The sequence below is a fragment of the Phyllobacterium endophyticum genome, from assembly GCF_003010935.1.
Classification (GTDB): domain Bacteria; phylum Pseudomonadota; class Alphaproteobacteria; order Rhizobiales; family Rhizobiaceae; genus Phyllobacterium; species Phyllobacterium endophyticum.
Genome location: NZ_PGGN01000005.1, coordinates 56233 through 113355, shown reverse-complemented (window position 1 = coordinate 113355; position 57123 = coordinate 56233). Strand labels below are relative to the sequence as shown.

The following is a 57123-nucleotide window of genomic DNA, read 5'->3' as shown; positions in this document are numbered from 1 at the left end:
CGCGCGGTTCCGGCTGTCCTGCCAAGGCGCGCCAAAATGGAGTGTAGACACGGTAATATCCCCCGGACGCAGTCCGAAGCGCGTAGGGCTCATGCAGGAGATGGCCTTCAAAGCTTTCAGCCATGACATTGCGGCGAGCGAGCTCAGCCTTCAGGCCGGTGTCAACCTCGACACCTTGCGGGTCGTAACGCCGGTTCCACAAGACGAGGTCGGCGCCTGTTTCGTCGATAAGACCGTCCACGATCGCCTCTGTCTTCCCGCGCTTCAGGACCAGGGTAGCGCCGCGGGCTTTCATGGTCGCCGAAAGCGCGTTCAACGAGTGGTGCAACCACCATTTCCTCGCACCGCCGAGCGGCCGCGCATGCGGGCTCGTCTGCTCATCCCAGACAAAAACCGGAATGACGGGCTTGCCGCTCTCGGATGCCGCATGCAACGCGCGGTTGTCAGCCAGCCTGAGATCGTAACGGAACAGAACGATGGCAGGCTTGCCGCTCTCCGTGGTGGGCATGGAGTTGATCCTCTTGTCATGTTGGTGACTGCTTGCCTGACGCACTTGAACCAGCGCGGCTTTCCACTGGTGTTTCTGATATAGTGTTCCCGCATGATGAGGTATCATGCGGCGGAATGCTACAATCGGGGGCACGATGATCGGGCAAAAATTCAGATCCGCCATGGGCAGCGCACGATATTTCTCCGGGAAGGACCGGTGAGAATTCTGCGCCGATACAACGACCGCTGGAGCATCGCGGCCATTCCCGCGTTGCTGCGCCGTCTCGGCCTCATGCTTCCATTGGGAAGAGCGCTGTCAACCGGGCCGCAAATGCGGAATCCGTCACTCCCTCTTGTGCCTTACGGCCTGTTGCTGCTGATGAGCGTCGGCGTCATCATTGTCGTTTTCATTATCGGCGTCTCGGAGAGCCGGGACCGGATGGTCGCGCAATCGAAGATTCAGCTGCGTCAAAAGACTGCTCTGCTCGAAGCCTATGTAAGCAAGATACTCGAAGCCAACGATATGGTGCTTCAGGGCATCGCTTCTGAAGTTGAGCCCATCCGGGACACGGGAATCGAACCCACCGAGCAAGTGACAGGGCTTCTGAGGACCCAGAAGAAATATCTGAAGCATTCAGCGTACATCGCCATAGTAGGCAGAGATGGGAAACTCGTTTCTACAAGCGAAAATTTCCGGGACCGCTCGCTTGATGTGAGCGACCGGGATTACTTCCGGCACCACCGGGATCACCCCTCGAACGTTACCTTCGTCGGCGAACAGCTAATCGGCCGGGTATACGACAAACCGTCTCTCACGATGAGCAAGGCCCTGCTCGGAACCGGCGGAGAGTTCGGCGGGCTGATTTTGATCACGATGCCGGTCGAATACTTTACCCGCTTGTTCGACGGGGCCGCCAACCCTTCAGACGCTGCCCAGTTTCTGAGGCAGGACGGCCAGGTTGTGGTAAACGTGCCACTATCGGAGGGCGGTGCGACCGTCCCTGACTGGTTCCAGCAGGCTATTGCGGAAAATCCGATTGCGGGAGAGCTACGTCATGCTCCCTTCTCCGATGGCGTGGTCCGGCTGATAGCCTACCGCAAAGTAGAAGCATTTCCGTTTTACGTGACCTATGGAATCGATGAAAAAGCACTGCTTGCAGGCTGGAGGCAGTCCGTCCGGGTATACGGCACGGTGCTCGCCATCGCGCTGGGGGCATTTCTGATTACTGCATGGCTGGCAAGGCGCCGTTCAATCGCTCTGATGGCATCCAACGAATCTTTGCGTGAGGTCAGCGAGCGCCTTCTGGTTTCGCAGGACGAGGAGCGCCGTTCCATAGCAAGGGACCTCCACGATTCGACCGGCCAGCATCTGATCGGCGCGGCGATGGAACTCGCAAACGTCAAGTCCCTCCTGCCGGACAGCGACGGCGACACGTCGAGGGCCTTGGCCCGCACGGCGCAGCTCATTTCGCAGAGCAATGAGGAACTGCGAACCCTATCCTATCTGTTGCACCCGCCGATGCTCGATGAGTCGGGCCTGCCCAATGCGCTGGAGCTTCTCGTGGCGGGCTTCGAGGAGCGAAGCGGACTTGAGATCGAATTGAGAGTTGATCCGGCTTTGGCGACCAAGCGCCCGCCCGCGGATGTGGAGCTGACCGTATTCCGTATAGTGCAGGAAGCTTTGACGAATATCTACCGGCACGCACACGCCGCCAAGGCGACGATCAGGCTGGTACGCCAGGGCAGCGAACCCGATACGATCCTGTCGTTGACCGTGAAGGATGATGGTGTCGGTATCGAGAGGCGCAGGCGCCAACACGTCGGCGTTGGTCTTTCTGGAATGGATGCGCGCTTGCGGCCGCTCGATGGCAGTATCCACATTTCGACCGGTAGAATGGGCACAACCATTTCCGTCAGGGTGCGTGGATAGTAATATGGGTCACGACGTCCGGACTTGAAACGCCTTGGCCGATGACATTCCGGCGTCAGATCGTAACGGTAACAGCAACCGTCGTGGAACGTGTGAAAACGCTACCCGTCGTCGAACGTGAGTGAAATATTTTCCGGCACTTGAGACACAACCTGCAGGCCTTTACCGTTACGTACTCCCTTGGAAACCTCCAATCATGCATTATCGCCGGGTTGCAACTGCGCCGGATTGTTGCCGTCTCGACTGATTGGTAGTCCAGCGTATAGCTCCAATAGATTAGTTCTGGTGAAAGCGGGGGTCAGCATAGTCAATGTCGACCGTTTCATCCCAACGGGGGCTCTGGAAGCTGATGCTGAAGCTGCCCGCCATGCGTGGCCAGTTGCAGATGCTAAGCGCCCGAAGTTCTACCTTGGTGAGCCTGTGCGACGCCTTCGATGAAGCAAGTTCTACACTCGATCGCCTGCGGCGCAACGGTTCCACCGACGACAAGTTGCTGCTGGAATACGAGTCTCTCTGTTCCGAGATCGAGAATGAAGTGATCGACATCTGCATCGTGGGGCGCACCCAGAAACCGTGACACACGACCAGGTCAGCAAGCGACACCTAATGAATATTAGCTTAAATCAAGCGTGTCAGTACTATTCCGATACAACCTAGGGTATTCACCCTATGGCTTCTTGGCCGGTTCCGTTCAATTCTGTTGCTGGCTGTCATGTACGGGGGTCTGCCATGGAAGTTGACGTCAACGTCGACGCACGTGCTCTAGAAGGGGTCACCGAATTTGAGGCGAAGCGGGAATTGGACAGGCTCCTGTCCGATCCGCAATTTCATTCGACGGATCGCAACAGAAATTTTCTACGCTTCGTCGCAACGGAAATGTTCGAAGGCCGCGCCGCTGCGGTAAAGGCCTATACGATCGCCGTGGATGTTTTCGGCCGCCCATGCAGCTTCGACCCCACGACCGACCCGATCGTCCGCATCGAAGCCACACGGCTCCGCGCCTCCCTGGCCCAATATTATGAGACTCACGACGATGAAGGCAGCGTTCGTATCGAATTGCCTCGGGGACGCTATATCCCGGTTTTCACGAAGGCTCCTCCACAAGCCGAGAATCTCTACGAAGCCGAGTTTGTCGAAATTGCAGAGGATAAAGACACTTATTCTGGGTGGAGAAAAGCTGTGATCCGCCGGAGGCTTGGCCTCGCAGCACTTGGTGCGGTCGTCTGCGCTTTCTTGTGGCTCATCTCGGGGAGGGCGCCTGTCTTCTCAGAAAAGCCGAATGTTGCCATCGAGATGAAATCTGCCGGGAATGGCTCCGATAACGAAGCCGGTTTCATCCGCGATTATCTGATGACGGCACTTTCCCAGTACCAAACGCTAAAGCTGGCGGCAGAAGAATTCCCCGACAATACAGGTGGTAGCGTCATCCGCGCTGCGAGCTCTTTCTTTTGGTCAAACCGCCGAACAAGCGCTTCCTACAAGGTGATCCTCAAATATCATACTGCCGAGGACGCTCGTTCCGTGTGGTGGCAAGTCGTCGATCCCGTGACGGGCGAAGCTCTCCGCTCAGGAGTGGAACAGGTTGCCGTCGACGACAAGCGGGCCACGGATGTACGGCGCGAACTTGTCGTACGGCTGGCAAACCGCTTTGCCGATATGAACGGCGTGCTCAATGGCCTGGAACTGACGCGCGAGTTGGCGTCGCCCGCCCTTGGCAATGGCTGTGTTCTTCGGTCGGCGATGGCCTTGAGGCAACGAGACGCGACCCAGTTGCAGCAAGCGCGAACCTGCCTTGAAAAAACGCTGGCGGCTACGCCCGACGATGCCGATATCAACGCCGAGCTTGCCATAGTCAATCTTGAGCTGGCTACGCCGGGGGTCCCGAACGAAGCTACGGCACGCGCACTGAACCTCGCAAAAAGGGCTGTGTCGCTCTCCCCCACATCGGATCGCGCGGCATACGCGCAAATGCTGGCGCAGTGCCGTAACGGCCTGAACGAGGCGGCCTTCGTATCCGGCTATCGCGCGCTCGGTCTCAATCCCAACAACAGCCTTATAGCAGCCCGCCTCGGCGCGATGCTGTTTTCCCATGGCAGGTGGGCGGAAGGCGCAGGGATGGCAATCAAGTCCGGCATGATCGAGGGCGTCTTGCCCGGTGATGCGGTGCTTACCCTGGCACTGGACGCCTACCGACGCGAGGACTTCGCGCAAGCCTTGCTTCGCGTGCAGCAGATGGGCCGGTCTGACGACTATGTCGCCAACATACTTGAACTGGCGGCGGCGGGACAAATTCAGAATGCAGCCGGGGCGAGGGAAGCGGCTAAGCGGCTGAACGCTCAGCGCGACGAGTTTGCACGATCATTCCGTTCCGAGATGGCCCATCGGCACTACGCGCATGAAATTGTCGAAAAGCTCGCCGCCGGATTGGAAAAGGCCGGTTTTCCACTGCCCTCTTCGCCCCCGACAGGTCGTATTGAGGGAATGCGGCCTCGACCGGCGCCGTAGCGGATTCATCTCCATGGTTCGATTTTCGCGATCTTGCTGTTGGCCGCGTCCATCGTAAGCCTGTACTGGGCGAATGTGGTTTTGTCGTCGCACGTCACCCGAACAATGGTCGGGCCGCCGGCGGACCTCGCCTTATCGATCCTCGCATCCGTTATCCTGTCGCACCAGAAGCCTGCATTTCGTATCGCGCGGGCCGTCTGCCGCTGGAGCATGCGTGACTCCAGCGTTTGACCGGCCGCGAACTCCGAGGCGGAGAAGAATACCAAGAGTGCCATGAGAATGCGATTCATCGGACAAGCCTGTCTGTGTTCAAGGGAACGCGCAAAATACACTGCCCGGGCCGCAACGATGCGTCGAGGCTGGATGGCATGCAACAATGTTACTGTAACATCGTTGCTGCGAGTGTCGTTTTCGACCAGCTTTATCGAGGGCGACAGGGTGCTGCCCTTCCCGGTCGCCTGCCCGGGCGGGACCGGCTGCTGACGTTTTCGCTCTCCCTTGCACCGAACCGCGAAGCCGGACAGCCCGGTTGCGCCCGGGCTCCGCTTCGAAATGCTCCGTCAGGCTCTAGTAGCTCAGTTCGGACGTCGGAGGTTTGCTGTTCAGCGTCTCGTGCACCCTGTCCGATTTTGGACGTTTGTACTCGATCTTCTTGCCTTCGAGTATCGTGATCGGCGCACTCACCGTCGTCGCTGCCACCTTGCCCACTGTACCGACACTTCCGGCAACGACAGCTGTCACGCCATCGGCGAACGAAACGTCGGAATCGGTAAGGGTCTGGCCGGTTACGAGGCGTTGACCGATGAGCTTCACGATATCCGGACTCTCTGCGAATTTTCCGTGGCGGAGCCCGTCGCCAGTTTTGACCTGCGTAAGATCCACGACAGTTATGCCGGCCGCTTCGAGCTTGGTCTTGTAGGGTTCCGCTGCCGGATTGATCGCGCCAAGGCGGTCGACATCGCCCGAGATCAATCGCGACACTTTCAGCGCTCTGTCATCCTGCGATACGAAGATGGTGATTTTCGGCTTGTCCTTGCCTAGCTCGTTCCATTGGCGTGCGAAGACATCGACGTCGATGTCGGGCGAAGCGAGAATCACGTTCTTGATCTTGGGCTGGACTCTGCCGTCACGTATTGCCATCTGCCGAAGCGATTCCATGGCCAGCCACGTTCCCATGGAATGGGCCATTACTGTGATTTCCTTGACATCCCTGTCCTTGGAAAGCGTCTGCAGACCCTGTTCCAGCGCCGTACGGGAGAAGTTTGTGCTCTCCTTGTCATAATTATAGTCGAACACGCGCGCCCTTGACGGCCAGGTAAACAGGATCGGCGTTACCGGCGCCTTGGAATCGTGGACGATCTGGGCAAAGCGGAAAACGGAATCTTCGTAGCGATTGTTGAAACCATGAACAAAGACCATGGCGTGTCCATTGACGACGTGCTGGCGGAACCAGGCGCGACCCTCTTCCGGCGAATTCAATTGCTTCACGCGCGTCACCGCAAAATCCGTGGCCGGATTGGGCGGCACCTTTTTCGGCCACTGGACTGTTCCGGGCTTCCGCTTGCTGTCCGGAGGGATCGATATGGTGATATCGGTCAGGTAGGGCGTCGGGCTTCGCTCGCCCGTAAACAACGTCGCCGGGTCGTCGGATGGCACGCGACTGGTGACCACGAGCATGTCCACTGTCGATGCCCCCGTGGGGCCCGTCACCATCACAGGCGCCATCACGCCCTTGGCGTGTCCAGCGCAACCCGCCACCATGAGAGCCAGCACGAGGCCAGCCATTGGACCAGCCCCTGTCGAGCGCCGGCGGACCGGTTGCGACTGCTGACTTGCGCAAGTTCTGTGATCCATGTCGGCGCTTTCGCTCAAGAGGACAGCTTCAGGTGAACAGAGGAAGGATTGACTATTGCGCATGAAAACATTGTCAAGCCTCGATCAGCCGGTTTCTTATAGCATACCGGACGAGGGCCGCCGTGGATTTGGCGTCAAGTTTCCGCATGGCAGCCGCGCGATGGGTTTCGACGGTCTTCTCGCTCAGTCCGAGCACCGCCGCCGTCTCCTTGTTGCTGTGCCCCTCGGCAATCAATTTGACCACAGATGTTTCGCGGGAGGTGAGAATGCTGGGTGAGCTGTCCGTTTTGGCAAGATAGGATGACACCAGCATGTCGGACACCGTTTTCGTAAAAAAAGGTTGGCGGTGTTCCAGCGCCTCGACTGCCTGAACGAGGTACTGGGTGGCATCGGTCTTCAGCAGATAACCCCTGACGCCGGCTTCCAGGATATTGCGCAGCAGCGCTTCATTGTCGTGCTGGGTAAAGATCAGTACCTCGGTCTTCGGACTGTGAAGGCGAATTTGCCGGGCGGCCTCGACACCGTTGATGAAGGGGAGCGCATAGTCGAGTATCGCAATTTCCGGCTGCGTCGCCCGCGCCTGTTCAACGGCATCGCGCCCATTGGCAGCCTCTCCGACAACCTCCCAGCGCTCCCGCTTTGACAGGATCGCCTTGACGCCTTGCCGGACAATCTCGTGGTCATCCGCAATCAGAATACGTGTCATGGACTTCCCCCGGCGTCCTGCCGGCAAACCCCGGCGAGACGCTGCAATCCTACATCGTATTGGCGGTTCCGGCAAAAATTAACAGTTACGTACTTACGATAATGCAGCCGATCATTGCTAATGGCGCCAAATAATGTGGGAGCCTGGCATATGCGGCAACGATCAATAAACATCGGTCAATTTGCAGGATTGGCCCTGTCAATCTGCATGACGATGCCGGGGGCCGCGATGGCCGCCGATCTTGTCGTCGCGATGCCTAACTGGCCGTCGGGACAAGTGACGGCGAACATCATCAAGACCAGTCTCGAGAAGAACCTGCAGCTCAGCGTGGATGTCGAGGAGATGGGCACGATGACGGCGTTCGCTGGCCTCGCTTCCGGGGAAGTCGATATACACCCGGAGGTCTGGCTGCCCAACCTCGATTCGCTGGTCAAGAAATACTCGGAGAAGGTCCAACTCGCAGATTTTGGCGTTTCCGCATGGCAAGGGCTTTGTACGACCAGGCAAACCGCCGACAAAACCGGCATTCATGCGGTTGGCGACCTGCTCGATCCAAAGAAGACTGCTGCTTTCGACACGGATGGCGATGGACAGGGGGAGATGTGGATCGGTGCGGAGACGTGGTCATCGACAGTGATCGAACGCATTCGCGCCAAGAGTTACGGATATGCCAAGACGATGCGGCTCCTCGAAATGCCGGAGGAAATGGGCATGGCCGCCGTCGATGCTGCCGAGGCGACGGACAAACCGATTATCTTTGCCTGCTACAGCCCTCACGTCGTGTTCAAGTTGCATGACATCGTCAAGCTGGATGAGCCTGCCCATGACGCATCCAAGTGGAATGTCATCCTGCCCGCCGATGATCCCGAATGGCTGACCAAATCGAATGCACCCGTTGCCTGGGACGCCGCGCGCTTCCACGTCGCCTATTCGAAGGCACTGGCCACGAGCAAGCCGGAAATAACGAAGTTCCTGGACAATATCGACTTCACGCCGGATGAAATCACCGAAATGAGCTATGCGGTCGAGGTGGACCGTCAGCCGCCCGCCGACTACGCCAGCGCGTGGGTCGCAAAACATGGCGACCGGGTAGCGAAATGGATGAAGGATACGGCGAAATGACCACGCGTTCCGTCTCCTGCCTGAGCTTGGGATCAGCATATTTCATGGCCGCGGCTGTGCTGCTTGGCAGTATCGCCGGCGGATACGCACAGGTTCCGAAGACGCAGATATATGACACAAAAACCCGGACCTGGATCGCCTATGACAGCAAGAAGGCCCGCAAATATTATGCGGCCAATGGCCAGGTTCCGGAAGCTTTCCGCAGGCAGGTCGTACCCTTTCGGACAGCTGAAAAACCGGGGACCATCATTATCGATGGCAATCAGCACTTCCTTTATCTCGTAAAGGGCGGTGGTCAGGCTGTCAGGTATGGTATCGGAGTCGGACGTGACGGTTTCGGCTGGGCCGGCATCGTCCGCGTTGGTCGGGTGGCCGAATGGCCAACCTGGACACCGCCGGCGGAAATGGTGGCTCGTGACCCCAAGGCGCTGAAATTCGCAGGCGGTATGCCCGGAGGTCCCGACAATCCGCTCGGAGCCCGTGCGCTCTACCTCTACGAGGGGGATCAGGACACGATTTACCGCATCCACGGCACGCCCGAACCCTGGTCCATAGGGCTCAACGTATCGTCCGGTTGTATCAGGATGAACAACGAGGACATCGTCGATCTCCACTCGCAGATCGCGGTTGGCGCGAAGGTGATTGTGCTCATGCAGGGTGCATCGCTCTACAAGGGCGTTTGACGTCAAAACGGGGGAAAACATGATTGGGAACCTGCCAAAGAAGGCCGCAGCGCTCGCTGCCTGTTCGATATTCGCAGGATGCGTCTCCAGCCCGGCGCCGGAGAACATGGCGCGTAACACGGCCCAGACGGCGCCTGCGGATCTGCAACTCGCCTGCGCCAGCGCTGCGGCTACCAAGTTTGGCGGCGACAATGCGTCTATCCTGCCAGTCAGCTCGGCCGCGGTAGATGGCGGCAGATATCAAATCATTCTTGATTCCAGGGGGCAGCGCTCGACCTGTCTGATCGACTCCACGGGAGCCGTGCTGTCGCTGGAAAAGGCTTGAGCCGAAACATTTCAGGAGAAGCAACCATGTCATTGCACCAGCGGACGATCGTCATCGTTGCCTCAGTGGCATTGTTACTGATTTCCGGGTCAGGGGTGCCCGCCCGGGCGCAAACCCCCGCCGCGGCACCAGCGCCTGCCGCCGCGGCATCAGCCGCGCCGGCGCTTCTTTCGGCCGATGATCTCGCCATACTTGTCGCTCGCATCGCTCTCTATCCGGATGATCTAGTGGCGCTGGTTCTGTCGGCCGCTCTCAATCCGCTGGAAATCGTTCAGGCGCAACGTTTCCTCGATCAATCGAAGGCGAAACCCGACGCCAAGCCCGACGCCTCATGGGATGGCAGCATCATCTCGCTTTTGAACTATCCGACAGTTCTGAAAATGATGAACGATGATCTCGACTGGACGCAGCAGCTTGGAGATGCGGTCGTCAATCAGCAGAAGGACGTGCTGATGGCGATACAGCAGTTGCGCGACAAGGCTGTAGCCAATGGCGTCATCAAGTCCAACGACAAGGTCATCGTCGAAAAACAGAATAATAATATCGTCATACGTCCGGCACAAAAGGAAGTAACCTACGTTCCTGACTATGATCCCGTTATCCTGACCAGCCCGACATACGTCGCAGCAGCCCCGATCATCTACGGCGACCCCTATCCATCCTATTACTACCCATATGCACCCTATTGGGCCGGGTTCGTGACGGGCGTCGCATGGGGTGCAGCTGTCGATTGGAACCGCTGGAACAGCTGGGGTGGAAACGACATCGACATCAACGTGAATAATTTCAACAGAAACGACTACCACTTCGACAGGACCAACATAAACAATCTCAACTTCGACAAGAATAACTTCAATTTCGACAGCACTTCGATCCAGAATAATCTGCGCCAGAACAACGCCAACCGGCTCGATCTCAAGGGCAGCACTCAGCTTGGCAGTCTTGGCGGATTGGCTGGCAGTAACGGCTCGAGAGTCCAGAGCAGCGATGTTCGCCGCGACGTGCAGAACCAGCTGAAACAGGGTGGTCAGGCAAATGCCGCCCGCAGCCTGCCCAATCAGGCCAGTCGAAACGCGGGCCAAGCCGCGGCCAACCGCAATCAGGGTCAAGCCGCGGCCAACCGTCCGAACGCGAACAAAGCCAATGTATCGCGGCCGCAAACACCCCGTCAAAAGCCCGCCGCCCGTGCCGATAACCGTCCGCGTCAGCCGAGCGCACTTGGCAACTATAGCCCGGGCCGGGATACCCGCGTCGCGTCACAGCGTGGCAATGGCAGCCTTGGCGGTGGAGGCGGCGGACGCAGGATCGAAGGCGGCGGTGGTGGCAGAGGGGGCGGTGGCGGGCGCTTTCATCGCTGACCGCCGATCGAAAAAACAAGCTCCTTTCGAAGGAACATGAAATGTATCACGCATCTCTCAAGGTTATTCTCGCTCTCGTTGGCCTGGCAATGATCAGCGCAATCACGCCGTCATTCGCTGCCGACCCCGCCCTGCAGAAATTCGTTGGCGCAAAGCCGGAAACGTTCGCCGAGCCAGACCAGGCTCTGGAGGCGCTCAAGCAGGGCCTGGACAAGGCGGACGTCGAGGGTTTGGCCAAGCTCCTCGGCCTCAACGTGGATGCGGCGAGAAAATCCGAGGACTTCGACCAGCGGTTGATGGAATTGCAGCAGGCAGCCAAGCAGAAGGCGGCACTCGAAGACGAGGAAGATGGCTCGAAGGATGTCATTCTGGGTGATCTCGCATGGCCATTTCCGTTTCCCCTGGTTCAGGAGGGAAATCGCTGGCAATTCGACACTCTGCGTGGGCTGGAGGAGGTTCTGGCACGACGCGTCGGCGAGAATGAACTCGAAGCTATACGGACCCTCGAGAACTACCTGATCGCGCAAATGGCCTACGCGCTCCAGGACCGGGACGGCGATAGTGTCAAAGAATTTGCCCAGCAGGTCATCAGCGACGAGGGCACGCGAAACGGGCTCTATTGGCCTGCCACCGATGGTGAGGAGAGCCCGGCGGGCAGCTTCGGCGACCCGGGCAAGGTTCAAGGCAGTGCCGCAACTGATCATGGCTATTACGGCTATCGGTTCCGTATCCTCAAATCACAGGGCAGCAATATCGCCGGCGGCAAATATGACTATGTGATCAATGGCAACATGATCGCCGGACATGCGCTGATTGCCTGGCCGGCAATCTACGGGGAAACCGGAATCATGACGTTCGTCCTCAGCCATCAGGGCGTCATCTATGAAAAAGACTTTGGCCGGGCTACCGACAGGGCAGTCAAGGAGATAAGGTCGTTCAATCCCGACAAGAGCTGGGAGCCTGTCGAAGAATGAATATGTGCTCAAAACTGGGGGAACGTTCATGAGACATTCCATCGCGTTTGCAACCATGCTTGCGGCCGGACTTTTAACCGCCATGCCTGTGCGGGCGGCTGATATCGCCTCGCCGATGGCACCTGAGCTCAACCAGGTCGAAAAGGAAGGCTGGACCTTCGCATTCAGCCCATATTTCTGGGCGGCGGGCATGTCCGGCGACACGGGCCTGTTCGGACTGCCGACAGTGCACATGGACATGGACTTTGGCGATATTCTCGATGAGCTCGATTTTGCTGCCATGGCAATCGGCGAAGCGCGCTACGATCGCTACAGCATCTTCACAGACATCATGTATACGAAGATTTCCAGTGGCAGGGCGACGCCAAGAGGCATTATCGCGGACGATGTCGACGTAACCTCGGAAACCTTTGCCGGGCTTGTCGGTGCCGGCTATTCGGTCCTGCAGAGCGACAGGGGAAACCTTGATGTCGTTGCCGGTTTGAGGGTGTGGCACGCGAGCACTGAAATTTCGTTCGGCGGCGGCATTCTCGATGGCGTCAGCCGGGAAGACAGCGCGACCTGGGTCGATGGCCTGGCAGGCATCCGGGCGAGATATTCCATCACCGACAAGGTCTACCTCACCGGGTGGGGCCTTGTCGGCGGCGGCGGGGCCGATATCGACTGGGATGTCGCGGCCGGGATCGGCTACAGCTTCAACGAAAAACTATCCGCAGTCGCTGGCTACAGGGCGCTGGGCGTCGACTATAGCAGCGACGGGTTTGTCATGGATGTCGTCCAGCAAGGCCCGATCTTCGGCGTCGTCATGCGTTTCTGATCGACCCGAAGGCGAGGCCGGCGATTACATGTCGCACTTCTTGTAGGTGACATACATGTCGTCGCCGAAAGGATCGAAGCGCTGGAACGTGTTTGCATCGACGATCTTGAATGTCTGACTGACGTCGCTCACGATCATGGAATCGGTGCATGACAACTTCGCAGAAAGCCGGTCTTTTTGCTTCGTAACGCTTTCGGTGGTGCACACGGCATTGGGTCCCGTCACCTTGCTGCCGCTGATCAGCAATCCTGTCGACGTCGATGCGGTCCGGTCCTTGAACTCTATCGTTTTGCCTGTTTTCTTGAACGTGTCTTCGCACCTGGTGCCGTTCATGGTCCAGGCACCTTGCAGATCCTTGATCGTTTCGGCCATGGCGCCTGTCGTCAGGCACAGGCCAATGCCGCCCGTCACTATCATTTTGCTGACCGTGCTGTTCATTGAAATCACTCCGGGATCCGTTTCACTTCAGGCGACGATAGACACCCTGCCACCCGCAGCAAACCGGCGCGCCGGAAATATACAGCTACGATACGGTAAATGCTCGTCTAGGGAACTGCCAGCAAAAGCAGGAATGCGATGAAGACGACCAGATGCACCATCCCGGTCAACACCGTGGTGCGGCCGGTTCCGAAGCTGTGGATACTGATGGAAAGAACCAGTGCCAGAAGGACAGTATCGCCGGAGGACAGGCCGAGCATGAGCTCTCGTCCTGTAATCAGGCTTGCCGCCCCGACCGCGGGAATTGTCAGTCCGATGGTTGCCAGCGCCGACCCGAGCGCGATGTTCAAGCTTCGTTGCAGTTCGTTGTTGAGAGCGGCGCGAATGGCGGCGAGGGCTTCCGGCAGAAGAACAAGCGTCGCGATGAAAGCGCCGACGATCGAGTCGCTCTGTTTGACATCGAGAGCGGCAAGGCCTTCCTCGATCCCGACAGCGACCTGTTCCGCCAGCAGCACGATTCCAACCAGACCGATCACCAGCAGGATTGCGTTCGCATAAAGCGATGTCCTGGATGCCTTTCCGGCGTGAATGCCGGAATAGGAGGTGCTCTCGTCGAGAAAATCATCGCGGTGCCGTACGGTTTGCGCAAACACGAAGCTTGCGTAGAGCAGCACTGAACAAAGACTGACGAAGACGAGCTGAATCGGCGAGAAGCTGCCTGGATCGGTGGAAAGCGTGTAGTTGGGCAAGACGAGTGTCAGAACCGTCAATGCGGTTAATACCGAAAGGATGGCGCTGGTGCCCTGGCGCTTCAAATCCTGCTGGCGATGCTGCCATGCTCCAAGGGTGAGGCATAGGCCGACGACGCCTGCACAGACGATCATCACGGTCGAGAAAACAGACTCCCGCGCCAGGGTGGGATTGTTTTCGCCGTGCAGCATCATCGAGACGATGATCGAAACCTCTACCGTCGTGACGGCGAAGGTGAGCAGCAGGGTTCCGTAGGGCTGGCCAAGACGGAATGCAAGTGCTTCCGCATGTTCAAGGACGACAAAGACGGTGACGAGCAGAACGCACAGGGTGACGGTCGAAATGAGGATTGTGACCCAGGCATGGCCTTGGCCGTCAGGAACGCCAAACAAATGTACGCCCGCCGCAAGGGCCAGAGCTGCTGGCGGCACCAGATATGAGGAAGCCGGCATTTGATGGGAGATCATGGTCGCAAATCCCGAATGAGAGATTACCAGCGTAGCTTGCCTGACCCGGCGCAGCCATAATTCTATAGGGCTAAAAGAGGTGTTCAGTAAGGCAGGGCCCACTTTTAGAAGCTCTAGCCCTTCACGGCGCCTGCCGTCATCGAGCCGCTTATCTGCCGGTACATGATGATGCCGATCAGCATCGGTGGCAGGGCGCCGACGATCATGACGGCCGATGCCGCTCCCCACTGGATACCGCCGCCGCTGGCGGCAAAGAAGAAGGAAGCTCCGACCGTCATCGGCACCGCCCTGTTGGAGGTCAGCATCAATCCAAAGAGGAATTCGTTCCACGCGGTGATAAAACCGAAGATGAATACGGTGGCTAAAGCCGGGCGGCAGACCGGCAATATCACCTGTTTCATGATTCCCCAGTTGCTCAGGCCATCCAGTTTGGCGGCCTCGTCGATCTCGAAAGGCACGTCCGCTATGGCGTTGACGAACACAATCAGCGAAAGCGGCAGGTTGACGATCGTCAGGATCAGCCCGAGGCCAAGCTGCGTGTCCAGCAAGCCGGCGAACTGGAACATCATGTAAAGCGGGATCGCGAAGATGATCAACGGCACGGCGCGCAAATTGACGATCAACGGCATGAGCACCTTGCGGCCATATTCTCCGCGCGCGATGGCATAGGCTGCGGGGAATGTGACGAGCATGGCGAGCACGGTGCCAATCAGCGATGCCGCCAGGCTGTTGAAGAGATAGGCGAATATATTCAGCCGGTCGGTGACCTGAAGAATCTGTGCGTAGTTGGCAAGGGTCGGGTCCGAAATCCAGAAGCCCGGATTTACGGAGATTTCCTTGCCACTCTTGAATGATGTGATGAGCGTGACGATGACGGGAAAGTTGAGGGCGAGAACCGCAAACGCATAGATGATCCAGCGCAGAACATCAGAGCGAGATCCACTATGACTGAATTTTTCTCTGTTCATGATATTGCGCCTTTCCTGCGGCGCGAAAGCCATGTCAGGACGTATAGTCCTATGAAGGACGCCGCAAACAGCAGGACCGATGCGGCAATCGCCTTGCCAATGGCCCCCTGCTTGAAGAAGGCCTCGTAAATGTAGATCGGCAGCGATGTGGTCGAGCCGCCGGGACCACTTCCTGTGAGCGTGTACACGTTATCGAAGACGCGAAATCCGTCGATGAACCGGATGAAGAAAGTAAAGACGAGGGTTGGCAGCATCAGCGGCAATTCAATGGCCATCAATATCTGGCGGGAGGAGGCTCCGTCGATCGCAGAGGCTTCGCGCACATCGTTCGGGATAGCGCGATAGGCGGTGTAGAAAAGCAGCAGGGCAAATGGCGTCCACTGCAATGTTTCGACGACCACAAGCGTCCAGAATGCGTTTTCCGCGTTGAGAAATGAAGGACTGTCACCGAACCACAGGTAAAGATAATACGGGACGGGACCGACAAACTCGTGCAGTACAAGCCGGTACATGAGCCCGATCATTGCCGGTGCAACCATCAGGGGCAGCATGAGTGGCGCCATGAGCCAGGAGCGCTTCTCCATCAGCGGCGACAGGAACACCGCGAGGCCGAGACCGAGCCCACATTCGAGAACCGCCGTGATCACGCCGAAGCGCAGCGAAAACCAGCTGGCGCGCCAGAACTGTGAATCGCCGAGAACGTCGCTATAATTTCCAAAACCAACGATTTCCGGGCTGCGCAAATTTGTGAAACTGACGCGCGAGAGGCTATAGACGAGATCGATCAGGATTGGAAATCCGAGGAAAAGCAGGAGAAAGCCGACGAGCGGGCTCGCAAAAACTCTCCATCCTTTGTGGTCCAAATCGACCATGTTTTTCCTTTGCAAGAATTAGCTTCACTTATTTCCCCCTTTGTGGGGAAAATCCAAGAGAGGGGGTAGTTCAGTAAGGCAAATCCCCTCTCTAGCGCTTGGCAAGGGCTAAGATGCTGAAATCGCTTTCTCTCCCGCAAGGGGAGAGATAACGAGGGTGGCTCAAGGTTTAAGCAGCTTTTCCATACCGGTTTTCGTATTGGCAAGTGCCTCGTCAAGCGTCGACTGGCCGGACCAGTAGCCGGTGAATTCCTTTGCCTGCAGTTCGTAGACCGGGAAGGCGTTGGCCGATGTTGCGCCTGTCATCACATAGCCATAGGCAGCCGCATATTGGCCAAGCGTCACGAGATCCGGACGCTCTGTCGCGATCTTCGCCGCGACATCAGGCATCAGCGCCGGAGAGCCACCGCTGCGGGCGTAGAGCAGCGCGGCGTCCTCGGTCGCGAGCCATCGCAGGAACTTCTCGGCACCGGGCTTGTTGCTGGCATTCTTGTTTATCCCCAGCCCGAGGCCATGGATATGGTCTGCCCGACCCGCTGAACCGGCTGGCGGCGCAACGATTCCCACATTTTCCGCGATTGCTGGAGTTTTGGCAGGGTCGGTCAATTCGCTCGCTGCGGCGTTCCATTGCAAGGCTGTCGCCACCTGGCCGGAGCCAAACGCAGCGTTCGTTTCAGCATATTCGTAAGACAGGGAATCCTTGGGCGATGCACCGGCGTCGTAGAGCTTCTTGTATAGCTCCAGCGCGGTCCGGTAGGCAGGCGAGTCGATGGAGACATTACCCGAGGCATCCATCCAGTCGCCACCATTGGCACGCGCGACGGATTGCCAGACCATGATGTTGAAGAGCAGGTTCTTCATCTGCAGGACAGTGCCGTAACGCACAGGACTGTCGGGGTTTACCGCCTTGGTGAAATAGAGCGCAGTGGCCGCCCAGTCGTCCCACGTCCAGCTGTCCGGTGCCTTTGGCTCCAGTGATTTGCCGAGGTATTTCTGGCTGATCTCGCCATAGGTTGCCTTCGCCGCCGGATCAGCGAGCAGGGCGTCAACGAGGTCCTTGCGATAGTACATGAAATGCAACGAAAGGTCGGTGGGAACACCATATTGTTTCCCATCGAACTGCATCGTCTTCAGCACGGAATCCCCGAAGACTTTTGCCGCATCCGGCCCAAGGTCGACCGGCTCCATATAGGGTGCGTAACGGCCGATCGAATAGGTCGCGAGCAGGTTGATGTCGAAAGCGCTCGAACCTGCAGCCATGTCGGCTTGCAACTTGTCGTAGAAGCCGTCGCGGCTATAGAACAACAGTTCGACCTTGTCCTCGTCTGCCATTCCGCTTTGTGCGTTGTAAGCTTCCGCGGCGGCGCGCAATGCCGTCTCTTCGGAGCCGCCCGGCCAGCCGAGAACTGTGACGGTAGCGTTGGCTGCACCGAAGGATCCGGCAAGCAGCGCAAGAGCCGATAGCGTGATTTTGGCTAGTCTAAGCATTATAGCCTCCAGGGATTGAGCGGGACTGTGCAACTAGATCCGCTGCGCCGATCACACCTGCGTGGCGGCCGAGACCGGCAGGCACAAGGGTGGGGCGAAGCGACAAGGCGGGAAAGGTGAATGCACTGCGTACTTGGTCGATATAACCTTCGGCAAGGCCAATGCCGCCTCCGATAATGATGCGTCTGGGATCGAGCGCCAGCTGGATGTTCTGGCAAAGCATCGCCGCGCGCTTGGCCGAGATCGAAATGATGTGCGATGCCCATGGAGCGCCCGATCGTGCTGCCGCGAAAATCTCCCGGGCCTCCAAATCGAATCCGGCCTTGCGGGCTTCTCCGTTCATCCAGTGGCCAGAAACGCTGTCTTCCAACGGCCGGTTTGAGCATTCGAAATAGCCCTGGAACAGGCCGAAATGACCGGCAGTACCCTGCAGGAGCCGGCCGTTGAGGACGATGCCGCCGCCGATGCCCGTCGAGATGGTGAGGAACACCATGTCCTCGCGAGCACCGGCGCCAAAGCGGTGCTCGCCCCAGGCTGCGCTTTGCGCGTCGTTGAATGCCGTAGCCGACACGCCGAACGTGTCGCGCAACTTGTCGGCGAGTGCATAACTTGCAGGAAGTTTGAGCGTCGCCGGGTTCAACGCTGCCCAATGGCCATCCACGACGATGCCGGTCACCGCAGCCGCCACCCGGTCATACAAGCCTTTCCAGCCCAAGGTCGTCGCGGCGACAGCTTCAACCCAGCCGTCGGGCCCAAGCGTGTGATCAGTTGGGAAATGCAGCTCCCTCGCGATCTTGCCGTCCTTGACCAGACAGGCCAGCGTCTTGGTACCGCCGATGTCGATCGCGAGCACGCCCTTGCTGGCTTTATTCGCAGTTTCTGCAGCGATTGCCTGTTTAAACCATGAGGTGACATGTTCGGTACGGGTGATTGCCGAGCCGACCACGACACTGGATGCACCCCGGCGCAACGCTACGATTGCCTGCTCCGGTGTTCTGATACGGCCCTCCGCGATTACATGGGGGGTAAGATCGTGCAGCTGCGTAATCAGGTCGAAGTCGGGTTCGTCAGGCACGGGGCCGCCCGTGTAACCGGAGAGAGTCGATCCAACGCAGTCGGCGCCGGCCTTGAGAGCCGCAAGGCCATCCTCGACCGACGAGCAATCCGCCATCGCCAATGCGCCATTCGCGTGAATGGCCGCTATGATATTCGCAATTGTATCCGGGCGCGAACGCAGCGTCGCATCGAACGCCACGATTTGCGCGCCGGCCCTCGCCAGGGCGACCGCGTCCGCTACATGCGGCGTGATCCGAACCGGCGATGTCTCAAGGTCCTTCTTGACGATCCCGATGATCGGCACATCGGTCGCGGCGCGGACCGCACGCACATAATCAAGGGATTCTATTCTAAGCGCGCTGGCACCACCGGCAACCGCTGCCAGGGCAAATGCCGTCACCATCCTGGCATCGTCCATTGGACCGCCCGGCACGGGCTGGCAGGATACGATAAGTTTGCCTTTGAGATCCCCGATTTTCACACTTGTTCCTCGCTTGTGACGAGAACGATATCCAGATCATACCAGATTGCAACCAGTTAAAAACTGGTATTATCGACTTAGCTCGGTGACGAAGTCATAGAGATCGCCGCGATACCTTGTCTCGGTGAACTCGACCGGCTGGTCGTCAGGGAGGAAACAGCGCCGCTCGATGATGATCAGGGGCGAGCCCACTGTGCATTTCAACAATTCGCTATCCTGCGCCGAGGCCGGGCGCGAGCGCAGCCGCTGGATTGCCCGCTGTGGCAGGACGTTCCGCTTCGCCAATGCCTCGTAGAGCGAGTTGCTGACGAGATCGGGCGAGGGTAGAAACCTTGCCGGGACGACCGCCGTCTCGTAGGCGGCGGGGTTTCCATCGGCGGTCCGAATGCGTTTCAGGCGAATGATCTGCGCATTCGGCGGAAGTGCAAGCGCCATTGCTTCCGCCGGCGATGGCCTTCCTATTTCCTTGGAAATCCATATACATCCGGGTTCGAGCCCTCGCGCTATCATGTCTTCGGAGAAGCTTGCCAGCGTTGACAACGATTTCTCGACGGGAACGCTCACCTCGGTTTTCGCGCCGTGGCGTCGCCGCAGATGGCCGTCCTCTATGAGAAGCTCGATCGCCTTCCTGACCGTTACGCGCGAAAGCGACAGGGCTTCCGCCATCGTCCTCTCGCCAGGAAGGGTGGCCCCCCTTCTTATTCTGTTGCTGACGATAAGTTCCTGCAGCGCCATCTTCAATTTCTTGTGCAGCGGTATCCCCGGTTCATATGCGCCGATCCGGGAAAGGACTTCCACAAACAGCTGCTCACGCTCCATATCTTCTCCTTGGCTGCAGTCTTCCAGCATCGCGCGATCACCCTCGCATTATTCTTTTGATAAACCAACTGGTATTAGGCTTTAGCTTCGCTTGCCACGTTCGGCACCGAGATGAAGATGAGCTTTTCCAGTCTTGGATGATATTTAGGTGTGAACAGTTGCAAGTGTGTGGTTTGAACGGATAATCGAACGATCTATTGCAATTTCCAGCAGATCGACCTTTTGTAAAACCGCTTGGCTTTGCGAAAATTCATGGAAAGAGAAACGTGCATCAAGAGGTCTCACTCTTAGCGACGGTTGCCCTCGGCTTCGTGTTTGCCGCCGTCTTCGGCTACGCGGCCGATCGTCTGCGCTTGCCGCCGCTGGTCGGATATCTTGTCGCCGGTATCGTGATGGGACCCTATACACCTGGTGTTGTAGCGGACAGCGATCTCGCATCCCAGCTTGCCGAGATGGGCGTCATCCTGTTGATGTTTGGCGTAGGCCTGCATTTTTCCGCGTCTGATTTGCTCGCGGTCCGAGGGGTGGCGGTCCCGGGCGCACTGGGGCGCATCCTGCTTGCAACCCTGCTTGGCATCGGCCTCACCTCACTATGGGGCTGGGGGCTTGGGGCCGGGATCGTATTTGGTCTCAGCCTGTCGGTCGCCAGTACTGTCGTGCTTCTCAAGGCGCTCGAGGAGCATAATCAGGTCGACTCCGTAAATGGTCGTGTCACGGTGGGATGGCTCATCGTCGAGGATCTGGCGATGGTGCTGGCTCTTGTGCTGTTGCCCGCATTTTCCGGCGTTCTGGGCGGTCATGTCGATGCCACGGCTGCGGGAGCCGAAGCTGCGGGAGGCCTCGCGATCGCTTTGACCATAGCAGTGACCCTGCTCAAAGTTGGCGCCTTCACGGTCATGGCGATATTCTTTGGTCCGAAAGTCGTTCCGTGGATACTGACATTGGTGGCGCGGACCGGGTCACCGGAATTGTTCACGCTTTCTGTTCTTGCCGTTGCGCTCGGTATCGCCTTCGGCTCCGCGGAAATCTTCGGCGTATCCTTTGCACTCGGTGCGTTTTTTGCGGGTGTGGTCATGAGCGAATCGCACCTCAGTCATCGTGCCGCGGCCGACTCCCTGCCTTTGCAAAATGCCTTCGCCGTGCTGTTTTTCGTTTCGGTCGGCATGCTTTTCGATCCCTATGTCATCATTCGCGAACCGCTTGCCGTTGCCGGCGTGCTCGCGCTGATCATCTTCGGCAAATCGATAATCGCGTTCCTGATAGTGGTGCTGCTGCGCTATCCCATCGCCATGGGCCTTTCTGTCGCTGCCGGACTGGCGCAGATCGGCGAGTTCTCGTTTATCCTGGCAGGTCTCGGCGTTTCGCTCGGCCTGTTGCCGCGCGAGGGGCAGGATCTCATTCTTGCCGGCGCCATCCTGTCGATCACTGTGAACCCGCTCGTTCTGCTCGCGGGAGATTGGCTGCAAAAGGCAATCCACAGCAAATATCCATCCCTTTCCGCCAATTATGGCCAGCAGAAGCACGATGCACTTTGCCGCGAGCTGGCAAGGATCCGGAAGATCAGCGATGACAGGAACAGGCAGCATCAGCTGGAAATGCAGCAACTGATAGAAACCTTCCCGATGTTTGCGCAGGTGAACGAGAATTCCCAGGAAGAACTCCTGCTCCTGTTCCGGCCCAAGGTGGCGTCGCCGGGCGAGCGCGTCATCCGTATCGGAGATCGTGTCGACGGCATGTACTTCATCTCATCCGGCGCCGTCGAGGTCCGACTGGAGAACGAATCGATCCGGCTCGAGGCGGGCGCATTTTTCGGCGAAATGGCTCTGCTGAGCGGTGGCAGACGCACGGCCGACGTCATTGCTGTTGATTTTTGCCATTTCCTGGTTTTAGAGCGCCGCGATTTCAATGTGTTCATGGCCAAACATCCTGCGCTCCTGGCTGCCGTCAGCGACATGGCCAAGGAACGCAAGGCGAGAAACGTTTCGCGCAGGAAGCGCAATCAGGCCCTGGACGCGACCTAGTCCGTCATCAGCGAAACCGTTGAAAATCCGCGCATCGCATCGGCGATAAGGCACTTGTCAGCAAGGATTGTTCTATTTCCTGTCATGAGGTCCTGTAGTTCCAGCCCTCTGATCTCCTGGGGGACCTGGATAGCGGTGTCACCCCAGCCGGGGATCGGCATGAATGGCGTGTTGAATCGCCTCACAGCGTCGAACGGATGCCTGGGCACTGCGACCATGCAAACGTCGCTGCCGTCCTTCCTCAGGAAGGCAATGACATTTCTCCGTTTCTTGCCGGTCACTTTCAGGGGCACATACTCGCCGCCGGTAAACAGGCCGGGTTTGCGTTTTCGAGCCCGCAAGTGTGTCGAAACAAGCCGCTGTTTTATCGCGCCCGTGTGCCAATCCTCTAGCAATATGTTCAACGGCGACTGGTCCGCATAGGAGAGGCGGGTGGCCAGCGCTTCGAAGTTCACGTCGGTCGATGCGGGGATGTTGGACACTCCGAAATCCCAGCATTCGGCGCCATTATAAACTACGGCCACTCCGGGTGCTGTGGCTTTGAGCACCGTTTGTGAAAAACTGTTGATTGCCCCGGCCACCCAGAAGGGACGCATGGTCTCGACGAAATCCTGAAGGAAGGAACGGTCGGCGAAAAGCTGGTTTATATAGTCCATCACTGCCAGTTCGTATGGCCTGTTTATCTCTGTCCAGAATGCATCCCTCTGGATTTCGCTGATCGCCTTCTGGATAAACACCGAAAGATCTTCACGTACCGCGTTCAGTCCGGTCTCATCGTCAAGCGGCAGCGTCAAGGGCCAGATCGCGGCGAGGGTCTGAAAGATGAGCCATTCCGTCTGGGGATCGGGCGCCGGTGTCTCCTCGATGGTCGCCACATGCTGGGCATGCTTTTGACGCCACCGGAGGACGGCTTCGCACCATGGCTCCGGGGCTTCGGACAGAGCGAGGAGCCGCATCCTGGCGTCCTCGCCGAATTTGGTCGTATAGGAGAATGTCGTCGCCAGCATGCCCCTTGGCGCCGCGGCAGCCTTGTTGAGCATCTTGTCATGGAAAGCCTGGACGGGGTCGCCTGAATCGGCTCCGTGCAGGATGACCTCGTCGAGAGCGATGGGACCGCGCCCATAGCGGTGGGATTGCTCGATCGCCTGGGCCATGACAGCAGCGGTCAATTGCTGAAACTTTGTTATGGACCGAGCCCTCTTGCCGCCCAGGCCATCGGACGTCTCCAATATCTTCTGCAAAAATTCGAGTGCGCGGGCGTCAGTGGCGTCGGCACGGCTTTTGATTTCTGAAATCGTGGAGCGCAGGATAGACCGGTAAGGTTCAAGAACGCCGCGGCCATCGGAATAGGTCCGGAACACCGGGAGTTCTATGACGAGGTCAGTCACGGCGCGGGTCAGGTCGAGCCCCGTAGCCGCATCCGGATCTATGGAAATGATGAGGTCCACCAGCGCCTGCAACTCCGCAGCGAACCTTCTGTGCAGGACGGCGGATTTCGCCCCGCGATAATGCAGGAGGCCCGGGCCGCCAATATCGCTGTACAGCTTTTCCAGCGCCGCAAGCTTATCATGATCGATAAGAACATTTGCCGTCGCCGAGATGAATTCATAGCCGGCCGTTCCGTCGGCATGCCACAAGGCAGGGTGTTTTTCACCATCCAGAAGGATCTTGTCCGTCACGAGATAAGCGTTCTCGCCGGCGTTTGCACGCAGTTGCCGGAGATAAGCTTCGGGGTCGGCCAGTCCGTCGATTTGATTCACCCGGAAACCGATGATCTGGCTGATCTCGAGCAGGTCAAGCGGCACCTCATGAAAATCCTTGAACGGCTGGGGTTTCTCAACCTGGACGCCGACCGAATGAACTGAATCGAACGCGTGGCGGTAATTCATCCGGCGGCGCGCTTTTTGGCGGGTCATCAGGCGCCATTTCTGCATCGACAACACTTTGTCGATTGCATCCATATCCTGCGAAAGCTCCTTCAGCCAGGCCGCAAGTTCAAGACGATGAGCGAGTTCACTGCTCTCGTATATTTCGCGCAAGCGGAAATGAAATTCCTCCGACCGCTGCGCGTCCGCCTTGTTCGCGGCGTCAAGGAAATCAATCGATAGTGCGTTGCCCACGCCGCGAAGAACAACTTCGTAGGACCGTGGATGTAGTGGGTAGAACACGTCGCCGTAAGTGATGCCGAAGGCAAGCTTGCCCTGATGGAAGTGGAGTTGCAGCGTTTCGGCCTGGACTTCTTCGACAAGCGGCCGTTGAAGAACAGGCAGGGTCAGGCGCTTTTTCCAGTCCACGTCGAAATGACCGGCATACCGGCTTTCGGATCCCCATTCCAGGACATCGAACCACCACGGATTGTGATGGGTCGCCGGCATCTGGTTGGGATTGATATCGACGACAAGTCCCATGCCCAGCTTCCGCAGCGCTGTATCGAGGACGGCGAAGCCGTATTCACCCCCAGCCTCGCCGTCGAGCTTGGTGGGATTGTAGGATTTCTTGCCGCTGCTGACCTCGATCGTGCTGAAGATCGGAGATACCGTGAGCGTGTCGATACCGAGATCGTTCAGATAGGGCACGATGGCGGCGATATCGCTGAAGGACAAACCGTTTCTAAGCTGGATGCGATAGGCGGAAATGGGCGTGGTCATCCTCGTCATGCAACCCGTTCGTTGGCGGTAGGGTGCTGATCGCCGCGCTGCAGCGCCTGAAGATATTGGCGCTGCCACCATTGCGCGTCATGATCCGTAATGCGTTTCAGGAGCTTGCGATGGCGCAACTGACGCTCTTCAAGCGGCATGGCGACGGCAGTTTTCAACGCCCCTGCCACCTCGCTGATGTCATAGGGATTGACGATCAGCGCCTCGCTGAGTTCCTCGGCGGCACCCGCGAACTTGGAAAGAATGAGGATGCCCGGGTCCTTGTCGTCTTGAGCTGCAATATATTCCTTGGCCACGAGGTTCATCCCGTCCCGCAGGGGCGTGATCAGGCCAACGAGACTCGAGCGGAAAAGCGGCGCGAGTTTCTCGCGTGGAATATTGCGATTGATGTATTGTATGGGTGCCCAGTTGAAATCGGCGAACCTGCCATTGACTGCCCCTGCAAGCTGTTCGAGTTCAGCCTTGATATCCGAATAGGCGGTGACATCCTCTCTGGAGGGCGAGGCTATTTGCAGATAGTCCGCGTGCCCTTGATACTCCGGGCAGATTTCGAGGAATTTCCTGAACGCCTTCATGCGGTGCGGCAGTCCTTTCGAATAGTCGAGCCGATCCGCGGATATGACCTGGAACCGTTGCAGGACCTTGCGGCGCATACGCTCGAGTTCGATCGTATCGTCGGTTCTCGCGGACGCCTTGGCGAATTGCTGGACATCGATTCCGATGGGGAAATGCCCGATATTGATGGTGCGATCGTTCACGCGCACGACCTCTGGGGAAATAATGGCCGCGTCGGAATGCTCTTTGAGATAGCGATGGAAATTATGGACATCGTTGACCGTCTGAAATCCGATCAGGTCGAATTGCAAAAGGCAATATCGCAGCCACTCGTGACGAGGCACCGCGGAAAAGATATCAGCCGAGGGAAAGGGTATGTGCAGGAAAAAGCCGATCTTGTTCTTGCAATTGCGCTTGCGGAGTTCGGCGGCCATCGGAATGAGATGGTAGTCGTGCACCCAGATCACATCATCGTCGCGCAGGTGCCCGCGGATGAGTTCCGCGAACTTCTCGTTCGTCGCCGAATAACTGTCGGCAAATTCCATCCGGTAGTCCATAAGGTCGAGCCGGTAGTGGAAGGCTGGCCAAAGCACGCGGTTGGAAAAGCCGAGATAGTATTTCTCGTGCTCTTCGCTTGTCAGTGCGGTTGTCAGGGTGGTCACATTGCCGTGGGTCTGGATCTTCGTTGTAGCCGCCGCCGCATCGTCCACGACGCTGCCGTCCCACCCGGCCCAGAGTCCTCCCTGTTTTCTAAGCGCGTCCACGATACCGACAGCAAGTCCACCGATTTGCGTATTCTTCCCCAAATTCGCGGTGCGATTTGAGATTACGACTAGCCGTCCCATAAAATAGATGTCCCTTCATGCAGTCAGGACTCTAACCAACTCCCCGGGAACGTGATGGTTCCAGAAAAACCCGCGATGTTGGATTTTCGTTGAACGATTTCCCGCCCGCTGAGTTTTCCGATGAGTGCCCTCGATCGAAGGAAAGAGATATGCAGCCTGATACGGCATGTGACAACGCGGATGGACCTCTGCCTTCCAGCCTGGACGGCTGGGCGCTTTTCATCGACATCGATGGTACCCTCATCGATCTTGCAACGACCCCCGAGAGCATCGTCGTTCCCCCTGATCTGCCCGATCAACTCATGAAACTCTCTCGGAAAGTCGGTGGCGCGCTCGCTCTTGTCACTGGGCGTTCGATCGCCGCCGTGGATACGATGTTCGCGCCACACCATTTCACCGTGGCGGGCCTTCATGGCGCCGAAATCCGCAGGGAAAACGCGGATATACTCAGACATGGTCTCAATGCAGAAGCGCTCGACCGCCCGCGTCTTGTGTTGCAGGACTTCGCCCGCCACTGGCCCGGCATGGTGATCGAAGACAAGGGTCTTGGGCTGTCGGTACATTACCGGCAGGCACCCGAAGCAGCAACCGCTGCCGCGCATGCGGTTGACCGCCTCGTCAAGGATCTCGGCTACGGGTGGAAGCGGCAGGATGGCAAGATGGTTGTCGAGATCGGGCCGGCGGGAACCAGCAAGGGCGTCGCGGTCGCGCATTTCATGGAAACGGCGCCCTATGCGGGAAGGAAGTTCCTGGTTATTGGCGACGACCTGACCGATGAAACCATGTTCCACTACGCCAGGGAGGCGGGCGGACGCTCGATCAGGGTCGGCGATCCGCCCTTCGAGAGCATTGCCGAATTCAAGCTGGAATCTGCCTCTGATGTGCGTTCCTGGATCGCTCGGGCGACCAGCGAGAATTAGTTGCGGCGCTATTGGCCGCTTGCCGTTGTCTCTGGCTTAATTTCCCCAATTCGCGTATGTTTTATCTTGTGCAGGTTTAGGTCCATTGGTACCGCCTCTAGCATGGTGCCACTGGTGCCTTTCCCGCTCGAAACGAGATTGGGAGAATTGCTCATGGCACAATTTCATGTGATCGCTGGTGCAAACGAAACCAGCGTCTATCCTGAGGTGCGTAAGATCGGCGTGGCAGATGTTTTTGCTGCTTTGCGTCAAGGGCTCGACGATTTTTGGGAGAAGCCCTCTCACTATGTTTTTCTTTGCCTGATTTATCCCGTCGCCGGGCTTGTCCTTGCGCGCTGGTCGGCGGGGGCAAATGCTCTGCCGATACTTTTTCCGCTGATGTCGGGTTTTGCCCTGATCGGGCCGTTTGCCGCCATCGGTCTCTACGAGATCAGCCGCAGGCGGGAACTTGGACTGGATACATCATGGCAACACGCACTTGAGGTCAGGCGTTCTCCAGCCATGCCCTCCATCTTTGCGGTCGGCGTTTTGCTCTTTGCGATCTTCATCGTGTGGCTGCTCACCGCCCAGGCACTTTACGTCAGCCTGTTCGGTCCGGCAGCGCCGGCCTCGATCGGCGCCTTTGTCAACCAGGTGTTCAACACTTCGGAAGGCTGGCGCATGATCGTCCTGGGCAATGCCATAGGCTTCGTGTTCTCCGTCATCGTCCTTTCGATAAGCGTCATCACGTTTCCGCTGCTGCTTGACAGGGACGTCGGCGCGCTGGCCGCGGTCACCACTTCGGTGAAGTCTGTCTTTGCTAATCCGATACCGATGCTTTTGTGGGGCCTGATCGTAGCGGCATTGCTGGTCGTCGGCTTCCTTACCTTGTTCGTCGGTCTCGCGATCTTCATTCCGGTGCTGGGGCACGCAACATGGCACCTGTACCGCAAGGTCGTGGCGCCCCTGCCGGTCGCGGAAGTTCAAAACCTGAAGAAACCCCGCTCCCGCCGCTAGAGTGCAGGTCAAAGAAAACGCGGTGCGGAAAAGCACCGCGTTTTTTTTATTGCGGGCCGCCGAAGAAGGTCAATCGGCTCAAAAGGACGTAGTGTGATTCCGACACCATCATCGCGACGAAGACGAGTACCATGAGTGGTGGAAGCACTATCGCATAGATAAGCGCAAGCCTTTCCCAGGCCATATGCATGAAGATGGCGACGATCAGACCTGCTTTGAGCATCATGAAAAGCAGGATCAGCGACCACCTGAGATAACCATGCAGGCCGATATAATCGATCATGTACGAGAACAGGCTAAGGACGAAGAGCAGTCCCCAGACAACGAGATAGAGCCTGATCGGATGTTCCTGGTGTTCGGTATGTGCTGCTGGTTGTGCCATGTGACCTCACCACAGATAGAAAAACGCGAAGATGAAAACCCAGACCAGGTCGACGAAGTGCCAGTAGAGGCCCGTGATCTCGACAATCTCGTAATGGCCCTTCCGGCTCGTGAAGAAGCCGCGCTTCTGCGTATCGAAATCGCCGCGCCAGACCTTGCGGGCCACGATAAGCAGGAAGATGACACCGATCGTCACGTGTGTGCCGTGAAAGCCGGTGATCATGAAGAAAGTCGAACCGAATTGTGCGGCACCCCAGGGGTTTCCCCATGGCCGGACACCTTCCGAGATCAACTTGGTCCATTCGAAAGCCTGCATGCCAACAAAAGCTGCGCCAAAGATCGCCGTCAGGAGCATCAGGAGCGCCGTCTTGCGGCGGTCGCGGCGGTAGCCGTAGTTCACTGCCATGGCCATCGTTCCGCTGCTGCTGATGAGCACGAACGTCATGATGGCAATCAGAATGAGCGGGACGTTTTGGCCGCCAATGTGCAGGGCGAAGACCTCGCTTGGATTGGGCCAGGGAACGGATGTCGACATGCGCGCGCTCATATAGGCAAGTAGAAAACATCCGAAAACGAATGTGTCGCTGAGCAGGAATATCCACATCATGGCCTTGCCCCAGGAGACATTCTTGAATGTTCTCTGGTCGGAGGCCCAGTCGGAGGCGAAGCCGCGCAGCCCGCCGGGCCGGGGAGGGGGTAATCTTGTTTCGGTTTCCACAACGTCGGTCATTTTCACCACCCTCAGGACAAGAGTTGCCGGCATATTTCGACGAAATCATTGGCCCAGCCCGCGAACAACGCGAAAATGATCAGCCAGACGATGAGCATGAAGTGCCAGTACATCGCACACAGATCGATGCTGAGTTGCGCATGACCGGGTGTCTCGTTTTGCCAAACTCTCAACGTCGTTCGGCCGAGTACCAGCAGACCGCCAAGAATGTGCAACCCGTGCATTCCAGTGATCATGTAGAAGAAGCTGTTTGCCGGGTTGTCGGCGAGGACATAGCCAGCCGACACCAATTCGCGCCACGCAAATGCTTGTCCGAGCAGAAAGCCGATCGCCGTTGCGAAACTGATCAGAAGGGCCAGTTTCATGGTGCTGGCATCGTTCTGCAATGCCGAGGACTTCGCCTTCTCCAGGGCGACGCTGCTGATGACGAGCGCTGCCGTATTTGCCCATAGGACGCTGGGAAGCGGTATTGCCCACCAGTCCTGCAAGCCCATCCGCATGAAGTAGGCGCTGATGAACAGCGTGAACAACGCACCGACGACGGCAAGAAATACGCCGAGGCCGATCTTTGCGGTTGGCAGCGGCGATCGCGTGATTGCGGAAATCTCGCTGGCGCGCCCGGCTTCGAGCCATGGTTTGGACGTCAGGCGTTGCTGCGCCATCCACCAGATGATGATGGAGGCCAGTCCCGCCAGGAAGATGAGGATCACGCTCATGTCGCATGCTCCCTCGACCGGTGTTCGGGATCCGGTTCATTCTGCGGAATGAAATCCTCGGGTGCGCCGGGGACACTGTAGTCATAGGCCCAGCGATAGACCACCGGCAATTCCTTGCCGAAATTGCCGTGGGGCGGCGGGGTCGTTGGTGTCTGCCATTCCAGCGTGGTTGCACGCCAGGGATTTCCCCCCGCGTCCTTGCCCCTGCGAAGGCTCCAGGCTGCATTGAAAAGGAACAGGATTTGCGCAGCCCCCACGATCAGAGCCATCACGGTTATGAAGACGTTCAGGTCATGCGCGGAGGGCGGATTGACGACGGATTCACCGATTTCGTGGTAGCGGCGCGGCGCTCCCAAGAGGCCGAGATAGTGCATCGGGAAAAAGATCAGGTAGGCACCGAGGAACGTCACCCAGAAGTGGACCCGCCCCATGGTCTCGTCCAGCATTCGACCGGTGATCTTGGGATACCAGTGGTAGATCGCCCCGAAGATGACCATGATCGGTGCGACGCCCATCACCATGTGGAAATGCGCGACCACGAACATCGTGTCCGACAGCGGAACGTCCACGACGACGTTGCCGAGGAACAACCCGGTCAATCCGCCATTGACGAAGGTGACGATGAAGCCGAGGGCGAACAACATCGGTATTGTCAGGTGGATGTCGCCGCGCCACAGGGTAAGCACCCAATTGTAGACCTTGATGGCCGTCGGAACCGCGATGATCAGGGTTGTGGTTGCGAAGAAGAACCCGAAATTGGGATTCATGCCGCTGACATACATATGGTGGGCCCAGACGACGAAGCTGAGGGCTCCGATGACGACGATGGCCCAGACCATCATGCGATAGCCGAAAATATTCTTGCGCGCGTGAACGCTGATGAGATCGGATACGATGCCGAACGCAGGCAGCGCCACGATATAGACCTCGGGATGGCCGAAGAACCAGAACAGGTGCTGGAAGAGGATTGGACTGCCGCCGCCATATTGCAGCTGGGCGCCCATCTCGGCAATGGCCGGCATGAAGAAGCTTGTACCAAGAACGCGGTCGAACAGCATCATCACCGAAGCAACGAAGAGCGCGGGAAAGGCGAGGAGCGCCATTACGGTCGCGGTGAAAATTCCCCAGATCGTCAAGGGCATCCGCATCAACGTCATGCCGCGTGCACGTCCCTGCAGGACCGTGACGACATAGTTCAACCCGCCCATGGTGAAACCGATGATAAACAGGATAAGCGAACTCAGCATCAGGATGATGCCCCAATCCTGCCCGCCCGGCGTACCGGAAAGCACGGCTTGCGGCGGGTATAGCGTCCAGCCGGCGCCGGTAGGTCCACCCGGAGCAAAGAAGCCGGCGACGAGCACAAGCACGGCAAGCAGATAGATCCAGTAGCTCAGCATGTTGGCGTATGGGAACACCATGTCGCGGGCACCGAGCATCAGCGGGATGAGGTAATTGCCGAAACCGCCGAGAAAGAGCGCAGTGAGGAGATAGATCACCATGATCATCCCGTGCATGGTGATGAACTGATAGTAGCGGTCGGCATCGATGAACGTGAAGACGCCGGGGAAACCAAGTTGCAGCCGCATCAGCCAGGAAAGGACGAGCGCCACGAGGCCGATCGCGATTGCCGTCAAGGAATATTGGATGGCAATGACTTTTGCGTCCTGGCTGAAGACATAGGTCGTCCACCAGCTATGCGGGTGGTAAAGTTCCACATCTTCGACTTCGGCCGGCGGTATGGGGTCGTTGATGCTGGACGGTATGTTGACCATTCTGTGCCCTCCCTGGCTCCGTCGCTCCTCTCCTCAAAAGAGCGGTATCACTCAATTCGCCGTCGGTGTCTCTCCCGATGCCATCATCTGTGTGAATGTCTGCTGTTGCTCGAGCCAGGTCTGGTAGTCGGCCTCGTTGTCGACGATGACTGTCCCGCGCATCTGCGGGTGCCCGACGCCGCAAAGTTCGGCGCATAGGACCTCGAAAGTTCCCGTTCTCGTGGGAGTAATCCAGAAATAGGTTACCATGCCCGGCACCATGTCCATCTTGGCCCTGAACTCGGGCACGTAGAAATCGTGCAGCACATCGATCGAACGCAGGAGCATCTTCACGGGCTTGCCGATGGGAAGGTGCAGTTCGCCGCCCTGGATGATGATGTCATCGAGGCCTGCGGGATCGTTCTTGTTGACACCCAGCGGATTTTCCGCGGTGACATCGCGGGTTTCCGACGTCCCGAGCTTGCCGTTGGCTCCCGGCAGGCGATAGCTCCACAGCCATTGCTGCCCGACAACTTCGACCTCCGTCGCGTCGTCCGGAACCGTGACGAAGCGATCCCAGACGAAAAGACCTGGCGCCAGCATGGCGACCACGCCGATAGTGGTCACCGTGGCGAGCCAGAATTCCAGCTTTCTGTTCTCCGGCTCATAGTCCGCGCGGGTCCCGGGCCTGTGCCGGAAACGGAGGACGCAATAGGCGACAAACAGCACCACCGCCACGAAAACGAAGCCGGTAATCCAGAAAGTAATGATGATTGTATTGTCGATGTACTGCCAATTAGACGCTATTGGCGTCCACCACCAGGGACTCAGAAGATGAAAAAGAACCGACGCAACTGCAACAAGAGCAAGAATAACGACTACAGCCATTCTATTGTCCCCTCCCTGCCGGAATCGGCTGTGGACATGAACTCGCAATCCGTAGAACCCTACCCTAGCATTTCATAAACGAGAAATACAGGTAGTCGTCCCATCGAAAGTATCGGTGCACTGAATATCTGAATCGTCGCTGGAAATTACTATCGTTTCATCGCCGCGCCGTCATCGCCGGCGCGGCGCCTGAGCGGGAATATCCGCCCGGTTATAGCTCCACGATAGGTGAAAATCCGCCAAAGATCATGCGCTTGCCGTCGAAGGGCATGCTGGCCATGTCGCCTTTCAGGCGAGGGTCCGCCATCACCTTCGCATTGATGGCATCACGCTTTTCGCGCGATTCATAAACGATCCACGAAAACACGACGGTCTCGTCGTCTTTTGCCTGCACAGCGCGCGGGAAGGAAGTAAGTTCACCATAGGGTACGTCATCGGCGACGCACTCGACAAAGGCGAGCGCGCCGTGCTCTTTCCAGACCTCTCCCGCCATGCTGGCGAGTTCCTTGTAGGCTTCAAGTTTCTCTTTGGGGACGGCAAGTAAGAAACCATCGACATAAGACATGCGGGGGACCTCCTGTTTCATTGAACGGCCAGAGGACGTTTGGCCAAGCGGAAATCCTACAACATCCCTCAAGTTTTGTCCTCGCTGCGCCATAGCCAGATCGTTATCGAACCGGAGCGGCCGCGGATTTCCGTTTCCAGCGGGCCCTCCAGCGTGCCGGTTCGATGGAGGTCATTGCCTTGTCCCGCCACGTGCAGAATCTCGGCGCTGAGCGCGAGTTCCGCCCCGTGCTTCTTGGCCACTTCCATCAACCGGCTCGCGACATTGACTGTATCGCCCGTAGCTGTGATCTGTTGGCGATCGCCGCCACCGAGCCGTGACGCAACGACGGTGCCGAAATGTGCACCCAGTTTGAAACCAACGCGCGAAGCGGTCGATGCCGGAAGCGAGGCGAGCCATAGCTTGGTTCGCTTGCACAGTCTTACGCAGCAGAGCATGGCGTTGGCAGCATCTTGCGACGTCGGCTCCGGCAGGCCGAAAAGGATCATCGCGCCGTCGCCCATGAAACTCGTGATCGTTCCGTTGCAGGCGGCGACTTCCGCGTCGACGAAGTCGTAAAAACCATTCAGGAGTTCTCTTGTAGCAATAGGTCCAAGAACCTCGCTGAGGCCGGTGAAGCCGGACAGATCGATAAAGACCACGGCGGCGTCCTGGCGCACCGGCTCAGCCAGAAAATCAGGGTTTCTCGCCAGCCATTTTCCCAAACCAGGCGCCTGCACGCTCTGCAGCATCTTGCTTTGAGTGGCAAAATGCTGCGCGCGCCGCCGGTCGAGCAAAAGCTGGCTTGCGCCGAACAAAAGCAGCGGGGGAATTGCGGCGGCAATGGGAATCGCGGCGCTCAGCCAGATGCCATTTGCGAAGGCGACCATATTGATTGCCAGCCATGTGCAGACGACTGCGATTATTGCGGCAAGTCCGATGACACTTCGCCGCCACGCGAGCAGTCCCACCAGAACGAGCGGCAGCCCGACGGCAAAGCCCGAGTCGACAAGCCGGATATGGCGGTCGCGAACGATGGCGTCGCCCGCCACCAGCTGCGTGATGGCCGTGGAGATGACCTCGACGCCGGGAAGCACCTGGTCGAAGGGTGTCGGGAATACATCGCCGCCTCCCGTCACTGTTGCACCAATCACGATGATCTTGCCTGCGATGTCCTCTTTTCGAAGTTGGCCATCCAGCACCTGCGCGGCACTGATGGTTTTGATCGTGCCGCGCGGACCATAGAAGGTCAGCGGGAAAGTCTGGCCGATATCCGTACGCACGTGCCGGTCGCCGAGCGTGATCCCGCCCGGGACGAAAAGCGGATCGGCCTTCGCCGCGAGGGCGGCTGCCCGAAGTGGAAAGGATGGCTGGACTTCATCACCCTTTTTGAAGAGCATCGGAATAAATCGCGGCGTTCCGGATTGGTCTGTCGCGACATTGACGATTCCGACCGCCGACACGCCGGCAAATTCCTGCTGCGGCAGCAAGAAACTGGCGGCATCGGGGATTCGATCGAGCGTGCTGCCGTTTGCCGGTCCTGTCAGCTGTTTGCCGCTGGCGAACACGGCTGCGCCAGCAAGCAGCGTCGTGGTTTTAGCGAGCGATGCTGCGAGCCTGCGGTCGTCATCCGGGCGACTGCGATCGACCAGAAGCAGGTCCATCGCGATGACCCTGGGATCGAACCTGGCAATTTCATCGATGAGGGTGGCAAGCGTCGAGCGGGGAACAGGGTAGCTCCCGACCAGTGACACTGCCGGGTCATCGATGGCGATGATCGTTACCGTGTCCGGTGCGGGCAATCTGCCGCGAATGATCGTGCGCAGATCGGTCAGTGTTGCCTCGACCCGTTCCAGGAACCACGTGTTGCCACGCACGTGCATCAGCCCGATACCTGCGCCCCAGACGCCGGCCAGAATCAGCGCGACCAATATCTGGCGTGCACGACGGGTCATGGGTGATTATTGACCGAGGCGCGCCATCAATGCGTTGACGCGCGGCCGGGGCCAGCGCTTCACAACAAGCGCGTCGGTGCTTTCGTCCACGTCGACGCCTTCACCGGGCCCAAGCACCACTTCGGCGCGGTTCGCCTGCCTGCGAACGCTGACTGCGCCCCGCACGACAAAGACCGCCGTCTTCCCGGCGCTTACATCGACAGCCCATCTTGTGCCGCGAACTGCCGCTATTGCCTGCGGTGTATCGACGACAAATCCTCCGGGTACCTTCGGTGCGTCGAGCAGGATCGCCTTGCTCCTTGCCCGGACTGCATCGACGATCCCGTCCCGGCTGCGATCGAGCAGCGTGTAGCGCGCCCCGCGCTCTGCGGTGATGGTCAGCCCGCCCCGGCATTTCAGAACCTGCCTTCCGGTCCCGCCTACCTCGGTCAGAATGCAACCTGAATTGCTGGCACTATTGCCGGATTGAGCCGAGCTGTTTCCCGTGCCCAGCATGAAAACAACGCCCAGCGCCACCGCCGCGCGAAATATCCCCGCCATTGAATCCATGGAAATTGCCCCCAGTTAACCGGCACAGATCAGGCGCGGTTCCTTGCAATATAAGGCCACCGGAGGGCATTTCAAAGCGTTGATATCAGGCCAGCGGCAGCAGTACCCGTCAAACCGGGGCTGCCGGATAGAGCCGGTCTATGGAAGGCAGGCACTGCGCGCCCTTGCGGCTTAGAAATTCCTGGAAGGCCCGCATGGCCGGAGACATGGTCCTATCCGTGCGCACGACGGAAAACCATTGACGGCGTATGGGCATGCCGATCACGTCCAGCATCACCAGTCTGCCGACTTCGAGTTCCAGCGCGATCGTGTGAGCCGAGATGAAGGCAATGCCGAGCCCCGCCATCACCGCCTGCTTTATCGTCTCGTTGGAGGACATTTCCGTGCCGAGATCGTCGAGCCGCCCGGGTAGTTCGCTCAGGAAGATCTCGAGAGATATCCGCGTTCCGGATCCCGGTTCGCGGATGAGGAAATGCTCCTGGGCGATCCGCTCTTTCGTGATATCGCGGGCGCCGGCAAGCGGATGATCCGGCGCTGCGATCATCACCAGCGGGTGATCGCCGAATACCGCCGAGCGCAGCGGAACGTCCCTTGGAGGGCGGCCCATCACTGCAAGATCGACGGAATGGCTCTTGAGACCGGCGATCGTTTCCGCCCGGTTGCCGATTGCGAGCTTGATGGCGATATCCGGATGTTCCTTCTTGAAAATCGCCATCAGTTGCGGAGCGAAATATTTGGCCGTCGAGACGACCCCGAGGGTCAGGCTGCCCACCCGCAAGCCCTTGATCGCGTCGATTTCGTCGTCGAGAAGCCGCAACCTTTCTTCGACCATCTGCGCAGCATCGAGAAAAGCCAGCCCGGCAGCCGTAGGGCGCAGGCCTTCATTGGTTCGGTCGAAGAGGATGACCCCCGCATCTTCTTCGACGAGCTTGAGCTGAATCGTGACCGCAGGGGGTGTCAATCCAAGAGCGTTGGCCGCCCCGGCGATCGTATTGTGTTTCATGATCGCCTGGACGGCTCGAAGCTGCTTCAAGTTGAGATTGCGCATGGCTACAGTTAATATAATTTAGCGATCACGTAAATATAATAAATTTTACTAAATCAACCTCCCATGGTTCCATGCCTCCGAAGCCTGATGCGGAGAGAAAGTCAGGCACGGGAGGAAGTGATGACAACGGCGACCCTGGACGCGTTTCTTGGATCCTATGCAGAAAGCGGAGAAACGCTTCGCGGTGCCGTCTCGCTGGTGGTTCGCCAGCTTTCCCTGACTGCGGTCAAGATACGCAACACGATCAATCAAGGCGCGCTGGGCAAGGCATTCGCCAGCAGCCAGGGCGGCAAGAACGCCGATGGCGACGCTCAGAAGGACCTGGATATCTTCGCCGACGACATGTTCCTGGAAGCCATGCGTCAGGCCCCGGTTGCACTTTACGGATCCGAGGAACTCGCGCACCCCGCGCTGCTCGATCCGGGCGCACCGCTGGCACTGGCGATCGATCCGCTGGACGGTTCATCCAACATAGACACCAATGTCTCCATAGGGACAATCTTCTCCATCCTCCCGGTGGTTGGCCAGCCCGACAGCGAGCCTGGCGCATCGTTTTTCCAGAAAGGCGATCGCCAGCTCGCTGCCGGCTTCTTTATCTACGGACCTCAGCTTGCCTTGGTCCTGACGCTTGGCAGCGGCACGCATGTTTTTGTTTTTTCCGCTCGGCTCGGCACGTTCGTTCAGGCCTACGCGAGTGTTGCGGTGCCTGATCGCGCCCATGAATTTGCCATCAATGCCGCCAATTACCGCCATTGGGACGAGGCAGTGCAGCTCTATGTCGATGATTGCCTCAAGGGTTCGGAAGGACCGCGCGAGCGCGATTTCAACATGCGCTGGATCGCTTCCCTGGTCGCGGAAACCTATCGCATCCTCATGCGCAGCGGAGTGTTTCTCTATCCCGGCGACAAGCGCAAGGGATATGGCGATGGCCGCATACGCCTCATTTATGAAGCCAACCCCATTGCGTTCATTATCGAGCAGGCAGGCGGCGCCGCAACCGACACGGTGGGCCGGATACTCGATCTGACACCGAAGACGATGCACCAGCGGGTGCCTTTCATCTTCGGGTCGGCAAGGGAGGTGGCCCGCATCGGCCGGTATCACTCCGAACCAAGCAATATTGGCGAGCGCGCTCCGCTCTTCAGCAATCGCGGCCTGTTCAGGGTTTAGGCGGAGGAGACGTTCATGTCAGCAAAGCACCCCATCATCTCCATCACTGGATCGTCAGGCGCGGGAACGACCTCGGTCAAGCGCATCTTCGAACAGATTTTCCGGCGCGAGAACATCGAAGCGGCCTTCATCGAGGGCGATGCGTTCCACAAGTATGACCGCAATTCCATGAAGGCGAAGGTCGCGGAGGAGGAAGCGAAGGGCAATCCGAACTTCACGCATTTCCATGTCGACGCCAACGAGTTGCACAAGCTCGATGAAGTCTTCGAGGAGTATGGCCGTCGCGGTACCGGCCAGACCCGGACCTACATCCATGACGAGGAGGAAGCCGCGCAATACAATGCTCCAGCCGGTACATTCACCGATTGGCGCGATTTCCCGCCCAGCACCCTGCTGTTCTACGAGGGGCTGCACGGCTGCGCCGTAACCGAAGGCGTCAATCTTGCCCGCCATGCGGATCTGAAGATCGGCGTTGTGCCCGTCATCAACCTCGAATGGATTCAGAAGATCCACCGGGATCGATCGACGCGCGGTTATTCAACCGAGGCTGTGATGGACGTGATCCTGCGGCGGATGCCCGATTATGTCCGCTACATCACGCCGCAATTCACATTGACCGACATCAATTTCCAGCGCGTTCCCATTGTGGATACGTCGAACCCGTTCATCGCGCGGTGGATACCGACACCGGACGAGTCGATGCTGGTCATTCGTTTTGCCCGGCCACGGGGGATCGATTTCCCCTACCTGCTGTCGATGATCAACAATTCCTTCATGTCGCGGGCAAATTCGATCGTCGTGCCAGGCAACAAGCTGGACCTCGCCATGCAACTCATCCTGACGCCGCTGATCATGCAGTTGATCGAGCGCAAGAACAGAGCCTCGTGAAGGAGATAGCGATGAACACGCAAGCTTTGCTGCAAGAAACTCCCGAGATCGAGAGCGTATCGGAACGCGATATGGCAAATGCTATCCGCGCGTTGGTCATGGACAGCGTCCAGAAGGCCAATTCCGGTCATCCCGGGATGCCCATGGGTATGGCCGACGTCGCAACGGTACTTTTCAACCGCTTTATCAAGCTCGATCCCTTGCATCCGCAATGGCCCGACCGTGACAGGTTCGTCTTGTCGGCAGGACACGGCTCCATGCTGCAATATGCTTTGCACTACCTGATTGGCTATCCGGATATGCCGATAGAAGAACTTCAGCGCTTTCGCCAGCTTGGTGCAAAGACGGCAGGCCATCCGGAATATGGTCATGCCCAGGGTATCGAGATGACGACGGGTCCGCTGGGGCAGGGCATAGCGACGGCCGTCGGCATGGCGCTGGCCGAGCGCTTGCTGGTTCAGCGTTTTGGCGAGGATATCGTCGATCATCATACATACGTCATTGCCGGTGATGGCTGCCTCCAGGAGGGCATCAGCCATGAGGCGATCGATCTTGCCGGTCATTTGAGGCTGTCCAAGCTCATCGTCTTCTGGGACAACAACTCCATCTCGATCGATGGGCCGACATCCTTGTCGACGTCCATGGACCAGTTGAAGCGGTTTGAGGCGGCCGGTTTCGACGTGGAGGAAATCGACGGTCATGATTATGAGGAGATCGCCGGGGCGATTGCCCGCGCCAGGACCTCCGACCGACCCTCGCTGATTTCGTGCCGGACTATCATTGGCAAGGGTGCGCCGAACCTGCAAGGAACGGAAAAGACCCATGGTGCTCCCTTGGGGGACGTCGAAATCGCGGCGGCTCGCCAGACCATCGGCTGGACGCACCCGGCGTTCGAAGTTCCGGAAGACATTTCCGAGTCATGGCGCGATGTTGCCCGCCGCGGTGCTGACGAACGGCGCGAATGGTGTGTACGCGTGGCGGCATCGCCGCGTGGCGACGATTTCAGGCAGGCGGTTCAGAAGCAATTGCCGGCAGCACTGTTCGAAGACCTTGCCGCATTCAGGCGCGAACATGTGGAAAAAGCCACCAAGGTTGCGACGCGCAAGGCGTCGGAAATGGCGCTCGGGGTCATCAACGGGGCCACCGATCTGACGATAGGCGGTTCGGCGGACCTGACCCATTCCAACCTGACGGTCACTCCGGGAATGCGGGACGTTACCCCGCAGAACTTCTCGGGCCGCTATGTTCACTACGGCATTCGCGAACATGGCATGGCGGCGGCGATGAACGGTCTTGCGCTGCATGGCGGGTTCATTCCCTATGGCGGCACCTTCCTGGCCTTTGCCGACTATGCGCGGGGCGCCATGCGTCTCTCGGCTCTCATGGGCCAGCAGGTGATCTACGTCATGACTCATGACTCGATCGGCCTTGGCGAGGATGGTCCGACGCATCAGCCGATCGAACATCTGGCGATGCTGCGTGCAACCCCCGGTATCAATGTTTTCCGGCCCGCCGATATCATCGAGACGGCCGAATGCTGGGAGCTTGCGCTCAAGTACACTGACCGGCCGAGCGTCATCGTCCTGTCGCGTCAGAACCTTGCGATGCTGCGCGCTGCCCATTCCGAGGAAAACCGGTCCAGCCGGGGCGCCTATGTCTTGCGTGAAACTGTGGAACCGCGCGCCATCACCTTGCTGGCGACAGGCTCGGAAGTGGAGATCGCCTGTACTGCTGCGGACATGCTTCGGGGACAGTACAAGATCCCGGCCGCGGTCGTGTCGATGCCCTCATGGGAACTGTTCGAGGCCCAGACTCCTGCCTATCGCCGTTCGGTTCTCGCTGCGGCGCCCCGCATCGGTATCGAGGCTGCGGCACGCCTCGGCTGGGACCGCTGGATTGGTGAAAAGGGTGCCTTCATCGGCATGCAGGGCTTCGGCGCCAGCGCGCCGGCCCCGGATCTCTATCGCCATTTTGGCATCACGCCCGAACACATCGTCGCCACCGCACGCAAACTCATCAACTGAGCTGAAAGGACATCGATCATGGCCCGGATTACCTTGCGACAACTGCTCGATCATGCTGCCGAGTATGGCTATGGCGTTCCCGCATTCAACATCAACAACATGGAACAGGGACTTGCCGTCATGGAAGCTGCGGCAGCCTGTGATGCGCCCGTGATCCTGCAGGCCTCGCGCGGCGCACGGTCCTACGCCAAGGATTTGATGCTGACGCGGATGATCGACGCGCTCGTGGAAATCCATCCGTCCATACCGGTCTGCATGCACCAGGATCACGGCAATGACGAGGCCACATGTTTGACGGCGATCCGCCATGGCTTCACATCCGTGATGATGGACGGCTCGCTCGAAGCCGATGCGGCAACGCCCGCCTCGTATGAATACAATGTCGAGATCACCAGGCGGGTCGCAACCATTGCCCATTGGGTGGGCGTATCGGTCGAAGGCGAGCTTGGCGTGCTGGGTTCGCTGGAAAGCGGCGAGGCCGAGGCGGAAGACGGTCATGGTGCCAGCGGCGTTCTCAGCCACGATCAGCTCCTGACCGATCCCGACCAGGCGGTGGATTTCGTCCTGCGCACCAGGGTCGATGCACTCGCCATCGCCTGCGGCACATCGCACGGCGCCTACAAGTTCACCCGCGCGCCCGATGGCGACATTCTGGCGATGGGCGTCATCGAGGAAATCCACCGCAAGCTGCCGAATACGCATCTGGTCATGCATGGCTCGTCGTCGGTGCCGCAGCCCCTGCAGGACATCATCAACCGCTTCGGCGGCGAGATGCCGCAAACCTATGGTGTGCCGGTCGAGGAGATAGAGCGGGGCATCCGCCACGGCGTGCGCAAGGTCAATATCGATACGGACTGCCGCATGGCCATGAGCGGACAGTTTCGGCGGATCGCCACGGAAAACCCGGCCGAGTTCGATCCGCGCAAATTCCTCAAACCGGCCATGGACGCCATGCGCGACCTGTGCCGCGACCGTTTTGAGCGCTTCGGCACCGCAGGCAACGCCTCGAAGATCAAGGTGATCGGCCTTGATGACATGGCCAAACGCTATGCCGCAGGGAAGCTCGACCCGCAAATCGCTGCAGCCAAGGCTGCTTGAAAATCGAATTACCAAGGAAAGGACCCTATCATGTCAAACAAGTCAGAAACGGTCACCGGAAAGGACCGCTACAGGTCCGGTGTCATGGAATACAAGAAGATGGGCTACTGGGAGCCCGACTACGAGCCGAAGGACACCGATATCATCGCGATGTTCCGCATCACGCCGCAGGACGGCGTCGATCCGATCGAAGCGGCCGCCGCCGTTGCCGGTGAATCGTCAACCGCCACCTGGACGGTCGTGTGGACCGACCGCCTCACCGCGACGGAGAAGTACCGTGCCAAGGCATACCGCGTCGATCCGGTTCCGAACGGCGAGGGTCAGTACTTCGCCTATATCGCCTACGATCTCGACCTGTTCGAGCCGGGTTCCATCTCGAACCTCACGGCGTCGATCATCGGCAATGTCTTCGGGTTCAAGCCGTTGAAGGCCCTGCGGCTCGAGGACATGCGCCTGCCAGTAGCCTATGTAAAGACCTTCCAGGGCCCGCCGACAGGCATTGTCGTCGAGCGCGAGCGGCTCGACAAGTTCGGGCGTCCGCTGCTGGGAGCAACGGTCAAGCCAAAGCTTGGCTTGTCTGGCCGCAACTATGGCCGCGTGGTCTACGAAGCGCTGAAGGGCGGCCTCGACTTCACCAAGGATGACGAGAACATCAACTCGCAGCCCTTCATGCACTGGCGCGAACGCTTCCTCTACTGCATGGAGGCGGTCAACAAGGCGCAGGCTGCAACTGGCGAGATCAAGGGCAGCTATCTCAACGTCACTGCAGCGACGATGGAGGACATGTACGAGCGCGCAGATTTCGCCAAGGAGCTCGGCTCGAATATCGTCATGATCGACCTCGTCATCGGCTACACGGCGATCCAGTCCATGGCAAAGTGGGCGCGTCGCAATGACATGATCCTGCACCTGCATCGCGCCGGCCACTCGACCTACACACGGCAAAAGTCGCATGGCGTCTCGTTCCGCGTCATCGCCAAGTGGATGCGCCTCGCCGGCGTCGATCACATCCATGCGGGTACGGTGGTCGGCAAGCTCGAAGGTGATCCCGCAACGACGCGGGGCTACTACGACATCTGCCGCGAGGACTTCAACCCGATGCGCCTGGAGAACGGTGTGTTCTTCGACCAGCACTGGGCCTCGCTCAACAAGATGATGCCGGTTGCGTCAGGCGGTATCCATGCCGGCCAGATGCACCAGCTGCTCGACCTTCTGGGCGAGGACGTGGTTCTGCAGTTCGGCGGCGGCACCATCGGTCACCCGCTCGGCATCGCTGCCGGTGCGACTGCCAACCGCGTTGCGCTCGAATGTATGGTGCTTGCGCGCAATGAAGGCCGCGACATCGTCAACGAAGGCCCGGAAATCCTGCGAATGGCGGCCCGGACCTGCCAGCCCCTGCAGCAGGCGCTCGAAATCTGGAAGGACGTTTCCTTCAACTATACCTCAACCGACTCGCCGGATTTCATTCCGACGGCAACAGCAGCAGAATAGGGAGTACCGACATGCGTATCACACAGGGAGCATTCTCGTTCCTGCCCGACCTGACCGACGAGCAGATTTCCAGGCAGGTGCAGTATTGCATCGACAATGGCTGGGCGGTGAGCCTCGAATTCACCGACGACCCGCACCCGCGCAACACCTACTGGGACATGTGGGGACATCCGATGTTCGACAATCCGGATGCGGCCGCACTCATGATGGAGCTCAAGGAATGCCGCAAGGTCTACGGCGATTGCTACATCCGCTTCGTCGCCTTCGACAACACTCATGGGTGGGAGTCCGTCAAGCTGTCGTTTCTCGTCAATCGCCCGGCTGAAGAGCCCGGCTTCCATCTTGCCCGTCAGGAGGGTGAGGGACGCGTCGTTCGTTACACCACAAGGTCCTACGCAACCGACAAGCCAGTGGGGCAGCGCTATGGCTGATGCCAGCATTACCCAACTCGAGGAACCTCCAGTGGAGATTCCGGCTGCCATCGACTTGCGCGCCGAATATATCGAATCCGGCGTCAAGGAGGTGCTCGACGAGCTCGACCGCGACTTGATCGGCCTGAAGCCGGTCAAGCAGCGCATCAAGGAGACAGCCGCCTTGCTGCTGGTCGAGCGGGCTCGGCGACGCATGGGTCTCGCGCATGACACGCCGACGCTGCACATGAGCTTCAGCGGCAATCCGGGCACGGGCAAGACGACGGTGGCGCTACGTATGGCGGACCTTCTGCATCGCCTCGGTTACATCCGCAAAGGTCATCTTGTCTCCGTCACCCGGGATGATCTCGTCGGCCAATATATCGGGCATACGGCACCGAAGACCAAGGAGATCCTGAAGAAGGCCATGGGCGGCGTATTGTTCATCGATGAGGCTTATTATCTGCACCGGCAGGAGAACGAGCGCGACTATGGGCAGGAAGCGATCGAAATCCTGCTGCAGGTGATGGAGAACCAGCGCGATGATCTCGTGGTCATCCTCGCCGGTTATGCCGATCGCATGGACAAGTTCTTCGAGAGCAATCCGGGCTTCCGCTCGCGTATCGCCCATCATATCGACTTTCCGGATTACAGCTCCGACGAATTGCTGAGCATCGCCGATACGATGCTGTCGAAACAGAACTATAGTTTCGATGCGCAGGGCCGCGCCATCATGTCCGACTATATCGAAAGGCGGCGCCAGCAGCCGCATTTCGCCAATGCGCGGTCGATCCGCAATGCGCTCGACAGGGCGAGGCTGCGCCACGCCAACCGGCTGTTCGAAGCTTCGAACGGACCAACCGACGCAATGGCGCTTTCCACCATCACCGCGGACGATATCAGGGTCAGCCGGGTGTTTTCCGGATCACCAAGGGAGGAGAAAACGCCATGAACCGCAATGTACTCATAGCGCCATCGGTGCTTTCCGCGGATTTTTCCCGCCTCGGTCAGGAGGTTGAAGACGTCATGGCCGCCGGGGCAGACTGGGTGCATCTCGACGTGATGGACGGGCATTTCGTGCCCAACATCACTTTCGGGCCGCAGATCATAAAATCCATTCGCAATCGCACGGCCGCTATTTTCGATTGCCATTTGATGATCGCGCCGGCGGATGCCTATCTTGGCGCTTTTGCCGATGCCGGGTGCGACTATATCACCGTGCATGCGGAGGCCGGTCCGCATCTTGACCGTTCGTTGCAGGCCATTCGCAATCTTGGCAAGAAGGCCGGTGTTTCTCTCAATCCGTCAACGCCTGAGAGCGTCATCGAATATGTTCTCGACAGGCTCGATCTGGTCTTGCTCATGACTGTCAATCCGGGTTTTGGCGGGCAGGCGTTCATCCCGTCTGTTGTAGATAAGGTCCGCCGCGTGAAAGCGCTGATCGGCAATCGTCCAATTCACATAGAGATCGACGGCGGTGTGACACCGGAGACTGCTCCGCTCGTCGCGGCGGCAGGAGCAAACGTGCTTGTCGCAGGCTCCGCCGTCTTCAAGGGAAACGGCAAAGCGGCCTATGCTGACAATATCGCCGCAATCCGTCATGCGGCGAATAATGCAAGGCATCGGGCGGCAGCCTAGGCCTTTTACCCTCCCCTCGAGGGGAGGGTTGGGTTGGCCATGTGATCTAACGGGGAGAAAGGCAATGGCGGCGATACCACCCCTTTGTGATTTTGGCTGGAAGGCCGTGGACGCGGTACTGCCCGGAACGGATGGGAAGGATCACTCGCTTCTGGCGCAGGCCGGCGAAAAAGGCCTGGTTGTCGCGTTTATCTGCAATCACTGTCCTTACGTGAAGGCCGTCATCCAGCGCATTGTCCGGGATGCCCGGGACTTGAGGCAACTTGGCGTCGGCTTCGTTGCCGTCAACGCCAATGATGCAGCAGCCTATCCTTCCGACTCTTTTGAAAATATGCAGGTCTTCGCGCGGGAGAACGACTTTCCGTTCCCTTATCTGCACGACGTCGACCAGAGCGTTGCCCGGCTTTACGGGGCTGTTTGCACCCCGGATTTCTTCGGGTTCAACGGTGCCGGCGAGCTACAGTACCGAGGGCGCCTGGACGCATCCCGCAAGGAAACAGCGGCTCCCGGCACAAGGCGTGATCTCTACGAAGCGATGATTGAAGTTGCACGTACGGGTCAAGGGCCGCGCGAGCAGATCGCGTCGGTCGGGTGTTCAATCAAATGGCGGGAGCTTTCCTAGCCGAATGCCGCCGGCAGCATACCGGCGGCGATGGCTTTATTTGAACTGGCTGAGATAGGCTTCCAGATTGGCGATATCCTTGTCGTCCTTCAGCCCGGCGAAGGCCATTTTCGTGCCCTTCACTTTCGCCTTCGGATCGTGCAGATAATCACGCAGGTTTGCCGAGTCCCACACGAGCCCAGCAGCGCCTGCTGCCTTCATCGCTGGTGAATAACTGAAGCCGGGATGCGTCCCCGCAGTTCTGCCCATCAACTTGTTCAAGGATGGACCGACTTTGTTCTTGTCGCTGTCCGCCACATGACAGACCGCACATTTCTTGAACACTACCTCCCCTGCCGCTGCGTCACCCGCCTCCTGGGCGCGGGCTCCGGCAACAGCCAGTGTTGCAACTGACAGTCCAATCAAAACGGTAGAATAACGCATGGCATCTCCTCATTTTCGCCAAGGGTGCCCTGGACGAAGACTGGCGCCAATCTTCCATGCATTGACGCCACCAAATTAGAACACTTCCAGAAGGTACCTTCAGCCCCCGATAAGTCAATTGCCTCGGCTGGATATAACGCCGCAGCTTCACGATTGTGTTTTAGTCGCGCGGCGCGATTGACGCCAGCGGATGACAACCGTAATTTAGAGCTACATTTTCTCATCGGGCACCTTGAGAAAACCCTTTGAAGGCCTTGGGTCCTGTCGCTTGCATCGTGTTGCGGCGGTGCAGGCAAACGGGCCGGAGGATTGGAGGTGCGCCTGCATGGAAGTTGTCGATCTCGTCTTGACCATCTGCCTTCTGTCCGATCCGACGAGTTGCCGGGAGGAGCGACTGCATTTCGAAAGTCGCGGCGGCCTCCACAACTGCATGTTTCTCGCGCCTACGGAAATTGCAAAATGGTCCGGCGACCATCCCAAGGTGAAGGTTGTTCGCTGGCGCTGCGATTACCCGTCGAAGGACCTGGAGCTCTAGGTGGAAAGCTCGTTCCGGCAAGACATGGCGACAAGGTTCTATCGAAGGTTTCTCTGCCTCTCATTCGTGCTCCTGTTGGCGCTTGGCTTCAGCACCCATGCGAGCGCAGCCGCCGAGACCATTCGTGTCGGCGTCCTTAAATTCGGCACCGTAAACTGGGAGCTGGACACGATCAAACATCACAAGTTCGACGAGAAGCACGGTATCGATGTTGATGTCCGCTTCTTTGCCAGCGAGGACGCGACCAACGTCGCCATGATGGCCGGCGACGTGGATATCATCGTGACAGACTGGCTTTGGGTATCGCGGCAACGCCAGTCGGGCGAAGATCTCACCTTCGTGCCCTATTCGAGTTCGGTCGGGGCATTGATGGTCCCGGTTGATTCGCCGATCAAAAGCCTGGCTGACCTCAAGGGCAGGAAGATCGGCGTCGCCGGTGGGCCGCTCGACAAGAGCTGGCTGCTCATGCAGGGCTACGCCAAACACCAGTTCTCCCTCGATTTGCCTGCCAATAGCGAAATAATTTATGGTACGCCGCCGCTGCTTGCTGAGAAGGCGCAGCAGGGCGAGCTTGAGGCCGTTCTGAATTTCTGGAATTTTTGCGCAAGGCTCGAAGCAAACGGTTTTCGCCGGCTGGTCAGCACCAGCGATGCGGCCCGTGCGCTTGGCGCCACCGGGAACGTTTCTGCAATAGGGTATATTTTTCATGAGAAATGGGCCCATGCACATCCGGATGCCATCGCGGGTTTCATCAAGGCAAGCAGGGAGGCGAAAGCTCTGCTCGGCAGCTCCAATGAGGAATGGCAGCGGCTTGCGCCCGTGGTGAAGGCCGAGGGCCGCGCTCTGGAGATACTGCGCGATCGTTATCGTGAGGGGATTCCTGCGCGATCGGTCGAGGATGAAGAGGCCGATGCGATCAGGCTCTATGCCATTCTCGCCGAGCTTGGAGGCGAGCGCCTCGTCGGTCCCGGAAAAACTCTGGCACCGGGCACCTTCTGGAGGACGGATTAATTGGCTTTTGCATCCAGCCAACAGCAGTCGGGCAAGATCGTCTCCACCGCGCCTTCAGCGCGGCAATGGTCCTCGCCGCTGATGGTGTTCCTGTCATTTGCCGCGCTGCTTCTTGCGTGGCACGCCGGAGCGACGCTATGGCCCAGCCGTTCTTTTCCCGCACCTTTGCTGGTCCTGCAAACATTCATCAGCGAAACGGCAAGCGGCGATCTGCCATATAATCTTGCAATTACCCTGTGGCGCGTTGCTGCCGCCTTCTTTTTGGCGATGGTCGTAGGCTCGGTCATCGGTGTCCTGCTTGGCCTCTATCGGCGCGCCGACCAGTTCTTCAATCCGTGGGTCATTCTCTTCCTCAACATACCGGCCTTGGTCATCATCGTCCTCGCCTATATATGGTTCGGCCTCAATGAAGCTGCAGCCATCGGTGCAGTGGCCCTCAACAAGATCCCCAACGTGGTGGTCACCCTGCGCGAGGGAACCAGGGCGCTCGATCCGCGCTACGGAGAAATGGCGCAGGTTTATCGCTTCAGCGCGCTCGACCGCTTGCGGCATGTATTGATGCCGCAACTGCAGCCCTATATCGCCGCCGCAGCGCGTTCCGGCGTTTCACTGATCTGGAAAATCGTGCTCGTGGTCGAGTTGCTCGGCCGGTCCAACGGCGTCGGTTTTCAGATCAACCTGTTTTTTCAACTGTTCGATGTCGCGGCGATACTTGCCTATACGCTGGCCTTCGTCGCCGTCATGCTCTTCATCGAACTTGTCGTGGTGCAACCGCTTGAACACACATCAAATCGCTGGCGTCGGCGCTCGGCTTAAGGTCGATATCGAGGAAAAGGCGTTTCGCACGTCCAACGGCGCGACGATCGAAGTCCTGCGCGATCTTCGGTTTGAGGTGGGGCAGGGTGAATTCGCCTGCATTCTTGGTCCTTCGGGGTGCGGCAAGACGACCACGCTGCGAATTCTACTCGGGCTCGATCGCGAATATCAGGGGTCAGTCCAACTGCCCGGATTGTCGGAAGCCAGCATCGGCGCAGTATTCCAGGAGCCTATGCTGCTGCCATGGCGCACGGTTGAGCAGAATGTCCGCCTCGCCATGCCGAAACATTTGCGTGAAGCCAATCTCGACGGCCTGTTCAGCACGCTCGGCCTATCGAAAATGCGCAATTTTTATCCGGGAGAGCTTTCACTCGGGCTGGCCCGCCGTGCGGCTATTGCGCGGGCGCTGGCGATCGAACCGGACATACTCCTGCTTGATGAGCCGTTTGTCTCCCTTGACGAGCCCACAGCGCAACAATTGCGCCATATGCTTTTATCCGTCTGGTCCGAGCGCCCGACTACCGCGCTGATGGTCACGCATAATCTCCAGGAGGCGATCATGCTTGCCGATCGTATAATAGTGCTTTCGGATCGGCCTGCCCATGTGATCGGTACGTTCGATATCCGCCTGCCGCGCAATTATCGCAATGAACAGGTCAAGGCTGATTTGCTGCGCTCTTTCAATACGAGATTTGCCGGCCCGGGGGGCGTGCCATGAGCCAGCCAACCCGGCGCAGCGTTCTCAAGACCGGGGCATTCGCCGCCTGCTGCGGCCTGGTCCATAATCGCCTCGCGCGGGCGCAATCGGCCGTCGCCGGGCAATTGCCAGTCAGGGAGATCTCCGACGGAGTGTGGGTCTTTTCGGGCAGGCCCGAGATGATGAACGCCGCGAACGAGGGCGAAATATGCAATGTCGGCTTTATCGTTGGCGACGAAGCGGTTGCCGTCATCGATAGCGGCGGCAGTGTCGCGGAGGGCAGGGGATTGCTTCGTGCCATACGCGAAAGGACGGACAAGCCGATCCGCTATCTCGTCAACACGCACATGCACCCGGATCACATCTTTGGGAACGCCGCCTTCGATGGCACGGGCGTCGAAATCGTCGGCCATCGCAACCTGCCGCGCGCCCTTGCCGGCCGGGGCGACTATTATCTTCAAAGTTATCGCGATGCCATGGGCAGCCAATTGATGGCGGATATCAGGATCGTTCCGCCGACGAAGCTGATAAGCGGCGAGGAACAGATCGACCTCGGTAAGCGTGTACTGACCTTGAAAGCCTGGAAGCCGGCGCATACCGACAACGACCTCACCATTTTCGACGAGCGATCGGGCACGTTTTTTACTGGCGATCTGTGTTTCATCGATCACTTGCCGACAATGGACGGGTCGCTGCTGGGCTGGATCGCTCAACTGGAGGAACTGGGCGCCGTCAAGGCGAGTTCCGCGGTTCCCGGGCACGGCCCGGCGCCCTCGCCATGGCCGCAGGCGCTTGAGCCGGAGCAACGCTATTTCGATACACTCGCGAGCGACATTCGCAAGGCAATCGCCGATGGCGTGCCGATGGCTGAGGCCGTCAAGACAGCGGCGGCAAGCGAGCGGGACAGGTGGCGTCTGTTCGACGAGTACAATATGCGCAACGCCACGGCCGCTTTTGCCGAGCTTGAGTGGGAATGAACGGCGTTTGCAAGTTTGGCAGCCGGGGTGATATAGTAGGGATGGCCGGGCACCGCCGATTTTGGTGGAGGCAGAATATGACGATGAAAGCGAAACGGCCGCGCAGCCGGACGATTGCGCTTGTTTTCCTGGCGCTCATCGGAGCGGCGATGCCGTTATCCGCTGGCGCTCAATCTACCAGTCTGCCCGATAGCAAGACATGGGACGGGCTGAAGGGCGACGTGTTCGGCCAGAAGCCGATCGAGGATGCGGGCGGTCTGGTTACGATCGAAGCGCCGAAGCGCGCTGAAGATGCGGCAATCGTCCCGGTCGATCTGCACTTCAAGACAGATGCCGCCACCGGCCGCATCAAGGCAGTAACGCTCATCGTCGATGAAAACCCGGCACCGGTTGCCGCCGTGTTCAAATTCGGACCCGACGCCGGGGTGACGCACCTCGCGACGCGCCTGCGGGTCAATGCCTATTCCTACGTTCGCGCCATCGCGGAAACAGAGGATGGCAAGCTTCACATGACACAGGCCTTCGTCAAGGCATCGGGCGGCTGCTCGGCTCCCGCCATGAAAAATCAGGATGAAGCACTGGCTTCGCTTGGCAAGATGAAGCTGCGCGTCTTCACCTCGAAGACGCCCGGCAATGAGCCGATGACCCGCGCAACGGAGATGCAGCTGATGATCCGCCACCCGAACAATTCCGGGCTGCAGATGGATCAGGTCACGCGCTATTATATCCCCGCGCACTTTATCCAGGGCCTGACGGTCACGCAGGGCGACCGGCTGATCATGTCCATGGAGGGCGGCATTTCGATCTCGGAAGACCCGAACTTCCGCTTCGAATTCGACGCCCGGCCCGGCGAGGATGTCAAGGTCGAGGCTGCCGATACCGAGGGCAAGAAATTCCAGGACGAATGGCCGCTGGAATCATCTAGTCTGTGATCAAGAACGCGGCCATGAAGACCTTCCAGAGTTCATTTTGATGAGTCAGATAGGGTGGGTTTCGAGGAGCCGGAGCGCAGCGAACTTTCTCGCTCGAGAGCACCGGAAGTCGAGAAAGCTGCCCTAGATGGCCATCAAGATGAATTATCGAGGTCTTCAGAAACAGCGGACGTCGGCCTCGGCCTGGGCCCGTTTCAATTCGGTGATCGAAGCCTTGGCTGGAGCGCTATCGCGGAACAGCACTCCGTTCTCGCCGGGCAGCAAACCCATCTGCTTGTATGTCTCGGCGGCTTCGTATTGAGGGTAGGTTACGACCGAGGCGATCACGTCGATCGAGCAGGAGCAGCGGTCGAGCATGTCGCGGTTTTCCCCATTGGCTTTCATGCAGCTGTAAACGTATTCCGCCAAGGCTGAAGTGGGGTAGTCCGGGGCAGCTTTCGCGGGTAGAGAAAGGACAATTGCTGCGCCCGCTAACAGGCCGATCCGGGTCATTTTCGACGCCACCATGATATCCTCGCTTTGTTGGCCGGTAATATACTTTTTCCAGATAGATAGCAGATGTAAATAATAATCCACAATCAAGATCAGGTTATCAAGTCTCGGACGTGCAGATTGGCCAGCACAGCACGAATGAACAATTAAATCTGTAGCTTACTGCAATGCAGCACAAGTACACCGCAGTGCAGCAAATATAATTTGATAATGCCGCTTGCCTAATGCATTTCTTTCTCCTATCGTCATCTTGTTTCCGGCTTCAAGGACGTTGCCGTCAAGGGAGTGGTGACAGTCTTCGTAGGCCAAGCGAGGTGGGCAGTAACGGTGCCCTCTGCGCGCCTGGCTTTGTCGTGACACGCTGCCGGAAATACTTCCCCATTTGCGTGAGCTAATGGAGCGAACCCGATGTGAAAAACGGCTTCGTCCGATGGTTCATAGATGTGAACTTAGGGAGGACTCAAAATGCGTGTACACAGCAATTTAATTGCAATTGCATTGGCTACTACGGCCATGTCGTTCACGTTGGCGGGAGGAGCTCTGGCCAATGATGATCTGCAGGGTCTTATTTCTGATTCGAAGAACTGGGCTATCCAGACTGGCGATTACGCCAATACCAGATACTCAAAACTCAATAAAATCACCAAGGACAATGTCAAAAACCTTCAGGTCGCCTGGACGTTTTCGACTGGTGTGCTGCGCGGCCATGAAGGAGGCCCGCTGATCGTTGGCGATGTGATGTATGTACATACGCCATTTCCGAACACCGTCTATGCGCTTGACCTGAACAATGATGGCAAGATCCTGTGGAAGTATGAACCCAAGCAGGACGCAAACGTCATTCCCATCATGTGCTGCGATACCGTTAATCGCGGCGTCGCTTACGGTGATGGCAAGGTATTCCTTTATCAGGCCGACACGACACTCGTTGCACTCGACGGAAAGACCGGCAAGGTCGAATGGTCCGTCAAGAATGCAGAAGCCACGGATGGCAGCAAGGGCGAGTCTGGAACATCCGCACCGATGGTCGTCAAGGACAAGGTCATCGTCGGTATTTCCGGTGGTGAATTTGGTGTTCGCGGGTCGTTGACCGCTTACAACATCAAGGATGGCAAGCAGGCATGGCGCGCATGGTCGATGGGTTCCGACAAGGAAACATTGATCGATCCGGAAAAGACCACTCATCTTGGCAAGCCGGTGGGTGCCGATTCAGGTACGAACACCTGGGAAGGTGATCAGTGGAAAACCGGTGGTGGAACGACCTGGGGTTGGTATTCGTACGATCCCAAGCTGAACCTCATCTATTACGGAACCGGCAATCCATCCACCTGGAATCCCAGCCAGCGTCCTGGCGATAATAAATGGTCCATGACCATCATGGCTCGCGATGCCGATACAGGCATGGCGAAATGGCTTTACCAGATGACCCCACACGATGAGTGGGATTATGACGGTATCAATGAAATGATCCTCGCGGACGGCATCGAGATCGATGGCAAGGCCCGCGACGTGCTCGTACATTTCGATCGTAACGGCTTTGCCTATACGATGGACCGGGCGAATGGTGAACTTCTGGTCGCGAAGAAATACGATCCGGCAGTGAACTGGGCGACGGAAGTCGACATGAAAAAGGACAGCAAGACCTACGGCCGGCCACAGGTCGTGGACAAGTATTCTACCCAGAAGCAGGGCGAGGATGTGAATACGACGGGCATCTGCCCGGCGGCTCTTGGTACGAAAGATCAGCAGCCGGCTGCCTACTCGCCAAAGACCAAGCTTTTCTACGTTCCGACAAACCATGTCTGCATGGATTACGAGCCTTACAAGGTCAGTTACACGGCAGGTCAACCCTATGTTGGCGCTACACTGTCCATGTATCCAGCTCCCAACAGCCATGGCGGCATGGGTAACTTCATTGCATGGGATGCAGCGAAGGGCGAAATCGTCTGGTCCAAGCCCGAGCAGTTCTCGGTCTGGTCAGGTGCCTTGGCTACTGATGGCGATGTTGTTTTCTACGGAACGCTCGAAGGCTATCTGAAGGCGGTCGATAAGGACGGCAAGGAACTTTACAAGTTCAAGACACCATCCGGTATCATCGGCAACGTCACCACATACGAACATAATGGCAAACAATATGTTGCTGTTCTGTCGGGTGTTGGCGGCTGGGCCGGCATCGGTCTTGCCGCTGGCTTGACAAAGCCGAATGAGGGTCTCGGTGCGGTCGGCGGTTATGCCGCTCTTTCCGACTACACGGCCTTGGGCGGTCAGTTGACCGTTTTCACCGTTCCTGAGTAATCGGGAACGAAGCTGACACAGTGAGCGTGCGGAATGCAGGCTTTGAAAAACGGGTGCCCGGCTCGACCAGGCCGGGCCCCCTGTGTCGTCTGCCCATCTAATCAAACAACCGTACAAGCGGTGCCGAAGGGTGCTGGCATTGATTGACGAGTTGAATGCGAGGTTTCTGAATGCATATTCGAATGACATTATTTGCTGTTACTGCCGGGCTTGCGCTTGTCGCAGGTTATGGCAGCGCTTACGCCGACGACAAAGCCGCAGCTGCTGTTGCCTCCGACGAAAACGGCAAATATGCCGACAAGGACGGGAATCCGACATTCAAGATCGAGGAGGATGGTACGGTCGATTGGTACACCTATAGCGGCTTTCGCCGGTTCAATTCCGATTGCTTTGTCTGCCATGGCGCCGATGGCGCGGGTTCATCCTTCGCACCTGCTCTGGCCGAGTCGCTGAAGACCATGACCTATGCCGATTTCCTTTCGATCGTTGCGGAGGGTCGCAAGAACCTCAAGAACGGCAACGACAAGGTGATGCCGGCATTCGGCAACAACAAGAACGTCTACTGTTATATGGACGACCTCTATGTGTATCTGCGTGCCCGCGCCGTGGGCGATCTGCCACGCGGACGCCCGGCGAAACATGAAGACAAGCCGCCTGCAGCCAAAGAGGCGGAAGCCTCGTGCATGGGTGGTTGAATGATGCGATACGCGCAACCACTGATCAGATGGCTTGCCGGAGCGGCGATGGTGGCAGCACTTGCTGTCCCGTCCAAGGTTTTGGCGCAGGACGCCGGACTTGGAGCCGAAGGTGAACTGGTGGATCGCAATGTGCTTCGCGTCTGCTCAGATCCCTCGAACATGCCTTTCTCGGACGAGGGCGGCAACGGTTTCGAAAACAAGCTGGCGGATCTCGTGGCGGCAAAGACCGGTCGCAAGTCCGTCGCTTATACGTGGTATCCGCAGGCAACGGGCTTCGTCCGCAACACGCTGCGAGCCAACCGCTGTGATATCATCATGGGCTATGCCCAAGGCGACGAGCTCGTCCAGAACACCAATGCCTACTACCGCTCGACTTATGTGATGATCTTCAAGAAGGACAGCGGGCTGGACGGGGTCGACACGATCGAGGACAGCAAACTCGCCGGCAAGAAAATCGGCGTCGTAGCCGGAACGCCGCCTTCGGCAAATCTGGCCAAGGCGGGCTACATGCGCAATGTTCATCCCTATCCGTTGATGGTGGATACAAGACTGGCGCCCTCCATGGCGGAGGTCATGATCAAGGAACTCAAAAGCGGTATTATCGACGTCGCGATACTTTGGGGTCCGATGGCGGGTTATTATGCCAGGGAGCTCGATCCGAGCCTGACGGTGGTTCCGCTGACCAAGGAGAAGACCGGACATATGGCATACCGGATCACGATGGGTGTTCGCCCGTCCGATCAGGAGTGGAAGCGTACGTTGAACAAGGTGATCCGGGAGAACCAGGCGGAGATCAACAAGATCCTGCTCGGTTTCCAGGTGCCGCTGATAGACGAGAACAACAAGCCGATCACGCAATAGCGTGACGGAGGTGAGGTGAGGGTGCGGAACTGTTCGGGCGTGCTGGCCGTTTTGGTTGGTATATTGGTTGCAACCGCTTCTGCCGCAGAAACGGCTCCTGAGCCGCCGGACTACAGAACCGAGAATTATCGCGCTGCGGTTCCCGCAACGCTCGAAGGGGCAAGGGTGGTCACGACCGAGGAGACCATCGCGCTCTGGAAAGACAAATCGGCGGTTTTCGTCGATGTCCTTCCCCATGATCCGAAACCGGCAAACCTGCCGGCCGGGACCATCTGGAAGGAGAAGATCCGGGAAAATATACCCGGTAGCATTTGGCTCGCAAATGTGGGCTACGGGATGATCAACAAGGAGACGGAAGCCTATTTTCGAAAAGGGCTGAAATCTCGACTAGGCGACGACACGAACAGAAAGGTGCTGTTTTACTGTATGGCAAACTGCTGGATGTCCTGGAACGCAGCCAAAAGGGCGGTCGAATGGGGCTACAAGTCAGTACTTTGGTACCCGCACGGCACGGATGGCTGGGTGGCGGCGAAGCAGCCAACACAGACAAATATGCCCTTTTAATTTCAATCTTGCGCCACAATGGCGTATGATAGTGGAGAAAGATCAATCTTTGATCTTTGTGAAGAAGGAGGAAAGCATGAAGAAAACATGGACAAAGCCAACCATGTGTCAGGTTGCTGCCGGTATGGAACTTTCGCGTTACCTGCCTGCAGAGCTCAAGGCAAAAAAGTAAGATCTGACCCATCGCCCTGCGCGATCTGATCGCGCAGGGCGGCACCCAGAGCCATTTCTATTCAGAATAGTTCTGCCGGAACCCATGTTTCCGGAAGATGAGGGTTTGCCCGCATGCGATTGAAGATCATCGGCTCCGCGGCAGGAGGCGGGTTTCCCCAATGGAATTGCAATTATCGCTTGAGCCGCCGTGTCTGGGATGGCGACCCCAATCTGCGTGCCCGGACACAATCCAGCCTTGCAGCTACGGCGAACGGCGATGATTGGGTATTGTTCAACGCATCTCCCGACATACGCCAGCAAATTGCCTTCACGCCTGAACTTCAGCCGCAACCAGGCGGCCCGCTGCGCTCGACGCCCATCCGCGCCGTTGTGCTGACCAATGCCGATGTCGATCACATTGCCGGGCTGCTCAGCCTGCGCGAGCGCGAGCCGTTCGTCATCTATGCGACCGGACGCGTTCTGGAGGTACTCGCGTCCAACTCCATTTTCAATGTTCTCGACCCGGAAGTCGTGCAAAGGCGCGAGCTTCCGCTGGGCAAGAGTACGGATATCCTGGACGCCGGCGGAAAGCCGGTCGGCCTTACAATCGAAAGCTTTGCCGTACCCGGCAAGGTCGCGCTGTTTCTGGAGGACCGGTCGAAAGCCG

57 protein-coding genes (2 of these 57 cut by a window edge) are annotated in these 57123 nt (G+C 58.3%); 33 read left to right on the top strand and 24 right to left on the bottom strand.

The annotated features are described in order from the left end of the window. Positions 1–508: the 5' portion of a cryptochrome/photolyase family protein gene (locus tag CU100_RS22200; RefSeq protein ID WP_106718812.1), read on the bottom strand. It extends 938 nt beyond the left edge of the window; 508 of the gene's 1446 nt are visible here — the first part of the coding sequence; its start codon is at positions 506–508; its stop codon lies beyond the left edge, outside the window. A 198-nt stretch (positions 509–706) separates the two neighbouring features. On the opposite strand from CU100_RS22200, the gene CU100_RS22195 reads away from it, so the two are divergent. The 3 genes from CU100_RS22195 (at position 707) to CU100_RS22185 (ending at position 4924) form a co-directional block, all read left to right on the top strand. Beyond that, positions 707–2419, top strand: coding sequence for a cache domain-containing sensor histidine kinase (locus tag CU100_RS22195; protein WP_170113931.1), 1713 nt, complete (start codon positions 707–709; stop codon positions 2417–2419). Between the two features lie 310 nt (positions 2420–2729). Continuing rightward, positions 2730–2996, top strand: a complete 267-nt coding sequence (locus CU100_RS22190; protein WP_106718810.1) for a hypothetical protein — start codon at positions 2730–2732, stop codon at positions 2994–2996. 152 nt (positions 2997–3148) lie between these two features. Further along, positions 3149–4924 (top strand): tetratricopeptide repeat protein, encoded by a 1776-nt coding sequence (locus CU100_RS22185; RefSeq protein WP_106718809.1) that lies wholly within the window; start codon positions 3149–3151, stop codon positions 4922–4924. A gap of 5 nt (positions 4925–4929) precedes the next feature. Here CU100_RS22185 and CU100_RS22180 read toward each other — a convergent pair whose 3' ends face one another. From CU100_RS22180 to CU100_RS22170, 3 genes are all read right to left on the bottom strand, one after another. Further along, positions 4930–5214 carry a hypothetical protein gene (locus tag CU100_RS22180; protein WP_106718808.1) on the bottom strand — a complete coding sequence of 95 codons (285 nt, stop codon included), beginning with the start codon at positions 5212–5214 and terminating at the stop codon, positions 4930–4932. A 277-nt stretch (positions 5215–5491) separates the two neighbouring features. Continuing rightward, on the bottom strand, positions 5492–6709 hold the full coding sequence (locus CU100_RS22175) for an alpha/beta hydrolase (RefSeq protein WP_245419197.1): 1218 nt from the start codon (positions 6707–6709) through the stop codon (positions 5492–5494). Positions 6710–6851: 142 nt separating this feature from the next. Beyond that, entirely contained in the window at positions 6852–7484 is a 633-nt protein-coding gene (locus tag CU100_RS22170; RefSeq protein WP_106718806.1) for a response regulator, read from the bottom strand. A 150-nt stretch (positions 7485–7634) separates the two neighbouring features. Here CU100_RS22170 and CU100_RS22165 point away from each other — a divergent pair, with 150 nt between their 5' ends. Genes CU100_RS22165 through CU100_RS22140 form a run of 6 tightly spaced genes read left to right on the top strand, consistent with a single transcriptional unit; the run spans position 7635 to position 12763 of the window. Next, a complete protein-coding gene (locus CU100_RS22165; RefSeq protein ID WP_245419196.1) occupies positions 7635–8606 on the top strand; it encodes an ABC transporter substrate-binding protein in 972 nt (323 codons plus the stop codon). Then, positions 8603–9289: a L,D-transpeptidase gene (locus CU100_RS22160; protein ID WP_106718976.1), complete on the top strand. Its 687-nt coding sequence runs from the start codon at positions 8603–8605 to the stop codon at positions 9287–9289. The genes CU100_RS22165 and CU100_RS22160 overlap by 4 nt, the downstream gene beginning before the upstream one ends. Before the next feature lie 19 nt (positions 9290–9308). Then, complete coding sequence (locus tag CU100_RS22155) at positions 9309–9614, top strand: hypothetical protein (RefSeq protein WP_106718805.1); 306 nt, start codon at positions 9309–9311, stop codon at positions 9612–9614. 26 nt (positions 9615–9640) lie between these two features. After that, entirely contained in the window at positions 9641–10972 is a 1332-nt protein-coding gene (locus tag CU100_RS22150; RefSeq protein ID WP_106718804.1) for a DUF3300 domain-containing protein, read from the top strand. A 41-nt stretch (positions 10973–11013) separates the two neighbouring features. After that, entirely contained in the window at positions 11014–11946 is a 933-nt protein-coding gene (locus CU100_RS22145) for a DUF2950 family protein (protein WP_106718803.1), read from the top strand. A 28-nt stretch (positions 11947–11974) separates the two neighbouring features. Next, the gene (locus CU100_RS22140; protein WP_146141890.1) at positions 11975–12763 is read left to right on the top strand and encodes a DUF481 domain-containing protein; all 789 of its coding nucleotides are present in this window, start codon (positions 11975–11977) and stop codon (positions 12761–12763) included. Positions 12764–12787: 24 nt separating this feature from the next. Here the strand turns inward: CU100_RS22140 and CU100_RS22135 are convergent, their stop codons facing one another. The 7 genes from CU100_RS22135 to CU100_RS22105 form a co-directional block, all read right to left on the bottom strand. Then, positions 12788–13201 carry a hypothetical protein gene (locus CU100_RS22135; RefSeq protein WP_106718802.1) on the bottom strand — a complete coding sequence of 138 codons (414 nt, stop codon included), beginning with the start codon at positions 13199–13201 and terminating at the stop codon, positions 12788–12790. 107 nt (positions 13202–13308) lie between these two features. Then, a complete protein-coding gene (locus CU100_RS22130) occupies positions 13309–14418 on the bottom strand; it encodes a calcium:proton antiporter (RefSeq protein ID WP_106718801.1) in 1110 nt (369 codons plus the stop codon). Positions 14419–14531: 113 nt separating this feature from the next. Then, a complete protein-coding gene (locus tag CU100_RS22125; protein ID WP_106718800.1) occupies positions 14532–15386 on the bottom strand; it encodes a carbohydrate ABC transporter permease in 855 nt (284 codons plus the stop codon). Next, positions 15383–16258 carry a carbohydrate ABC transporter permease gene (locus CU100_RS22120; protein WP_106718799.1) on the bottom strand — a complete coding sequence of 292 codons (876 nt, stop codon included), beginning with the start codon at positions 16256–16258 and terminating at the stop codon, positions 15383–15385. Before CU100_RS22120 ends, CU100_RS22125 begins: the two co-directional genes overlap by 4 nt. A 162-nt stretch (positions 16259–16420) precedes the next feature. Continuing rightward, a complete protein-coding gene (locus CU100_RS22115; protein ID WP_106718798.1) occupies positions 16421–17746 on the bottom strand; it encodes an ABC transporter substrate-binding protein in 1326 nt (441 codons plus the stop codon). Further along, complete coding sequence (locus tag CU100_RS22110; protein WP_106718797.1) at positions 17739–19283, bottom strand: putative N-acetylmannosamine-6-phosphate 2-epimerase; 1545 nt, start codon at positions 19281–19283, stop codon at positions 17739–17741. Before CU100_RS22110 ends, CU100_RS22115 begins: the two co-directional genes overlap by 8 nt. Before the next feature lie 69 nt (positions 19284–19352). After that, positions 19353–20102, bottom strand: coding sequence for a GntR family transcriptional regulator (locus tag CU100_RS22105; RefSeq protein ID WP_106718796.1), 750 nt, complete (start codon positions 20100–20102; stop codon positions 19353–19355). A gap of 266 nt (positions 20103–20368) precedes the next feature. Between CU100_RS22105 and CU100_RS22100 the strand changes: the two genes are divergently transcribed. Continuing rightward, a complete protein-coding gene (locus tag CU100_RS22100; protein WP_106718795.1) occupies positions 20369–22123 on the top strand; it encodes a cation:proton antiporter domain-containing protein in 1755 nt (584 codons plus the stop codon). On the opposite strand, the gene treY is transcribed toward CU100_RS22100, so the two are convergent. After that, entirely contained in the window at positions 22120–24780 is a 2661-nt protein-coding gene (treY, locus tag CU100_RS22095) for a malto-oligosyltrehalose synthase (RefSeq protein WP_170113929.1), read from the bottom strand. The genes CU100_RS22100 and treY overlap by 4 nt on opposite strands. Then, the gene (locus CU100_RS22090) at positions 24777–26180 is read right to left on the bottom strand and encodes an alpha,alpha-trehalose-phosphate synthase (UDP-forming) (protein WP_106718793.1); all 1404 of its coding nucleotides are present in this window, start codon (positions 26178–26180) and stop codon (positions 24777–24779) included. Before CU100_RS22090 ends, treY begins: the two co-directional genes overlap by 4 nt. Before the next feature lie 149 nt (positions 26181–26329). Between CU100_RS22090 and otsB the strand changes: the two genes are divergently transcribed. Together otsB and CU100_RS22080 are read left to right on the top strand one after the other, a co-directional pair. Beyond that, on the top strand, positions 26330–27100 hold the full coding sequence (otsB, locus tag CU100_RS22085) for a trehalose-phosphatase (RefSeq protein WP_106718792.1): 771 nt from the start codon (positions 26330–26332) through the stop codon (positions 27098–27100). A gap of 153 nt (positions 27101–27253) precedes the next feature. After that, positions 27254–28096 (top strand): DUF2189 domain-containing protein, encoded by an 843-nt coding sequence (locus tag CU100_RS22080; protein ID WP_106718791.1) that lies wholly within the window; start codon positions 27254–27256, stop codon positions 28094–28096. A gap of 46 nt (positions 28097–28142) precedes the next feature. On the opposite strand, the gene CU100_RS22075 is transcribed toward CU100_RS22080, so the two are convergent. From CU100_RS22075 to CU100_RS22035, 9 genes are all read right to left on the bottom strand, one after another. Beyond that, positions 28143–28478 carry a cytochrome C oxidase subunit IV family protein gene (locus CU100_RS22075; RefSeq protein ID WP_106718790.1) on the bottom strand — a complete coding sequence of 112 codons (336 nt, stop codon included), beginning with the start codon at positions 28476–28478 and terminating at the stop codon, positions 28143–28145. 6 nt (positions 28479–28484) lie between these two features. Continuing rightward, entirely contained in the window at positions 28485–29207 is a 723-nt protein-coding gene (locus tag CU100_RS22070) for a heme-copper oxidase subunit III family protein (RefSeq protein WP_106718789.1), read from the bottom strand. A gap of 11 nt (positions 29208–29218) precedes the next feature. Next, complete coding sequence (locus CU100_RS22065) at positions 29219–29923, bottom strand: cytochrome c oxidase subunit 3 (RefSeq protein WP_106718788.1); 705 nt, start codon at positions 29921–29923, stop codon at positions 29219–29221. After that, complete coding sequence (gene ctaD, locus CU100_RS22060) at positions 29920–31698, bottom strand: cytochrome c oxidase subunit I (protein ID WP_106718787.1); 1779 nt, start codon at positions 31696–31698, stop codon at positions 29920–29922. The genes CU100_RS22065 and ctaD overlap by 4 nt, the downstream gene beginning before the upstream one ends. A 51-nt stretch (positions 31699–31749) precedes the next feature. Beyond that, the gene (locus CU100_RS22055; protein ID WP_106718786.1) at positions 31750–32565 is read right to left on the bottom strand and encodes a cytochrome c oxidase subunit II; all 816 of its coding nucleotides are present in this window, start codon (positions 32563–32565) and stop codon (positions 31750–31752) included. Between the two features lie 211 nt (positions 32566–32776). Then, on the bottom strand, positions 32777–33130 hold the full coding sequence (locus tag CU100_RS22050) for a DUF1428 domain-containing protein (protein ID WP_106718785.1): 354 nt from the start codon (positions 33128–33130) through the stop codon (positions 32777–32779). Positions 33131–33198: 68 nt separating this feature from the next. Continuing rightward, positions 33199–35064: a CHASE2 domain-containing protein gene (locus CU100_RS22045; RefSeq protein WP_106718784.1), complete on the bottom strand. Its 1866-nt coding sequence runs from the start codon at positions 35062–35064 to the stop codon at positions 33199–33201. A 6-nt stretch (positions 35065–35070) separates the two neighbouring features. Then, positions 35071–35604, bottom strand: a complete 534-nt coding sequence (locus CU100_RS22040) for a FecR domain-containing protein (protein WP_106718974.1) — start codon at positions 35602–35604, stop codon at positions 35071–35073. 118 nt (positions 35605–35722) lie between these two features. Further along, positions 35723–36661, bottom strand: coding sequence for a LysR family transcriptional regulator (locus CU100_RS22035; protein ID WP_106718783.1), 939 nt, complete (start codon positions 36659–36661; stop codon positions 35723–35725). Between the two features lie 120 nt (positions 36662–36781). Here CU100_RS22035 and CU100_RS22030 point away from each other — a divergent pair, with 120 nt between their 5' ends. The 9 genes from CU100_RS22030 to CU100_RS21990 all read left to right on the top strand — a co-directional run bounded on the left by CU100_RS22030 (position 36782) and on the right by CU100_RS21990 (position 46002). Then, positions 36782–37831 carry a class 1 fructose-bisphosphatase gene (locus CU100_RS22030; protein ID WP_106718782.1) on the top strand — a complete coding sequence of 350 codons (1050 nt, stop codon included), beginning with the start codon at positions 36782–36784 and terminating at the stop codon, positions 37829–37831. Between the two features lie 15 nt (positions 37832–37846). Beyond that, on the top strand, positions 37847–38719 hold the full coding sequence (locus tag CU100_RS22025) for a phosphoribulokinase (protein WP_106718781.1): 873 nt from the start codon (positions 37847–37849) through the stop codon (positions 38717–38719). Positions 38720–38730: 11 nt separating this feature from the next. After that, positions 38731–40743 carry a transketolase gene (tkt, locus tag CU100_RS22020; protein ID WP_106718780.1) on the top strand — a complete coding sequence of 671 codons (2013 nt, stop codon included), beginning with the start codon at positions 38731–38733 and terminating at the stop codon, positions 40741–40743. A gap of 18 nt (positions 40744–40761) precedes the next feature. Continuing rightward, positions 40762–41841 carry a class II fructose-bisphosphate aldolase gene (gene fba / locus CU100_RS22015; protein WP_106718779.1) on the top strand — a complete coding sequence of 360 codons (1080 nt, stop codon included), beginning with the start codon at positions 40762–40764 and terminating at the stop codon, positions 41839–41841. A 30-nt stretch (positions 41842–41871) separates the two neighbouring features. Further along, complete coding sequence (locus CU100_RS22010) at positions 41872–43332, top strand: form I ribulose bisphosphate carboxylase large subunit (RefSeq protein ID WP_106718778.1); 1461 nt, start codon at positions 41872–41874, stop codon at positions 43330–43332. Positions 43333–43343: 11 nt separating this feature from the next. Then, on the top strand, positions 43344–43763 hold the full coding sequence (locus CU100_RS22005) for a ribulose bisphosphate carboxylase small subunit (RefSeq protein ID WP_106718777.1): 420 nt from the start codon (positions 43344–43346) through the stop codon (positions 43761–43763). Beyond that, a complete protein-coding gene (gene cbbX / locus CU100_RS22000) occupies positions 43756–44694 on the top strand; it encodes a CbbX protein (RefSeq protein ID WP_106718776.1) in 939 nt (312 codons plus the stop codon). The genes CU100_RS22005 and cbbX overlap by 8 nt, the downstream gene beginning before the upstream one ends. Next, on the top strand, positions 44691–45380 hold the full coding sequence (gene rpe / locus CU100_RS21995; protein WP_106718775.1) for a ribulose-phosphate 3-epimerase: 690 nt from the start codon (positions 44691–44693) through the stop codon (positions 45378–45380). The genes cbbX and rpe overlap by 4 nt, the downstream gene beginning before the upstream one ends. A gap of 64 nt (positions 45381–45444) precedes the next feature. Next, a complete protein-coding gene (locus CU100_RS21990; protein ID WP_106718774.1) occupies positions 45445–46002 on the top strand; it encodes a thioredoxin family protein in 558 nt (185 codons plus the stop codon). A gap of 36 nt (positions 46003–46038) precedes the next feature. Here the strand turns inward: CU100_RS21990 and CU100_RS21985 are convergent, their stop codons facing one another. Beyond that, a complete protein-coding gene (locus CU100_RS21985; protein ID WP_106718773.1) occupies positions 46039–46425 on the bottom strand; it encodes a c-type cytochrome in 387 nt (128 codons plus the stop codon). Positions 46426–46750: 325 nt separating this feature from the next. Between CU100_RS21985 and CU100_RS21980 the strand changes: the two genes are divergently transcribed. The 6 genes from CU100_RS21980 to CU100_RS21955 all read left to right on the top strand — a co-directional run bounded on the left by CU100_RS21980 (position 46751) and on the right by CU100_RS21955 (position 51393). Next, positions 46751–46960 carry a hypothetical protein gene (locus CU100_RS21980; RefSeq protein WP_106718772.1) on the top strand — a complete coding sequence of 70 codons (210 nt, stop codon included), beginning with the start codon at positions 46751–46753 and terminating at the stop codon, positions 46958–46960. Next, positions 46961–47971 (top strand): ABC transporter substrate-binding protein, encoded by a 1011-nt coding sequence (locus CU100_RS21975; RefSeq protein ID WP_245419194.1) that lies wholly within the window; start codon positions 46961–46963, stop codon positions 47969–47971. It begins immediately after the preceding gene. An 81-nt stretch (positions 47972–48052) separates the two neighbouring features. After that, complete coding sequence (locus tag CU100_RS21970) at positions 48053–48787, top strand: ABC transporter permease (protein ID WP_106718972.1); 735 nt, start codon at positions 48053–48055, stop codon at positions 48785–48787. After that, positions 48747–49505: an ABC transporter ATP-binding protein gene (locus tag CU100_RS21965; protein ID WP_245419193.1), complete on the top strand. Its 759-nt coding sequence runs from the start codon at positions 48747–48749 to the stop codon at positions 49503–49505. The genes CU100_RS21970 and CU100_RS21965 overlap by 41 nt, the downstream gene beginning before the upstream one ends. Further along, positions 49502–50461 carry a quinoprotein relay system zinc metallohydrolase 2 gene (locus tag CU100_RS21960; RefSeq protein ID WP_106718770.1) on the top strand — a complete coding sequence of 320 codons (960 nt, stop codon included), beginning with the start codon at positions 49502–49504 and terminating at the stop codon, positions 50459–50461. The genes CU100_RS21965 and CU100_RS21960 overlap by 4 nt, the downstream gene beginning before the upstream one ends. 77 nt (positions 50462–50538) lie before the next feature. Next, complete coding sequence (locus CU100_RS21955; protein WP_342588324.1) at positions 50539–51393, top strand: quinoprotein dehydrogenase-associated SoxYZ-like carrier; 855 nt, start codon at positions 50539–50541, stop codon at positions 51391–51393. A 156-nt stretch (positions 51394–51549) separates the two neighbouring features. Here CU100_RS21955 and CU100_RS21950 read toward each other — a convergent pair whose 3' ends face one another. Next, positions 51550–51885 carry a hypothetical protein gene (locus tag CU100_RS21950; protein WP_407070370.1) on the bottom strand — a complete coding sequence of 112 codons (336 nt, stop codon included), beginning with the start codon at positions 51883–51885 and terminating at the stop codon, positions 51550–51552. 513 nt (positions 51886–52398) lie between these two features. On the opposite strand from CU100_RS21950, the gene xoxF5 reads away from it, so the two are divergent. The 6 genes from xoxF5 to pqqB form a co-directional block, all read left to right on the top strand. After that, positions 52399–54180: a lanthanide-dependent methanol dehydrogenase XoxF5 gene (gene xoxF5, locus CU100_RS21945; RefSeq protein WP_170113943.1), complete on the top strand. Its 1782-nt coding sequence runs from the start codon at positions 52399–52401 to the stop codon at positions 54178–54180. A 182-nt stretch (positions 54181–54362) separates the two neighbouring features. Then, positions 54363–54875: a c-type cytochrome, methanol metabolism-related gene (locus tag CU100_RS21940; protein ID WP_245419191.1), complete on the top strand. Its 513-nt coding sequence runs from the start codon at positions 54363–54365 to the stop codon at positions 54873–54875. Between the two features lie 3 nt (positions 54876–54878). Beyond that, positions 54879–55739, top strand: a complete 861-nt coding sequence (locus CU100_RS21935) for a substrate-binding domain-containing protein (protein WP_106718970.1) — start codon at positions 54879–54881, stop codon at positions 55737–55739. A 39-nt stretch (positions 55740–55778) separates the two neighbouring features. Further along, positions 55779–56303 (top strand): PQQ-dependent catabolism-associated CXXCW motif protein, encoded by a 525-nt coding sequence (locus CU100_RS21930; RefSeq protein WP_245419188.1) that lies wholly within the window; start codon positions 55779–55781, stop codon positions 56301–56303. Positions 56304–56379: 76 nt separating this feature from the next. Beyond that, complete coding sequence (locus CU100_RS21925; RefSeq protein ID WP_100002498.1) at positions 56380–56475, top strand: pyrroloquinoline quinone precursor peptide PqqA; 96 nt, start codon at positions 56380–56382, stop codon at positions 56473–56475. Between the two features lie 113 nt (positions 56476–56588). Beyond that, on the top strand, positions 56589–57123 hold the 5' portion of the coding sequence (pqqB, locus tag CU100_RS21920) for a pyrroloquinoline quinone biosynthesis protein PqqB (RefSeq protein ID WP_106718765.1). Its footprint extends 401 nt past the window's final position; only the first 535 of its 936 coding nucleotides appear in the window; its start codon is at positions 56589–56591; its stop codon lies off the right edge, out of view.

Excerpts from the sequence above, each read along its gene's own strand:
- CU100_RS22190 (WP_106718810.1), top strand. The coding sequence starts at position 2,730 with ATGTCGACCGTTTCATCCCAACGGGGGCTCTGGAAGCTGATGCTGAAG.
- CU100_RS22185 (WP_106718809.1), top strand. The coding sequence starts at position 3,149 with ATGGAAGTTGACGTCAACGTCGACGCACGTGCTCTAGAAGGGGTCACC.
- CU100_RS22180 (WP_106718808.1), bottom strand. The coding sequence starts at position 5,214 with ATGAATCGCATTCTCATGGCACTCTTGGTATTCTTCTCCGCCTCGGAG.
- CU100_RS22175 (WP_245419197.1), bottom strand. The coding sequence starts at position 6,709 with ATGGCTGGCCTCGTGCTGGCTCTCATGGTGGCGGGTTGCGCTGGACAC.
- CU100_RS22170 (WP_106718806.1), bottom strand. The coding sequence starts at position 7,484 with ATGACACGTATTCTGATTGCGGATGACCACGAGATTGTCCGGCAAGGC.
- CU100_RS22165 (WP_245419196.1), top strand. The coding sequence starts at position 7,635 with ATGCGGCAACGATCAATAAACATCGGTCAATTTGCAGGATTGGCCCTG.
- CU100_RS22160 (WP_106718976.1), top strand. The coding sequence starts at position 8,603 with ATGACCACGCGTTCCGTCTCCTGCCTGAGCTTGGGATCAGCATATTTC.
- CU100_RS22155 (WP_106718805.1), top strand. The coding sequence starts at position 9,309 with ATGATTGGGAACCTGCCAAAGAAGGCCGCAGCGCTCGCTGCCTGTTCG.
- CU100_RS22150 (WP_106718804.1), top strand. The coding sequence starts at position 9,641 with ATGTCATTGCACCAGCGGACGATCGTCATCGTTGCCTCAGTGGCATTG.
- CU100_RS22145 (WP_106718803.1), top strand. The coding sequence starts at position 11,014 with ATGTATCACGCATCTCTCAAGGTTATTCTCGCTCTCGTTGGCCTGGCA.
- CU100_RS22140 (WP_146141890.1), top strand. The coding sequence starts at position 11,975 with ATGAGACATTCCATCGCGTTTGCAACCATGCTTGCGGCCGGACTTTTA.
- CU100_RS22135 (WP_106718802.1), bottom strand. The coding sequence starts at position 13,201 with ATGAACAGCACGGTCAGCAAAATGATAGTGACGGGCGGCATTGGCCTG.
- CU100_RS22130 (WP_106718801.1), bottom strand. The coding sequence starts at position 14,418 with ATGATCTCCCATCAAATGCCGGCTTCCTCATATCTGGTGCCGCCAGCA.
- CU100_RS22125 (WP_106718800.1), bottom strand. The coding sequence starts at position 15,386 with ATGAACAGAGAAAAATTCAGTCATAGTGGATCTCGCTCTGATGTTCTG.
- CU100_RS22120 (WP_106718799.1), bottom strand. The coding sequence starts at position 16,258 with ATGGTCGATTTGGACCACAAAGGATGGAGAGTTTTTGCGAGCCCGCTC.
- CU100_RS22115 (WP_106718798.1), bottom strand. The coding sequence starts at position 17,746 with ATGCTTAGACTAGCCAAAATCACGCTATCGGCTCTTGCGCTGCTTGCC.
- CU100_RS22105 (WP_106718796.1), bottom strand. The coding sequence starts at position 20,102 with ATGGAGCGTGAGCAGCTGTTTGTGGAAGTCCTTTCCCGGATCGGCGCA.
- treY (WP_170113929.1), bottom strand. The coding sequence starts at position 24,780 with ATGACGAGGATGACCACGCCCATTTCCGCCTATCGCATCCAGCTTAGA.
- CU100_RS22090 (WP_106718793.1), bottom strand. The coding sequence starts at position 26,180 with ATGGGACGGCTAGTCGTAATCTCAAATCGCACCGCGAATTTGGGGAAG.
- otsB (WP_106718792.1), top strand. The coding sequence starts at position 26,330 with ATGCAGCCTGATACGGCATGTGACAACGCGGATGGACCTCTGCCTTCC.
- CU100_RS22080 (WP_106718791.1), top strand. The coding sequence starts at position 27,254 with ATGGCACAATTTCATGTGATCGCTGGTGCAAACGAAACCAGCGTCTAT.
- CU100_RS22075 (WP_106718790.1), bottom strand. The coding sequence starts at position 28,478 with ATGGCACAACCAGCAGCACATACCGAACACCAGGAACATCCGATCAGG.
- CU100_RS22070 (WP_106718789.1), bottom strand. The coding sequence starts at position 29,207 with ATGACCGACGTTGTGGAAACCGAAACAAGATTACCCCCTCCCCGGCCC.
- CU100_RS22065 (WP_106718788.1), bottom strand. The coding sequence starts at position 29,923 with ATGAGCGTGATCCTCATCTTCCTGGCGGGACTGGCCTCCATCATCATC.
- ctaD (WP_106718787.1), bottom strand. The coding sequence starts at position 31,698 with ATGGTCAACATACCGTCCAGCATCAACGACCCCATACCGCCGGCCGAA.
- CU100_RS22055 (WP_106718786.1), bottom strand. The coding sequence starts at position 32,565 with ATGGCTGTAGTCGTTATTCTTGCTCTTGTTGCAGTTGCGTCGGTTCTT.
- CU100_RS22050 (WP_106718785.1), bottom strand. The coding sequence starts at position 33,130 with ATGTCTTATGTCGATGGTTTCTTACTTGCCGTCCCCAAAGAGAAACTT.
- CU100_RS22045 (WP_106718784.1), bottom strand. The coding sequence starts at position 35,064 with ATGACCCGTCGTGCACGCCAGATATTGGTCGCGCTGATTCTGGCCGGC.
- CU100_RS22040 (WP_106718974.1), bottom strand. The coding sequence starts at position 35,604 with ATGGCGGGGATATTTCGCGCGGCGGTGGCGCTGGGCGTTGTTTTCATG.
- CU100_RS22035 (WP_106718783.1), bottom strand. The coding sequence starts at position 36,661 with ATGCGCAATCTCAACTTGAAGCAGCTTCGAGCCGTCCAGGCGATCATG.
- CU100_RS22030 (WP_106718782.1), top strand. The coding sequence starts at position 36,782 with ATGACAACGGCGACCCTGGACGCGTTTCTTGGATCCTATGCAGAAAGC.
- CU100_RS22025 (WP_106718781.1), top strand. The coding sequence starts at position 37,847 with ATGTCAGCAAAGCACCCCATCATCTCCATCACTGGATCGTCAGGCGCG.
- tkt (WP_106718780.1), top strand. The coding sequence starts at position 38,731 with ATGAACACGCAAGCTTTGCTGCAAGAAACTCCCGAGATCGAGAGCGTA.
- fba (WP_106718779.1), top strand. The coding sequence starts at position 40,762 with ATGGCCCGGATTACCTTGCGACAACTGCTCGATCATGCTGCCGAGTAT.
- CU100_RS22010 (WP_106718778.1), top strand. The coding sequence starts at position 41,872 with ATGTCAAACAAGTCAGAAACGGTCACCGGAAAGGACCGCTACAGGTCC.
- CU100_RS22005 (WP_106718777.1), top strand. The coding sequence starts at position 43,344 with ATGCGTATCACACAGGGAGCATTCTCGTTCCTGCCCGACCTGACCGAC.
- cbbX (WP_106718776.1), top strand. The coding sequence starts at position 43,756 with ATGGCTGATGCCAGCATTACCCAACTCGAGGAACCTCCAGTGGAGATT.
- rpe (WP_106718775.1), top strand. The coding sequence starts at position 44,691 with ATGAACCGCAATGTACTCATAGCGCCATCGGTGCTTTCCGCGGATTTT.
- CU100_RS21990 (WP_106718774.1), top strand. The coding sequence starts at position 45,445 with ATGGCGGCGATACCACCCCTTTGTGATTTTGGCTGGAAGGCCGTGGAC.
- CU100_RS21985 (WP_106718773.1), bottom strand. The coding sequence starts at position 46,425 with ATGCGTTATTCTACCGTTTTGATTGGACTGTCAGTTGCAACACTGGCT.
- CU100_RS21980 (WP_106718772.1), top strand. The coding sequence starts at position 46,751 with ATGGAAGTTGTCGATCTCGTCTTGACCATCTGCCTTCTGTCCGATCCG.
- CU100_RS21970 (WP_106718972.1), top strand. The coding sequence starts at position 48,053 with ATGGTGTTCCTGTCATTTGCCGCGCTGCTTCTTGCGTGGCACGCCGGA.
- CU100_RS21960 (WP_106718770.1), top strand. The coding sequence starts at position 49,502 with ATGAGCCAGCCAACCCGGCGCAGCGTTCTCAAGACCGGGGCATTCGCC.
- CU100_RS21955 (WP_342588324.1), top strand. The coding sequence starts at position 50,539 with ATGACGATGAAAGCGAAACGGCCGCGCAGCCGGACGATTGCGCTTGTT.
- CU100_RS21950 (WP_407070370.1), bottom strand. The coding sequence starts at position 51,885 with ATGACCCGGATCGGCCTGTTAGCGGGCGCAGCAATTGTCCTTTCTCTA.
- xoxF5 (WP_170113943.1), top strand. The coding sequence starts at position 52,399 with ATGTCGTTCACGTTGGCGGGAGGAGCTCTGGCCAATGATGATCTGCAG.
- CU100_RS21940 (WP_245419191.1), top strand. The coding sequence starts at position 54,363 with ATGACATTATTTGCTGTTACTGCCGGGCTTGCGCTTGTCGCAGGTTAT.
- CU100_RS21935 (WP_106718970.1), top strand. The coding sequence starts at position 54,879 with ATGCGATACGCGCAACCACTGATCAGATGGCTTGCCGGAGCGGCGATG.
- CU100_RS21925 (WP_100002498.1), top strand. The coding sequence starts at position 56,380 with ATGAAGAAAACATGGACAAAGCCAACCATGTGTCAGGTTGCTGCCGGT.